This window comes from Pseudomonas brassicacearum, from assembly GCF_003732175.1.
GTDB classification, from domain to species: domain Bacteria; phylum Pseudomonadota; class Gammaproteobacteria; order Pseudomonadales; family Pseudomonadaceae; genus Aquipseudomonas; species Aquipseudomonas brassicacearum_G.
This window is the reverse complement of record NZ_MOBI01000017.1, coordinates 114,389-171,219: the sequence shown is the minus strand read 5'-3', so window position 1 is coordinate 171,219 and position 56,831 is coordinate 114,389. Positions and strand designations below refer to the sequence as shown.

Here is a 56,831-nt window from a genome sequence, read left to right as displayed (position 1 = left end):
CCACAGGGTTTTGCATGCATCGAAAGAAGTCAGCAAATCCCGGATACAACAAAGCCGCTCGAAAGCGGCTTTGTTGGTCTGGATCAAGCTTTAGTGTTGTGCCGCCAGCTTGTGTTCCAGGTAGTGGATGTTGACTCCACCTTTGCAGAAGCCTTCATCGCGGGTCAGGTCGCGGTGCAGCGGGATGTTGGTCTTGATCCCGTCGACCACGATTTCGTCCAGCGCATTGCGCATGCGCGCCATGGCTTCTTCACGGGTTGCCCCGTAAGTGATCAGTTTGCCGATCAACGAATCGTAGTTCGGCGGAACGGCGTAGCCGCTGTACAGGTGCGAATCAACCCGCACACCGTTACCGCCCGGGGCATGGAAATGCTTGACCGTGCCTGGGCTTGGCATGAAGGTTTTCGGGTCTTCGGCGTTGATCCGGCATTCCAGCGCGTGACCGCGGATGACAACGTCATCCTGGGTGAACGACAGTGGGTTGCCAGCGGCGATGCTGAGCATCTCCTTGACGATGTCGATGCCGGTGACCATTTCCGAAACCGGGTGCTCTACCTGGACACGAGTGTTCATCTCGATGAAGTAGAAGCTGCCGTTTTCGTACAGGAACTCGAAAGTGCCCGCGCCACGGTAACCGATGTCGATGCACGCCTTGACGCAGCGAGCGAAGACTTCCTGGCGAGCCTTCTCGTCGATGCCCGGTGCCGGCGCTTCTTCGAGAACCTTCTGGTGGCGACGTTGCAGCGAGCAATCGCGGTCACCCAGATGGATTGCGTGGCCCTGGCCATCGGAAAGTACCTGAACTTCCACGTGACGTGGGTTGGTCAGGAATTTTTCCAGATAGACCATCGGGTTGCCGAACGCCGCGCCAGCTTCGGAGCGGGTCAGTTTCGCCGAGGAGATCAGGTCTTCTTCTTTGTGCACAACGCGCATGCCGCGACCACCACCGCCGCCAGCGGCTTTGATGATCACCGGGTAACCGACTTCGCGACCAATGCGCAGAGCGGTTTCTTCGTCTTCCGGCAGCGGGCCGTCGGAACCTGGAACGGTTGGTACGCCGGCAGCGATCATGGCGTGCTTGGCAGAAACCTTGTCGCCCATCAGGCGGATGGTTTCAGCTTTCGGACCGATGAAGGCGAAGCCGGAGTTTTCCACCTGTTCGGCGAAGTCGGCGTTTTCCGCGAGGAAGCCGTAGCCTGGGTGAATGGCGGTGGCGCCGGTCACTTCAGCAGCGGCGATGATCGCCGGGATGTGCAGGTAAGAGTGCGCGGCCGATGCCGGACCGATGCAAACCGATTCGTCCGCCAGGCCCAGGTGCATCAGCTCCTTGTCGGCCTTGGAGTAAACGGCGACGGTCTTGATGCCCATCTCTTTGCAGGCACGCAGGATCCGCAGGGCGATTTCACCGCGGTTGGCGATCAGAACTTTTTCCAACTTCGCAGGTTTCAACATCGTTGGCTCTCCGCGGTTCAAACGATGGTGAACAGCGGTTGGTCGTACTCAACCGGCTGGCCGTCTTCGACGAGGATGGATTCGATCACACCGCTGCTTTCAGCTTCGATGTGGTTCATCATCTTCATGGCTTCGACGATGCACAGGGTGTCGCCTTTCTTCACGCTCTGGCCAACTTCAACGAAGGACGGCGAGGACGGCGAAGACTTGCGATAGAACGTGCCCACCATTGGCGAGCGGGCAACATTGCCGTTCAGCGCTGGCGCAGCGGGAGCGGCAGGTGCAGCGGCGGCAGCAGGTGCGGCAGCAGCAACAGGTGCCGGAGCGTGCATTGGCGCAGGAGCGTAGTACTGCTGGGCCGGGGTTTTGCTGTGGCGGCTGATACGTACGGACTCTTCGCCTTCCTTGATCTCGAGCTCGTCGATGCCGGACTCTTCCAGCAGTTCGATCAGTTTCTTAACTTTACGGATATCCATGAATCATCAACTCCCAAGGGTCGGTCAGGGGCGTTTAACGCTTGTTGTTCAAGCCGTTGCCTGTCTTTCAAGCTGTTCTAGTGCGGCCTCCAGGGCCAGTCGATAACCGCTGGCGCCAAGGCCGCAGATCACTCCCACCGCAACGTCGGAGAAGTAAGAGTGATGGCGGAAAGGTTCGCGTTTGTGCACGTTAGACAAATGCACTTCGATGAATGGGATGCTCACCGCCAGCAGCGCGTCACGTAATGCGACACTTGTATGCGTAAAAGCTGCTGGATTGATCAAAATGAAGTCCACACCCTCGCCGCGAGCGGCGTGAATGCGGTCGATCAATTCATACTCGGCGTTGCTTTGCAGGTAGAGCAAATGGTGGCCGGCATTGCGCGCGCGCTGCTCCAGGTCCTGATTGATCTCGGCCAGGGTCACAGCCCCGTAGACGCCCGGTTCGCGGGTGCCGAGCAGGTTCAGGTTGGGTCCGTGCAGTACCAGTAGGGTCGCCATCGGCTGTTCCTTGTTATCTGTGTGCAGTTATCAGAACCCGGCGACTATGCCGCAAAGCCTTTGTGACTGTCCAGTTCTCTGCAATAGCCAGCACAATGACCGATGATTGCGCGAAATATGTGACCAACTGATTAAATCTGGTCATTCGCTTTGGCGACACGTTCGGCGAAGTCCCTTGCATTAATCTCGCCAATCACCCGCACATCGCCGCGTTCATTGCCGTCCTTGCCGAAAAACATCAGCGCCGGTGGTCCGAACAGCTTGTAACGGTCGAGCAAGGCGCGTTGTTCGGCGTTGCTGGCGGTGATGTCGAAACGAATCAATCGATAGCCTTTAAGGCGTTCGACGACGTTGCGCTCGTTAAGCACCTCGTGCTCGATGACTTTGCAACTGATACACCAGTCGGCGTACCAGTCGAGCAGCAGCGGGGTGTTGCTGGATTTTGCCTCAGCGAGCGCGCGATCGAGTTCCGCCGGGGTGCTGATGGTTTGCCATTCGCTGGGGTTTTGCGCTTGAGCGCTGCCGGGGGCGTTGACAACCTTTGGCTGGCTTATCGGACTGAACGGATCGGCCTGGCCGCTGAAGGCGCCATACCAGCAAGCCAACCCGTAAAACACCAGGAGCATCCCGAGCAGTTGGCCCAGGCGTTTTCGCGGCGGTTTATAAACAAACTCCAGCGCCCCGAGAAATAAGCCGACCCCTGCCGCCAGCAAACCGATCAGCAGCAAGGTGATAGGTCCCGGCAATACCCGGCTCAGCAAACCGATTGCCAACCCCAGCAGCAACACGCCAATTGCGTTTTTCACGTAGACAAGCCACGGGCCGCTTTTCGGCAGCCAGGCCGCGCCGCCGGTGGCGACCAGTAACAATGGAGCACCCATCCCCAGGCCCAGAACGAACAGCTTCAGCGCACCGCCCAGCGCATCGCCGCTGGCGCTGATATACAGCAACGCACCGGCCAAAGGCGCGGACACACACGGCGAGACCAGCAGGCTCGACACCACTCCGAGCACGGCTGCGCCCCACAGCGACCCCCCTTCGGTGCGGCCGGCAATGCGGTCCAGGCGGCTGCTGATCACGTGGGGCAATTTCAGTTCGAACACCCCGAACATCGCTAACGCAAACACTGCGAAGAACAAGGCAAACGGCGCCAACACCCAGGCAGATTGCAGGCGTGCCTGAAGGTTCAGTTGGGCGCCGAACATCCCCATCAACGCGCCGAGCACGGCGAAACAGGCGGCCATCGGCAAGACGTAGGCCAGCGACAAATTAAAACCGCGCAGTCCGCCGACCTGACCGCGCAACACCACACCGGAGAGAATCGGCAGCATCGGCAGCACGCAAGGGGTAAAGGTCAGGCCAAGGCCCGCGAGGAAGAACAGCGCCAGTTCGCGCCAGCTCCAGCCCGCGACGCGGGCCGGGGAGGTGATGGCTGCACCGTCGATTGTCAGGCGTTCGGTTTCCGGTGGATAACACAGGCCTTTATCGGCGCAGCCCTGGTAGGTGACGGCCAGCGTGAAAGCCCGTTGATCGGCGCTGTTGCGTGGCAGGTCTACGTCGAGAATGCCGTGGTAGACCTCAACATCGCCGAAGTACTCGTCGTGCTTTTTTTCGCCTGAAGGCAGTTGCGCGGCGCCCAGGCCAATCTCGGCGGGCTCGCTATGAAACTGGAAGCGATGTCGATAGAGGTAGTAACCCTCGGTAGCGACGAAGCGCAGCTTGATTGATTGTGGCGTGCTCTCCACCAGGCTCAGCTGAAAGGCTTCGCGAACGGGCAGGAAGTCGGCGCTGTTATTGATCGAGCCCAGGGTCGAACTGGGGCGACTGTCCAAGAGGCCAGCGGCATTCACCGGCAGGACCAGCACTAACAGCATCAGGCAGAGCAGACGGCGCATGACAATCTCGCGTATCGGAAGTGAGCGCATGATAGCGGACCGCGGATGGGCGTGCAGGGCGGGAAGTTCTGCGGTGGCTGTTCTGGCGCCATCGCGAGCAGGCTCGCTCCCACATTTGAACGGCGGCGCTCACCGATTTTGTGTTCGCCGCAGATCCAATGTGGGAGCGAGCCTGCTCGCGATGGCGGGCTGTCAGACGCGGAAGGCTTGAACGGCGGTATGCAGCTGGCCGCCCAGCACCAGCAGATTCTCGCCCTGGCTACGGCCTTCACCGATACGCACCAGATTATCCCCACCCAACTGATGAATCCGCTCGCTGTGATCGCGGATTTCACTGACAGCACCACTTTGCTGCGCCGTGACATCGGCGATGCGCACGGCAGTGTCGGCAATGGTCTGGATGGCTCCGACGATTTTATCCAGTGCGCCGTCAGCCGCTTGTGCCTGGTTGGCGGTGGCTTCGGCGTGTTCGACCTGGGCGCGCATGCCTTCCACCGATTGTCGTGCGGCCAGTTGCAGGCCGGCAATCAAGGTCTGGATTTCTGCGGTGGCCCCGGCTGTACGTTGCGCCAGCGAACGAACCTCCTCGGCAACCACTGCAAATCCGCGACCCATTTCCCCCGCGCGGGCGGCTTCAATTGCCGCGTTCAGGGCGAGGAGGTTGGTCTGATCGGCAATCGAGCGAATCACCGTCAATACGCCGCCGATGGTGGCCGACTCTTCGGCCAGATGCTCGATCATTTGTGCGTTGCCCTGGACTTCGCCGACCAGCGCGTGCAGTCCGGTCAGGCTCAAGCCAATGACTTTTTGCCCGTGCTCGACCGCCAGACCGGCGTGACGGCTGGCGTCTGCAGCCTGGCTGGCATCGCCGGCGACTTGCTGAATGGTCGCTTCCAGCTCACCAAGCGAGTCGCGGATCAGCGCGGTGTCGCCGGCTTGATGCTCGGCGCCACTGTGCAAGTCGCTGCTCAGTTCGGCTAATACCCGGCTGCTGCCGGCAACCTGTTCGGCGTTCAGCCGGATCGTCCCGACCAGATCCACGAGATAAGCGCGCAGGCGATTCAGCGATTCTTGAATGTCCTGTAGCTCACGGTTGGTTGCGCCGAGCTGGATGTCCCGACTGAAGTCGCCTTCGGCCCAGGTCGACAGCGCTGGCGCCAGGTTGGTCAGCACGCGGGCGAGGCGTCGTTGCAAGGTGTCGATCAGCAGCGCGATCAGCAGGATCAGGCCAATCATCACACCCTGCATGAGCCGCACTTCACCCTGGATTTGTCCATGCTGCGCGCGCACGGTCGGTTCCAGCCCGGCGATGGCCTGCTGCACGGTGGTAATTTTCAGGTGGGTGGCGGCGCTGAGGTCGGCGCGTTTCTGAATCTGTTCGCGGGTCCGGCCGAGTTCGGCGGGGTAGCGGCTGAGCAGGCTGGCGAGTTCGCGTTTGAAACCGGTGCCGGCATCTTCGGCGACGGTTTTTTCGGTGTTTTCCAGCCCCATCATCGCCGAGAAATCGTCGGTATTCGATTCTTTGCTGGCGGTCACGCCAAGCAGTGGCAGCGCTTCGATCAGCTCGGCCTGAGTGCGGATGCTACTGACCTCGCGCTCGACATCGGCCGCCAGTTCGCTGCGGCCACTGCTGACCAGTTTGTCCCGGGCCAGCGAGAGTTTGCCCACGTGCTGCGAGGCAATGAGCAAGGGTGGTAGATAGGCGGCAGCGGCAGTCGTATTGGCGCTGGTGGCGTATTGGCTGAGTTGTTCCAGGCTGGCGCCCAGTTCGCGCTCGGCCTGGAGCAGCAAGGCTTGCGGATCACCCGCCAGTTTGCCAGCGGCCAACAGGTCGGTCTTGCTGAAGTCATCGAGGCTGGCAAGGCTCGGCCGCACGCTGTCAGCCAGGCCGGCCGGCAGTTCACCGAGTTCTTTTTGCAGGGTCTCGATGGCCTGGCTGGCGCTGCTCAGGCGCAAGGCATCGCCGCTGGCCAGGTAATCTTCGACGTTACGCGCCACTTGATTTTGAAAGTGCTGCGACAGGCCCAGGTAGCGCTCCATCAGCAGATAAGGACGCTCCAGGGCTTTTTGCGACCACCAGAGTGTGGCGCCGAGTGCGAGGCACACCGCGACTAGAAGCAGGGTATTGAGATTGGTCAGCAACTTCAGGCGCATCGCGGTTCTACCAACGACAGAATGGTAAGTGCCTGAAGTTATTGCGTTTGTGTTACAGGGTTATGACCGAATCAGTGGATTCAGGTGAAAAAGTGGCACTTTGATTCGACGACCGCGCCGCTTGAACACGATTGCGTCCGGCGTCCTTGGCGCGGTACAGCGCCTCGTCTGCCTGGCTGGCCATCATCAGGCTGTCGCACTCTTCGTGCAGGTCCACCACGCCGGCACTGAAAGTGCACCAGAGGTCTTGCGGCTGGGCCGGGTAGTGGATTTCGGCAAAGCGCTGGCGGATTTCATCGAGCACTTTATAAGCCGATTCGATATCGGTGTCCGGCATCACGATGGCGAACTCTTCACCGCCATACCGGCCGATGAAGTCGGTCTTGCGCAGGCGTTGCTTGAGAAACAGTGCCAGGCTCTTGATCACCCGGTCGCCCATGGGGTGGCCGTGGCTGTCGTTGACCCGCTTGAAATGGTCAATGTCGAGCATCGCAAAACTCAATGGCTTGTTCTCGCGGCGGGCGCGGAAGCTGCAGTCTTCGAGCAATTGCAGAATATGGGTGTGGTTATAGAGGCCGGTCAGGCTGTCACGGACCATCCGCGCCTTGAGGTTGCGCGCTCGGGCTGCACGGTTGCGTACGGTGGTGATCAGGTGTCGCGGCTTGATCGGCTTGGTCAGGAAGTCGTCGCCGCCTTCGCTCATGGCGTCGAGCTGCTTGTCCAGGTCGTCTTCGGCCGATAAGTAGATGATCGGCACGCTGACGTAACGGTCATTGTGCCGGATCACCTTGGCCAGTTCGGTGCCGGTGCAGGCCGGCATGTACATGTCGAGGATGATCAGGTCCGGCTGGAAATCCGCCAGTTCGGCCATCGCCTGAATCGGCTCGATCAAGGTGCGGGTGACGATCCCGGCACTGTTGAGCAGGCGCTCGGTGTGCAGGGCCTGGGCGCGGGAGTCGTCGATGATCAGCACTTTATAAGGTTCGTACTGGGCGACGCAGGTCAGCACTTCGATCTTTTCCAGCAGGCTCGACGCTTCGAGGGTACCGGTCAGAAACTCCTGACCGCCGGCGCGTACGGCCGCGAGGCGGGTCGGGGTGTCGGTTTCCAGCAGGCTGAAAAACAGCAATGGCAGTTTGTGCTCCAGACCGGTCTGAGCTTCAGCCGCCAATTGCAAACCCATGCCGGGGCCGCTGAAGTCGACGTCCATGACAATCGCTGCCGGATGCCGCTCGACCATTGAGGAGCGAAACGCCGCCACGCTGTCCAGCGATTGCGCGCTGAGACCGAAAAATTCGAGCTGCTTGGCCAGTCGCTCGGCGCGGTCGTGATCTTGCAGCATCACGTAGATCGGCTTGCGCAGTGGCGGTAGAAAGGTTTGGTCGAGCTGGTCGCCATGCCGCAGGCCGGTGCGCGACAGGCGCTGCATCAGGCGATTGAGGTCGGTGATCAGCCCGCTGCTCAGGCGTCCGCGATTGGCGTCGACGGCCGCAAGCGACTGGCTGATGCTGTGCGCCAGGTGGGTGTGTTCGGGTTGTTCGAAACGTTCGGCGAAACGCAGCAGCCTAAGGTTCGCTTCACTCAGCTCTGCCAGGTCCGTGCCTGACCATTCACAGCGTTGCAGGCGCTGCCATATCTCAAGAATCTGACGTGCTTGATGAATTACCCGCTGGGCAAAGTGGTGCTTGAGGCGCTCACGGCTGGGGTCTTCTGGCTCGGTCATATCCTGACTACTAGTTAGGGTGCATGCTGAGATCGACTGGTGGCTCTATGCTAGCACCTCTTTCCAATGGCATGAGTGTCGTATATCAATAAACTGCAAAGCGACGTTATTCAGTTCCTGACCGACTGGTCGCATAGGATCAGCGCTGTGCTTCATTTATAGTGGCTGCTCGACTCGCGGCCACTGTGCGATCCACTGTCTGCCGGGCAGATTTAATCTGCTCGCGACAAAGCACGATGGAGTAGGGTTGTGGTCGAACCGACGAACTCAAGTGATTGAAAGGATATCGCCATGCTGGACTGGAAGAACCGCACAGGCAGCGCGCCTGAACGTGCCGCCGAACCCAAGTCGGCAACCCGCAGCTATTTAGGTGGCCTGCTGTTCAGCCGCGCATTGGCCACCTTGATCGGCCTGTATTTGCTGGTGACCCTCGCCCTGGGCTGGTACTGGAGCCATGAACCTGCGCTGTTTCCGGTTCAGCAGAACGCACAACTGGCCGCCGAGAAGGAAGGCAAGCAGATGGTCGTCGGCTACACCACGGTGGAAACCCTCAAGACTGTCGCCGGTACCTTGCTGCACAAGCCGGGTGGCTATATTTCCAACGACCGTTTTCCACCAGGCTTGTGGCTGGACGACATGCCCAGCTGGGAATATGGGGTGCTGGTGCAGGTACGCGATCTGACTCGCGCCTTGCGTAAAGACTTTGCCCGTTCGCAATCGCAATCGGCTGAAGACGCTGATCTGGCCAAGGCCGAGCCGCGTTTCAACTTCGACAACAAGAGCTGGATGCTGCCGTCCAGCGAGTCGGAATACCAGGAAGGCATCAACTCCCTGAGCCGCTACCAGGCTCGCCTGTCCGATCCAGCACAAAAAAACGCCCAGTTCTATGGGCGTGCCGACAACCTGAACAACTGGCTGGGTGATGTCGCGACCCGTTTGGGTTCGCTGTCGCAACGGCTGTCGGCCAGTGTTGGCCGGGTCAAGCTGAACACCGCGCTGAAAACCGAAACCCTGGCGCCGGGTCAGGTACCGCAGCTGGATGAAGAGCGGGTGGAAACCCCTTGGCTGCAGATCGACGACGTATTCTATGAAGCGCGCGGTCAGGCCTGGGCGCTGTCGCATTTGTTGCGCGCCATCGAAGTCGATTTCGCCGATGTACTGGCGAAGAAGAACGCGACGGTCAGCGTGCGCCAGATCATTCGTGAGCTGGAGGCGTCCCAGGAAACAGTCTGGAGCCCGATGATCCTCAACGGCAGCGGTTTCGGGATTTTGGCCAACCACTCGCTGGTCATGGCCAACTACATCTCGCGGGCCAACGCGGCAGTTATCGATTTGCGTCAATTGCTCAATCAGGGCTGAGTCATGGTTGATAATGTCAATGAGGCTGCACACCGCGCGGCCTCGGACGCCGAACAGATCGCCTGGGTCGACGAGCAGGACACCCTGCTCGGTTCGCTGGTGCGTTCGGACTTGCGCGCGCGCGGGCTGATCGGGCGTGGCACTTACATCATGCTGTTCAACTCGGCCGGCGAACTGTGCGTGCATCAGCGCACGTTCAGCAAAGCCATTTATCCGGGATTCTGGGATGTGGCGGCGGGTGGCATGGTATTGGCAACCGAAACCTACGCCGAATCGGCGGCCCGTGAACTGGAAGAAGAGTTGGGCGTCAGTGGGGTCGAGCTGACTGGCCATGATCATTTTTTCTTTGAGGACACCGGCAACCGCCTGTGGTGTTCGGCGTTTTCGGCAGTCTGGGACGGGCCATTGATCCTGCAGCCGGAAGAAGTGCTTCAGGCCCGCTTTATTCCTATCGAACAGGTGATGCAGGAAATCACGCAGAAGCCTTACTGCCCGGACTCTTTGGCGGCGTTGAAGCGCTATCTGCGCGCGCGCGGGGGTGACGCTGTAAAGGGCGTCGCAAAAGATCTATAAAATGGCGCCGATTGGCTCTTAGCAAGTGCGCTTTTTGCCGTTACACTGCGCGACCTTTTCAAGCTGAACCGGTATTGCTTGTTGTAGGAGCGTCCGGTCAGTAGCGCTGCCCCTGCCTGAGTGGGGCTTCGCGGTCGATAGCACTTGCCAAAGTTGCTGCGACCAGTCTTTGTCCTCCCAAGAGGATTGCCGGTGGCCAAAAAAGCCGCATCCTTCGCCGCCCTTGGTGGCCTGGTATTTTCCACCGACGCAGGTCGACATTGCCCGGACTGTAGCCAGCCGGTGGCAGCCTGCATCTGCAAACAAACCGTTATCCCGGCCGGCGACGGCATCGCGCGCGTGCGCCGCGAAAGCAAGGGCCGGGGCGGCAAGACGGTGACGACCATCAGCGGCGTGCCGCTGGCCGAAGACGCGCTCAAGGAGCTCGCCACGACGTTGAAGAAACGTTGCGGTACAGGTGGCGCGTTGAAGGACGGGATCATCGAGATCCAGGGCGATCATGTCGAGCTACTCTTGGCAGAGCTGATCAAACACGGTTTCAAAGCGAAGAAATCCGGCGGCTAGCAGCCTCTGTGAAAACCACCCCGACTTGATGCAGTCCTGATCCGATTCAGGTTGAACGTCGTCTCCATGGTTTTCACAGAGCCTGTTCTGACCGGTTTCTAAACTCAGCGCTGCAAGTGTGGTCTATCCCGCTTGCAGGCTAATCGTCATTTTTTCACTTTAGACTGCGCCAGCCCTCAACCCGGGTGGCGCTCTTTGACTTCTTTATAGGGGACTTCGATGTCCGTACGACGCACACGCAAAGACGATGGCAGCCAATGGACAGTTGCGGACAGCCGCAGTGTTTACGGGATTCGCCATTGGGGGGCCGGGTATTTCGCGATCAGTGACGCCGGTCGCGTAGAAGTTCGTCCGAACGGCCCGAGCAGCGCACCTATCGATCTGTTCGAACAAGTCGCACAGCTGCGCAAAAGCGGCCTGTCCTTGCCACTGCTGGTGCGCTTCCCGGACATCCTGCAGGACCGTGTCCGTCAGCTGACTGGCGCCTTCGACGCGAATATCGAGCGTCTGGAATACCAGAGCAAGTACACCGCGCTGTACCCGATCAAGGTTAACCAGCAGGAAGCGGTGATCGAGAACATCATCGCCACCCAGAACGTGTCCATCGGCCTGGAAGCCGGTTCCAAGCCGGAACTGCTGGCCGTGCTGGCCCTGGCGCCAAAGGGCGGTACCATCGTCTGCAACGGTTACAAGGACCGTGAGTTCATCCGTCTGGCACTGATGGGCCAGAAGCTGGGCCACAACGTGTTCATCGTGATCGAGAAAGAATCCGAAGTCGGCCTGGTAATCGAAGAGGCTGCCTCGCTGAAGGTCAAGCCTCAAGTCGGCCTGCGGGTTCGCCTGTCGTCCCTGGCATCGAGCAAATGGGCTGACACTGGCGGCGAAAAATCCAAGTTCGGGCTGTCTGCTGCCCAGTTGCTGTCGGTAGTCGAACGCTTCCGTGCGGCTGGTCTGGATCAGGGCATTCGCTTGCTGCACTTCCACATGGGCTCGCAGATCGCCAACCTGGCGGACTACCAGCACGGCTTCAAGGAAGCGATCCGTTACTACGGCGAACTACGCAACCTTGGCCTGCCGGTGGATCACATCGACGTTGGCGGTGGCCTTGGGGTCGACTACGACGGTACCCACTCGCGTAACGCCAGCTCGATCAACTACGACATGGACGATTACGCCGGTGTCGTGGTCGGCATGCTCAAGGAATTCTGCGACGCGCAGAGCCTGCCGCATCCGAACATCTTCTCCGAGAGTGGGCGTTCGTTGACGGCTCACCACGCCATGCTGGTGGTACAGGTCACCGACGTCGAGAAACACAACGACGACGTGCCGATGATCGAGAACAAGGAAGAGCTGCCGGAAACCGTGCAATGGCTGGTCGACCTGCTCGGTCCGACCGATATCGAGATGGTCACCGAAACCTACTGGCGCGCGACTCACTACATGAGCGACGTGGCCACCCAGTATGCCGATGGCAAGCTGACCCTGGCCGAAAAAGCCCTGGCCGAGCAATGCTACTTCGCTGTCTGCCGTCGCCTGCACAACTCGTTGAAAGCCCGTCAGCGCTCGCACCGTCAGGTGCTCGACGAACTCAACGACAAGCTGGCCGACAAATACATCTGCAATTTCTCGGTATTCCAGAGCCTGCCGGACACCTGGGCCATCGGCCAGGTCCTGCCGATCCTGCCGCTGCACCGTCTTGATGAAGAGCCGATGCGCCGTGCCGTGCTGCAAGACCTGACCTGTGACTCCGACGGCAAGATCAAGCAATACGTCGACGAGCAGAGCATCGAAACCAGCCTGCCGGTACACGGGCTCAATGATGGCGAAGACTACCTGCTGGGGATTTTCCTGGTGGGCGCTTACCAGGAAATTCTCGGTGACATGCACAACCTGTTCGGTGACACCGACTCGGTAAACATCTACCAGAATGCCGACGGCAGCGTTTACCACGCCGGTATCGAAACCCACGACACCATCGAAGACATGCTGCGTTACGTGCACTTGTCGCCGGAAGAGCTGATGACGCACTACCGCGACAAAGTGGCCAGCGCTCGAATCAGTGCCACCGAGCGCACTCAGTACCTCGATGCCTTGCGCCTGGGTCTGACTCGCTCGTCTTACCTGTCTTCTTGAGGTAGCGAACCGCTGTGACCAGGTTGTCTGAAAAAACTCCGCGTAGTGTGGAGTTTTCGGAGGACCTGGTACGGCATTTCTTTATTTTTGTAGCGATTTGCCGTGCCCACGCACTTTCAACGCTGTGTGGTCTTCATTTCGCGTAGGTCATTTCCTAAGTTGTACTTCGGCACTCTACTCGGCCATGTCTCTCAGCGAGAATCCCCGGCCGTCCCTCCTGTAGAGAAACGCCGATGTTCGATCCCGTCAACGAGCCGTCATTTCGTCTGGAGATAGCGGGTCAGCCCCAACCCTTTGTCGTTGTCGCCTTTACCGGCTGCGAGTCCATCAGCCAACCCTTTGCTTTCCAGCTGGATCTGCAGTTCGATGAGCCGCGGCTGGACATGGCGAGCCTGATGTTTCGCTCGGCGTACCTGGGGTTTGGGGGCGCGGGCACCGGTATCCACGGACAGATTCATGACCTTGCCCCGCTTCATGACGACGCGGCGCCGGCGCTCTGGCGTCTGTGCCTCGGGCCGAAGCTGGCCTGCCTGGCGCAACGCTGCAACCAGCGAATTTTCACCGGACTGTCAGTCCCGCAGATTCTGGTTCAGGTACTGAAAGAACACGGTATAGACGAAAAAAACTGTCGATTCGAACTCAGGAACGACTACCCCGTGCGGGAATTTTGCACCCAGTACCGTGAGTCGGATTTGGCGTTTCTTCAGCGCCTGTGCGAGCAAGAGCGGATTCACTACCACTTCCAGCACCGTAAGCACGGTCATTACCTGATCTTTGCCGACACTCGGCGCAGTTCGTCTCCAGGTGTCGGCACAACGTTTGATACCCAAGGCACTGCACCCGCCGTCAGGTGTTTCACGGTTCATGCTCATGCCGATGGGGCACGTCACGATGGATTGCCGAAACCTGTCGCAGAAGGCGAAACGGACCTGCCAAACATGCGTAGCGGCATGCTGATGCCGTTGTCGGGCCATCCGTTTGCCGACTGGAATCACCTGTGGTTGCTGACCCGGGTCGAGCATTCGGGCGGTCAGGCGCAGTTGCCGTACTACCGCAACCGCATTGATGCGATTCCCTGGGAGGCGCCGTTCGTACCGTTTCGTCCAAGCGAGAAGCCTCGGATGAACAGCGTGCAACGTGGCTGGGTGGTCAATGTCGACGAACCTCGCAGCGACGCGGCCCAACGCATCGCCGTGCAGTTCGATTGGCTTTATCAGGGCGAGGGTGCACGGCCCAGCCATTGTTGGCTGCCGGTCTCGCCCCAACTGTCTGCAGAGTCGGTTGCCGGTTTAACAGCGGGGGTTGAGGTCTGTGTGAGCTTTATCGAGGGCGACCCGGACCAGCCATTGATCACCGGCATATTTCAGGGGACGGCGTTGAACGTCGACAGCGTGTCGCCTGTCGAAACCTCCCCGCCTTCAATGGTCGGGGAGGCGCTCCCGGCACGGGAGGAATTGCCGCCCGAGGATCGCCATGACTTGTTGGCATTGGTTCAGAGCAGCCAGCCCTTGGTGTTGCTGTGTTTGATACCCGGCGGCGGGAGTTTCATGCATTGCCGGCAAGCGATCTGCGCCTGCCGCACGGTGGCAGGGCTTGGCCAAAGTGGTGCGGCATGATCGCTGCCCAGTCGGCTCAATGGCTTTTGCTGGATGTACCGGGTTCGCCGCAGGCAGGGGGGAGCCTGCAGCAGCGGTTTGCCGACGTACCGTGTTACGCGTTGTTCGAGAACACCGACCTGCATGCATTGCGCGACCAGGGGCCGCAGTTGATCGAACTGTCGGCGCAATCGCCGCTGATGCAATGTTGCCACGACGAGCCGGCGGACTGGCCGGGGTTGCTGCTGGTCAGCTCTGCATCCCTGGAGCAATTGCTCGGACACCTTCGACGTATGCTCACGGTCACGTTCGGGCTTCATTACAAAGGCTTGCTCAGCTACTACAACCCGTTTATCGCCAGTTACTTTTTTGATGCCAGCGATGCCCGCGAGTTGAGCCACTGGCTGGGGCCGATCGATAAGCTGTACTGGCACGGTGGAACCTGGGAGGACCGGGCGATCGGCAGTCTGGGTTGGTTGCATTTGGTCAATCCGCGATTGGCCGTCAGTGAACTGGCCATCGAAGACAGCCTCAGCCTTCGCCAACAGAACAAGTTGCAGGCGTGCCTGCTGGAGCGCCATGCGTGGCACTGGAGTCGCTCGACGGGCCACGACTTTGGCACGATCTGGTCTTTTGTGCAGGAAGGACTCGAACAGGGCTTCAGCGAGCAGACGGTGCTCGATGGCTGGTTGCGATTACGTTTGCAATACCCGTCAGCCACACCCGAAGAACACCTGCCGGGGCGCACTCAGCAAGAGCGGCTCGACAGCTTGCGCAACCGCTGGCAGAGCCCACGCCCATAGCAGCCGCTACGAGAGCTGGAACAGCACGCTGTTCAGACGGTGAACCAACCATCGTTCTTGCGCAGGTTCCAGGCGAATGCCCCAAGCGTCAGGCTGCGCAGCACCATGAACAACAGGAAGGTCAGCCACAGTCCATGGTTGCCGAACCCTTGCAGTGCCCAGGCAAATGGCAGCAATAGCAGCACCGTCAGCAGCATGCCGTTGCGCATTTCCCGGGCACGGGTGGCGCCGATGAACAGGCCGTCGAGCAAGTAGCTCCAGACGGCGATCAGTGGCAGTGCGGCGAGGTACGGCAAATAGACGAACGCAGTGTCGCGCACGCTCTGGATATTGGTCTGCATCTCGATGAACAAATGCCCGGTGCAGAAGAACAGCAGCGCAAACCCCAGGCTGGCAATCAATGACCAGCCGCAGGCAACCACCAAGGACCGACGCAAGGCCTGGCGGTCATGGGCACCGATGGCGTGGCCGCATAGAGCCTCCACCGCGTGGGCCAGGCCATCCAGGGCATGGGCGGTCAACAGCAAACCATTGAGTAGCAGCGCATTGGCGGCTACGGTCGCATCGCCGAGCCGTGCGCCTTGCACGGTCACCATGAAAAACACCGATTGCAGCGCCAGACTGCGAATGAAGATATCGCGGTTGACCGTCAGCAGCGGCCGCCAACTCTGCCACAGCGCCAGTGCCGCCCAGGCGATATGCCCGGGATAGGCGCGCAGGGCATGACGGGTCATGGCCAGGCCGAGCAGGGCGCCGGTCCATTCGGCGATCACTGAAGCGCGAGCCGCCCCGACAACGCCCCACTGCAGACCCAGGACGAACCACAGGTTCAGAACGATATTCACCAGGTTGGTGGTCAGCAGAATCGCCAGCGGTGCGCGGGCGTTCTGGGTGCCGAGGAACCAGCCGACCAGCGCATAACTGGCCAGCGCTGCCGGTAAGCCAAACAACCGGGTGTGGAAGAACTCGCGGGTCAGTTGATCGAGCTCGGCAGAGGGCTGCATGAAGTGCAACGCCACGCCACTGAGCGGTACACCCAGCATCCCGAGCAGCAGCGCCAGCCCCATCGCCAATAGCAAGCCTTGCAGCAGGATCTGCCGCAGCGCCGCGCCGTCACCGCGACCGGCCGCCTGCGCCGCAAACCCGGTCGAACCCATGCGCAGAAACCCCATGGCCCAGGCCAGAAAGGTGTACAGGCTGGCACCCACCGCGACAGCGCCGAGCTGATGTGCGTGGGGCAGGTGGCCGACCACCGTGCTGTCGACCAGCGCTACCAGCGGCACGGAAATGTTCGAAAGAATCATCGGCGCGGCAAGTGCCCAGACGCGGCGATGGGTCGCACGATCGCGCCAGTCGGTAATCAACGTAGACATTCAGGCTCCTTTCGAGAGCGGGCATTGTAGCGGCAGATCCAGGCGTCGTTGGGCGCTTGTTGTGGGGCGTCGGTCAATCTGCCCCACATGGAATCTTGGTGTTAGTGAACAACCCAGCTCAACACCCACAACCCCAGCACCAGCCAGATAATCCCTGCGATGATCGACGCACGCATGAAGGCGCGGACCGCCGAGTACAGCAGCATCAAGCCGATGATCAGCACGAGAATGCTGATGATCGAGGGCTCCATGCCCAGTGCTCGTGACAGCCCGTCGACAAAATTGCCGCTGGCGTGAGTCAAGGCATTGAACAACCCACTGAGCGTATCGACGATGAACCGGATGACCGAACCCAGCGCCTGGCCGAGCCATTCGAAAAAACTATCTACCTGCATGTGTACGTCCTGATGAAAGAGTGGGTGCCGGAGCTGAGCTCTTTGGCCATTGTCAGGGCTGGCGAGCACCCTTGAAGCATAGAGGTTTGGTGGTTTGAATTTGCGAATAGTAACTGAACGTCTGCGCCCACTGGGCAAGCTTCTGCGTTCGGTACTGGCTAGAGTCAGAATCGGGCTTTTAGTCCCACCCACCCCTTCAAGTCCAAACATACAAGCGGGCTTGCTCGCGAACTGTCGCGAAGCGACAGCTGTGTTCGGCGCTTGCCTTCATCCGCCATCGGCCCGAAGCTATACGCCTTCAGGAGAGCCCGATGAACCTTGTTGAACTGACCGAACGCCTGCACTGCATCCGTGATCGCAACGACTGGCGGCAATTTCACAGCCCGAAGAACCTGGCCATGGCCGCCAGTGTCGAAATGGCCGAGCTGGTGGAAATTTTCCAATGGTTGAGCGAAGACCAGTCGCGCCAGTTGCCAGCGGACAAACTCGCGCATGCCGGTCAGGAAGTCGGCGATATCGTGCTTTATCTACTGCTGCTGTGCAGCGAGCTGGGGTTGGACATGGAACAGGTAGTACGCAGCAAGCTGGCTGACAGCGAACGGCGGTTCAGCTGATGAGCGACCGTCATTTCGATCAGCTGGCGACCCGTTTCGCCGAAAAAATCTACGGCGGTGCCAAAGGCGCGATCCGTCTGGCGGTGCTGCAGGCCGACCTGGCCGAAACCCTGCCGGATCGACCGTTGCGGGTGCTGGATATCGGCGCCGGACTTGGGCATATGTCGTTGTGGCTGGCCCAGCGCGGCCATCAAGTGACACTGGCCGAGCCTGCCGAACCGATGCTCGAAGGCGCCCGCCAGCGCTTCGCCGACGCAGGGCAAACGGCGACCTTTATCCAGGCTCCGTGGCAAGAACTGCTGGGGCAGCTCACCGAACCCTACGACCTGGTGTTGTGCCACGCGGTGCTGGAGTGGTTGGCCGAGCCTCACGCGATTCTGCCGGTCCTGCATCAACTGACGACTAAAGACGGCTGGCTGTCGCTGGCGTTCTATAACCGCGATGCACTGATTTACCGCAACTTGCTCAAGGGCCATTTCCGCAAGATGCGCAAGAACGACATGGCCGGCGAGAAGCAGAGCCTGACCCCGCAGATGCCTCTGGACCCGCGAGAGTTGGCGACGCAACTGGAAGGCTTATGGCAGGTCGAAACCCAGAGCGGAGTGCGGGTTTTCCATGACTACATGCCGGTAGAGTTTCAGGCCCGTGCCGAACTGATCGACTTGCTGGAAATGGAACTGGCCCACCGTCGTCACCCGAGTTTTGCGGGGCTGGGGCGTTACCTGCACTGGATCTGTCGCCCGGTCTGAACCGTGGTTTCTGTGGAGAGCATCATGAAACGCCGTTTGGGATTGATCATGTTGTGTCTGGGGCTCGGTGCCTGTCAGGGCAGCAATCCATATATCGCCAGCTCCAACCCGCTGCCGCCAGCCCCGCCGCAAGCTGCCAACACCTTTGATCGCAGCGCCTATCCAGCGGCGCCGCGTGATTACAGCCGTTACCAAAGCTGGGCCTGGCTCAACGGTCGGTTGCCCAACGGCTCGGCCTGGGCCGACTCGGCGCAGATCGCCGAAGCGGTGAGCAATGCGCTGGACCAACGGGGTTTGCGTCCGCTGCACGACAATCGTCCGGCCGATCTGTGGGTCAGCGCCGATCTGCATCAGGAAACCCGTCTGAAGCAGGTTCAGGACGATTACGGTTATGGCGGCTACGGCGGTTATAACCGTTATGGCAATGGCTACGGGATGTACAACACAGTACCGATCGTTCGTACCTATCAGGTGCAAGTGCTGGTGATCCGGGTGGATTTGTTCGACGCCAGCACCGGGCAACCGGTCTGGAGTGCCAGCGCGGAAACAGGCCTTCAGGGCAACGAAATAGAGCGTGGCGATGCGTTACGAACAGCTGTGGAAAAGGCGGTAGCGGCGTATCCTCCTGGTTAGGTTCCCTGCCTGGACCCGGAGAAAAATCATGTCCCTTCGTCTCTCATTACTGGCGTGCGCTGTGTTGCTCAGCGCCTGCCAAACGACCAAGGTCAATTACGATTTTGATGCCAGCCGCGACTTCGCCGCCTATCGCAGCTGGGCCTGGAAAGAGCCTGCCGTGCAATACCGTCCCGACGATCCGCGGATCAAGAGCGACCTCACCGAACAACGCATTCGCCAGGCGGTTGCCGATCAACTCGACCAGCGTGGCCTGCGCCCGGCCGCTACCGGTGCCAAGGCTGACGTCAATGTGCGGACCTACCTGATCGTCGAGGACCGCCAGCAGCAAATCACCACCAACTATGGCGGTGCCTGGGGTGGCCCGTGGAATGGCTACTGGGGCGCACCGATGTACAACGAAACCCGCAACGTTTCCTACAAGGTCGCCACGCTTCAGATCGACCTGCTCGATGGCAAGGATGGCAAGCTGGTCTGGCGTGGCAGCGATGAGCAGTTGCTCAGCAGATCGCCGCAGCCTGCCGACCGCAGCGCCGCGATTCGCGCGACGGTAGGGCGGATATTGAGCAACTACCCGCCGAAATAAATGCGGGAATATGACTGGCCGACCTTTCTGTAGGAGCTGCCGAAGGCTGCGATCTTTTGATCTTTTTGGGGGGCGGCTTGTAAAGGTCAAAAGATCGCAGCCTTCGGCAGCTCCTACTACACTGCCTGCACCACCGGAGGTAGCGCTCGGCAGTGCGCCGGCAAAGGAGTGCTCGATGTCTCCCCGTTTGCAGTTTTGCGGCCCTGCCGGGCAACGTGGCGCAATTGGTTTGCTCGCGGCAATGACCTTCGGCCTGGCGCTTTTGATTGCGCTGTTGGTGGTCGACAGTGGCCGGCTCTATCTGGAGCAGCGCAAGTTGCAACGGGTCGTGGACAACGCCGCACTGGAAGCGGTCAGCCGCGGCGGTACTTGCCTGCCGGGCCTGACGGCGGCCAGTTATGCCGGGCAAAGCGCGGTTCGTAATGCGTTCATCGTTAGCCCCACCAGCACCTTGACTACCACCTGCGGTTCGCTGGCGACGGCGCCGACCAACCTGCGCACCTTCGTCCCCAATGCCGCGCATTCGACGGCCATTCAGGTGGTTGCCACCAACGTGGTAGCGACCAGTGCGGCGGCGGGTATTCAGGCATTGTTCAGCGGGGCTTCGCTCAGTGCCAATACCACGCTGACCGCCAAGGCGGTGGCAGCGGCGCCGCAACCGACGCTGGCGCAGCTAAGCATTCGCAGTTCGGTCGTCAGCGTCGACACAGCAAGGTCGAATCTCTTGAACCCGCTGTTCTCGACCCTTCTGGGCGGCAGCGTGAACCTGACAGCCGTGGGCTGGGACGGCCTGGCCAATGCCGATATCAACCTGCTGCAGTTCATGGACCAGCTGGCTATCGATCTGGGGGTTACCGCAGGTGATTACACCGCATTGCTCAACGCGCAAGGATCGGTCACTCAGTTCATACACGCCGCGGCAACGGTGGCGGGTCAGAATGGAGCCTCGGCCGATGTGATGACGGCGCTGACCAGCCTGCAGGTGGGGGCCAGCAATGCACCACCGATCAAGCTTGGCGATGTGCTTCAACTTCAAACGGACACCTCGACGGCCGGCCTGGATGCCACGGTGCAGCTGTTTCAGCTGGTTCAGGGCTTTGTGCAGTTGGCGAATAAAAACAGTTCGGTGACCGCCGTTCTACCGGTGAACGTACTGGGTCTGTTGGGCGTGACAACCCGTGTAAAAGTGATTGAACCGCCGCAGTTTTCTGCCGTGGGCGATCCGGAACTGGCCAAGGCCGATCCATTGGGCGTGAACCGGATCTATGTGAAGACCGCGCAGGTGCGAGTGCTCGCAACGGTCGACCTTTCTCTTATCAATGCGGTGTTGCAGTTGGTGAATACGCTGTTGAGCGCGATTGTCGTTTCTATCAACACGCTGCTGGCACCCGGGTGCCTGTTGTCAACCTGCACACAAACAGACCTGCAAATAGCGCCTGAAGGCCTCAACCTCGATGTGGGAATCGAAGCGGGAGTCGGGAGCAGTTATGTCACCGATTACTCATGCGTCAGTCCGACCAGCAAAAGTCTCACCGCGACCACGGACATTTCCGCGCTCAAAGTCGAGGTCGGCCAGATCGACCCTGCCATCTGGTTCTCCTCCTCGCCGTTGTCAGCGCTTACACCGTTAACCCTGGTCGATATCGGCAGCAGGACCTGCCAGGGATTGACCTTCACCTGTGGTCCGCGAACACCCTTTACCGGCGGTGGCAGCGAAATCATGATTGACAGCCTGATCGCCGGGACCAGTGACCCGAACTACACCTACAACAATCCCAAGGAAATCAATGTCCCGCCACTGCCGACTCACACTGTTTCGGTATCGGGTGTGGTTGGTAGTTTGAGCGGGACATTGGGAGGGGTAACTCTGATTTCGCACACTCCCACTATTAGTGGCAGCCTGATTGGCGGGCTGCTCACTACATTGGTATCGACCCTGAATCTGGTGACCACTCAATTGGTCGGTGCGATTGACGGCTTGCTGGCGCCCTTGGTCGATCCGCTGGTGTACAGCCTGCTGCTCAATCTGGGGATCGACGTCAACAAGGTCGATGTGGGGTTCAACCTCACCTGCGGCCAAAAAGGCAAAGCCTACCTGGTGATCTGATCATCCAACGCAATCGGCAGCTCGATACAGAACCGCGCGCCCTCGATCGAATTGCGCACGCTTAACCGTCCGCCCATGTTCTCGATGATACCGTAGCTCACCGACAACCCCAGGCCGGTGCCAACACCGACCGGTTTGGTGGTGAAGAACGGTTCGAAGATCCGTTCCAGCAAGCGCGGATCAATACCGCCAGCGTTGTCCTCGACCCACAGCCTTATCGAATACTCATCACGTTCGGCATACAGCGAAATCCACGGTTTGAACGCTGGATCGCTTTCGCGCTTGCTCAGCAGTGCGTCGCGAGCGTTGACCATCAGGTTGATCACCACTTGTTCCAATTGATCGACATGGCCACGTACATTGGCCTCGAAACCGAATTCGCTGATCCGTAAGTCGATGCCTTTGCCGCGCATGCCCTCGGCCAGCAATGACAGCGTGCCTTCCACCGCGTGTGCCGGATTGAACAATTGTTGCTCGATTTCCGAGCGCCGGCCGAACACCCGCATGTGATCGACCACCCGAGCCGCACGCTGGACCTGGGCGTCGATGCGCTTGAGTTTGTCTTGCAGGTAGTTGATCTGCACATCGCCGTTGCTCAAGCGCTTGAGCACGTTGGCGACGGCCATGCGCATCACGTTCAGTGGCTGGTTGATTTCATGCGCCAGCCCGGTGGCCATTTCTCCCAGGGTGGCCATTTTTGCGCTTTGCGTGAGCTGTTGTTGCGAGCGACGGACTTCGGTGTTGTCGCGGCCCACGGCCTGAATTTCGATCAGGCGACCTCGCTCGTCGAACACCCCGCGATCCGACCAGACCCACCAGGCATTTTCGCGTCCGGGGAGTTGCAGGCTGATTTCCGCGGTGCTCACCGGGAACTCCGGCGTCAGTTGGCGCAGGCGCAGCACAAAGGCTTCGCGCTGTTCGGCCGATAGCCAACTGCCCAGATCGACCCCCGGCAATTGTTCGGGCGTGCATTCCAGGTACGTCGCCAAGGGACGATTGCCGAACGTCAGCGTCAAGTCAGGACGATAGCGGCAGATCATCGCGGGTGAATCTTCCACCAGAATCCGGTAGCGCTCCTCGCTCTGTTTGACCTGTTCGGCGGCCTGGGTGGCTTCGCTGACGTCCAGCCACAAGCCGACCGCCTCCACGGGCAGCCCGAGGTCATCGCGCAGCAACCTGGCTTCATCGAGCAGCCAGTGGTAGTTGCCACGTTGGTCGCGCAGACGGTAACGCGCGCGCACCGATCCCTCGCGCAGCAGTTGGCGGGTGCGTTCGAAATACAGGTCACGGTCTTCGGGATGAACCCGCTCAACCAACGCGTTGCCCGCAAAATCATTGAGGCTCCAGCCGAGCAACGGCAGCAGGCTGGCACTGAAAAAGCTCGGTTGCAGCGCGCCTTCGACATAGCGCTGCACGTAGATCACCGCCGGCGAACTGGCAATCAGGTTGTCCAGGCGGGCATGGGCAGCGGCGGCCTGTTGCTGTTGATTCTTGATGTCGCTGATGTCGAGCATGAACCCCACCAGCCGACGCTGTTCACCCACGCCTAGCGCCTGGCCTTGCAAGCGATACCAGATCGGCGTCTGGGCGTCGTCAGCGCGGTGCAGGCGCACGCACAGCAGCAAGGTCTTGCCGTGTTGTTGCAGGTCCTGCACGCGGCTGGCCAGCTCTTGGCGGTCGGCCGGATGGATCAGCGTCAGCCACTGGGCCAGCGGTAACCGGGCACTCTCCAGGTGCAGGGTGAATGCCAATTGCGGTGCCAGTTGAACCTCGTTAATGCTGCTGAACAGCTCCCACCAACCGGTACCCAGCAAGCCTTGCAGGGCTTCGAGTCGTTCCAGTTGCTGATGTTGATGCTGCTCGCGTAAACGACCCAGCAGTGGCCCGGCCAACGCTGCGGCCAGCAGCGACCAGTCACGCTCGCTGAGCTGCGGCGCACGTTGCTGCACCGGGTAAAAGCCACAGAGCAACCAGGCTGCCACACCGTGATCGTCCCGATAGGGCACCAGAAAACCGTCGGTATTACCGAAGGTTCCCTGCAACCGCGGATGCTCGCTGAAACCATGCGCGATGTTCAAGCGCAACGGTGTATTACCGCTCAAGCTGTCCAGGCTGGTGCCCAGCGGCTGGCCGGTTTGCCACAGCTGCGGCGCATCGTGTGCGGTGTACTGGCTGTGGATCAGCCAGCCTTGTTCCTGGTCGTCGAGCAGCGCGATGGCAACACAGGGAATGTGCCAGCGCTGGGCCAGGCCTTGAAGTTGTTCGGTCAGAACCTCGGGCAGGCGCATCAGGCTGCACAGGCGAAGCTGTTCGCTCATGTGTCCGGCGAACGACTGACATTCCTCGCGGCTGTGGGCCTGCTGGCGTTCGTGCAGCAAATCACCAATGTCGAGCAACTGCAGCAGCCAGCCGTCAGGCGTCGGCTGAACCCAGCCGCGCAGGTGCAGGGTTTGTCCGCCGAGGCCGCTGAAGTCCAGGTCCAGACTTTGGCTTTGCCAGTCGGCAGGTGTGCCTTCGATGGCCAAATGGCTGTGAGGCAGCAGGTAATCGATCAGTAGCAGGGATTGGTCGGCAGGCGGACGCTGCGCCAATGCACGACGCAAGGGGCCACTCATTTGCAGTACCCGGCCCTGAAGGTTCAGCAGCAGGTGTAATCCGACATTCTGTGTCACCAGGCTGTAGGGCGTGTCGGGTTCCTGGAATGGCGGACGATTGAGCAGTCGGCCAAAGAGCTTTTCTCCAGGTGTCAAAATTGAAGACTCGATTGTGCCGTCAGGTTCGTCGGCAGATTGGGCACGGTACCGACACCCGGCAGGACGAGGAACGGGATGACTTGATTGAGCTTGCTGGTGGGGTACGTCACGCTGACCGTCAGCAAACCGGTGCCTGCGTTATAGGCCGCCTTGGCGTCCACACCAAAGGTGATATTGAAGGCGCTTGGCACCCAGGACAGTTGCTGCTGTAAAACACTGGTTGCCAGGTTCTCCATGGCTGTTGGGTAGTTGGGCGTCTTCGGATCAAGCGCGACGCTTTGCCGGACCGCCTCGGCGGTGGCCTCGTTGAATGACTGCACCAGCAACAGCGGCAGGCTGTAGCTGACGATCCCGTAGAACACCGCAAAAAAGATCACGAACACCAGGGCGAACTCAATCGCCACAGCGCCTTTTTGCTTTTTGGGGAGGCCTGATTTCATGAGTGCGTCTACCCTGACAACGACTACGTGGTATGAGCATAGAATCATTCAGCAAAAGCGGACGATTTTTACCGGATGCAGAGTTTTGTCCTACTGATCTGGCTGGCGCTTTGCGCGGCACAGGATGTTCAGCAACGGCATATCGCCAACAGCCTGACCTTGGGCGCAGGGGTGTTGGCGTTGATTTATCTGTTGTGGACCGGCACCACCTGGCTGGGCGCGCCCGACGTGCAGGGCGGGTGGGCATTGCTGCTGGCGCTGCTGTTTACCTTGCCTGGTTATGGGGTGGAGCGATTGGGGGCCGGCGATGTGAAGCTGATGGCGACGATCGGACTGGCGACCGACAACCTGCATTTGCTCGGCAGTTTTATCGGCGCTGGAATGTCTGGCCTGGTGTGGCTATTGATTGCTTCAAAGGTCTGGCCGCATATGAGTCAACGGCTTAGGGCCCGACTTCAATACTTCGCTCCCGAGCTGTCAAAAAAACCACCCTTTGCGCCCTTTGTGCTGGTCGGCATGCTGCTGACATTGGCGTGGCTCCGCTAGTCGTGCGGCGCGACTAGTGCTATGTACATAGTAGGAAAGTAGGTCTACTTTCCATTCAGGCCTGTACAGCTCGCCGCTGTCGGTACAGGAAGTGACAGTCTTCGGACAGGGCATGGAGGCGCACGTGAACAAGTCTACCTCTGCGGTAAAAGTGCTGGTGGTCGACGATCAGCCGTTGATCGTGGAAGAGCTTTGCGAGTTTCTTGAAAGCAGCGGTTACCGTTGCGTCCCTTGTGAGTCCAGCCAGCAAGCCATCGAGCGCTTTCGCGAAGACGTCGACATCGGCCTGGTCCTCTGTGATTTGCACATGCCTGGGCTCGACGGTATTCAACTGGTTCAGGAGCTGCAACACATCACCGGCAAGCACCGGGTATTCGAAGCCATCATGCTCACCGGGCGCGCCGACAAACAGGATGTGATCAAGGCCTTGCGCGCCGGGATCGCTGACTACTACCAGAAACCGATTGATCTGGATGAGCTGCTGGAAGGCTTGCAGCGTCAGGAAGTCGCGCTTCAGGAACGGCAAAAAAGTGTGCAGTTGGGGCATTTGAATCAGAAGCTGCAAGACCTTTCCGAATCGATCGATGACCTTTATCAGGACCTTGATAAAGTTCGTCGTGCTCCGCTTGTGTCGTCGGGTGGGGAGGTTGATCGGGAGCAGATTCCGGCGATCTTTGATCAGCTGTCGCCTCGTCAGCTCGATGTTGCGCGGTTGGTGGGCAAGGGGCAGACCAATTATCAGATTGCCTGTGAGTTGGGGATTACCGAGAACACGGTGAAGTTGTATGTGTCGCAGGTGTTGCGGTTGACGCATATGCATAATCGGACGCAGTTGGCGTTGGCTTTGTCGCCGAGTAGTTCTGGGGGGCGGGCGCGCGTGACGGCGCACTGAGTTTGGCTTTGGTTTGTGTACATATCCGTTGCTGCGGTAATGGCTGCTTACGGTTCCGCTTTTACAGCGTGTCACTTTTGGCAAACGCCCCAAAAGTAACCAAAAGGTCTCGCCCCGAGCGTACGGCACCTCGCCTAGGCTCGGCGTTCCCTCGCTCCGGTGTCCATCAGGGGGCATCGCCTCCGGTCTGCTTCGCGACGACCTCCTCTCGATGTGTCCGGCTGCGCCGTACGGCGCTGCGCGCCCACCCCCTGATGAACACCTCCACTCGGCCTCCCGAAGGGGCGGATGGGTCAAGATCAAGATCAACAGCACGGCGGCCTGACAGCCGGCCTGAGTGGTAGGGGTGTGCACGGCTTTAGATCGTTCCCACGCTCTGCGTGGGAATGCCGCCAGGGACGCTCCGCGTTCCGCTTCACGAGCTGACGCAGAGCGTCAGGGGATGCATTCCCACGCGGAGCGTGGGAACGATGGAAATCTCCGACAAGTCTTTCAGGTTGCCGCTCGGAAGCGCCACCTCTAGCCTTCAAGCGTCGCTGCCAATTCAGTGTCCGGGCGTCGCGGCCTGAATAACTTGGTATATCCATTTCATATTCGGAGTACCGACATGACTACATCCATCCCCAATCCCCCTGAACACGACGACGTTTCCCCCTACGACTCCCCCGACTCAAAAAAGCTCCACGACGCTGCCCATCGCGCCCTCGATCATTACCTGAAACCGAGCCTTGTGAAGCTGCGTTTCAGCGATCTGCATTCGGACCGGTTGTTTGCCGTCAACCCGGGTATCGACAATGAAAGCCTGCTGGCGAACGCTTCGGAGGACCTGGCGTCAGTCAAGGCCATGGCCGCTGACCTGGCGTTTGAAATCGAAGGGTCTCGACGCAATGTGGCGTTAGGCATTTGCAGGATGATCGACGGGATCCGGCTGCTGGTGGATCGAGCGCTGGACAACATGGACCCTGAAGATCCGGCGGAGTATGTCGTCAAACCTTGAGTGCTTCCGAAGGGCATCTGATGACATGGGCTACCAGCTGTTTCATCAGATGCCCTTCAAGACCCAAACGCCCGGCCAATAGCAGTGAAACCCGGGCCGGCCAAAACGATCAGCAAGGCTGGAAACAGAAACAGCATCATCACCACGGACATTTTGGCGGACATTTTCGAGATGTATTCCTGTTGGTGTGTCAGGCGCCGGTCGTCGAGCAAATGCTTGAGCGCGAGCAGCGATTTCATGGCGCCGCCGCCCTGATGGATCAGTTGCTGGAGGATCACGCAGGTGTCGGTGAGTTCGTCTACCGCCAGCAGTGTCGCGGTCTTGTGCAGCTCCTGGCCAAGTTCCAGGCCGGAGTCGACCCGAGTCAGGATCAGGCGTAGTTCACTGGTCAGTTCCGGCAGCAGTTGGTGCGCCTCGCTGCTGAGTACACGCAGTGACTGCTCTACGGCCATGCCTGATTCGAAGAGAATTCGCAGTAATGGAATGAACGTCGAGATCTCGATGGCAATGTTTTTTTGCCGACGTTTTACCGCATAGGCCAATAGCCGTTTGGGCAAGAGATAACCCAGCCCGGCGCCCAGTAACGGCGCGAGCCAGTGGTTTTGCGCAGCGGGGTAGAACACCTGTTGAAAGAACACCGCGAGCCCGAGCGCCAGCAGGGGCGTGCCGACCTGGCACGCGGCGAATAAGGAGCGCTCGCTGGATTTGCGCCAACCCAGGCGTGCGAGCAAGGTCTGGGTTTCGCTGTCGATGCTGAGCGAGCGCTGGCCAAACCGGCTGTTGCCGAGTGCCCGCAGCCAGTTGCCGAATGCGTTGTCGTGCGCCACATGCCCTTGCAGGCGTTGGGTGACGTGGCGCGTGCGTCGTCGCTGTTCCAGCAGATGGCCGAGCACCAGCGCTATGGCTCCCAGAAACAGCAAGGCGCTCACCAGTAAAGCCATCTCAGACACTCCGTAACATGCGCCGTAGCGCCAGGCATCCGACGATCTGTAAGCCAACCGCGGCGATCAGCATGTGCTGGCCGGCAGGGTCGTGCCACATGCTCAGCATGTAACCGGGGTTGGTCAGCATGAAGTAACTCGCGATGAGGAGGGGCAAGGCCCCCAGAACCCAGGAGGTCATTCGGGTTTCGCCGGTCATGGCCCGAAGCTGACGGGCGCCTTGCTCGCGTTCGCGAATCAGCTTCATCAGGTTCTCCAGCAGCTCGCTGGCGTTGCCGCCGTAACGGTGATTGACCTTCAATCCGAGGGCAAACATGCGCAGTTCGTCCTGGTCGTAAAACTCGGCAAAATCGTGCACGGCGTCGGGCAGGTTGACCCCCAATTGCACGTTGCGCTGAATTCGCCCCATCGCTCTTTTAAGTGGGTTGGCGCTGGCGTCGATGCCGCCCATCACCGCGTCGGCCAGGGTGCGGCCGGATTTGAGGCTACGTATGGTGTGATCGAGCAGCGCCGGTAACTGCTCGATCATTCGCCTCAGGCGACGTCGATAACGCCAGGAAATGTACACGCGCAGAATCAACGGTTGCAGGACTAACAGTGTCAGCAGTCCCAGCCAGCCTTCGAGCATAAAACCGATCAGACTGATAAACACCCAAAGTCCCAGCCATAGCGGCAGCCGCTCGGTTGGGCGGCCCAGACCGGCGCGCAAAAAGGTCCGCTCAAGGTTGGCCCTCGCGGGGTTTTCGACGATCAGATGCGGTTGCCCCTGAGAGAGGCGACTCAGCACGCGTTCGTTGCTGGTCTTGCGCAGGCCTTGATAGAACAGCCAAATCGACAGTCCCAGCAATATGAGGAACATCAGGCTGAGCAGTATCGGGCCGATCATCGCGCAAGCCTCGTCAAGTCAGTTGAGGGGCAGAGCCAACTCATGGCGCAGCTTGTCGCCAGCGGGGTTGACCGCCTCGCGCAGAAAGCCGAAACCGGTCCGTCGGTCGAAACGAAACAGGGTGTTGGTGACGTAGATGTCCTCGCGGATCCCCACCACTTCCACCACCTCGCTGACGCAGCGTCGGCCATCGGGCAGGCGCGTCAGTTGAATCACCACGTCGAGCGCCGCGCAAATCATCTGTCGTAGCGTGCGCTCGGCGATCTGACGCCCGGTCAGGCCCACCAACGTCTCCAGGCGCAACAGTGCGTCCTGAGCATTGTTGGCATGGACGGTGCTCATCGAGCCGTCGTGACCGGTGTTCATGGCGGTCAGTACGTCGAGCACTTCAACGCCACGGATTTCGCCAAGGATGATTCGATCCGGGCGCATTCGCAGGGCGTTGCGGATCAGGTCACTGGCTTTCACTTCGCCGTGGCCCTCGGCGTTCGGCGGGCGGGTTTCCAGTCGCACGACGTGAGGGTGGCCCAGTTGCAGTTCGGCGACATCTTCGATGGTCACCAGGCGTTCGTGAGGATCGATCAGTTGACTGAGGATGTTCAGCAGCGTGGTTTTACCGGTGCCGGTCCCGCCGCTGATGAGGATGTTGCAGCGTTTGCTGACGGCTTTCTCGATGAAGTCGAAAATCGCCTGGTCAATGGTTTGCATCGCCATCAGGTCGCTGCTTTTAAGCATGTCCTTGCGAAATTTACGAATCGACAGGCACGGCCCGTCCAGTGCGATGGGCGGGATGATCGCATTGACCCGGCTACCGTCCGGCATGCGCGCATCGACCATCGGCGATGACTCGTCCAGACGCCGCCCGAGTGGCGCGAGGATCCGTTGCATGACCCGCTCGACATGATGAGCGTCGATGAATCGCAGGTCGCTTTGGTGCAATACACCGTCACGTTCGACGAACACCCGGTGTGGGCCATTGACCAGGATTTCGGTCACGGTGGGGTCGCGCAGCAGCACTTCCAGTGGACCGAAACCGGTGAGCTCGTCGACGATTTCTTCCGCCAGACGCTCCATTTCGTAGCGCGAAATCGCCAGGTGCAAACGGGCGATGTATTCGGCGACCTTGTCGGTGACGAATTGCGAAAGGAGCGGGCGTGAACCTTCCAGCAGGTTTTTTCCGGTCTCTTCGATGGCATCGATGACATAGCGATGCAGCACCAGCTTCAGGCCCTCGTGGTCGGTGTTGCCGATCGGGCTTTGGGTGTGTGCGCCGAAGAGTTTTTCACCGCTCATTTGTGGCCTCGCAAGCGATTCAGCCAACTGATTTTGGGGGTGGTCAGAGTTTCAGAGTGCTTGGCCAGACGTTCGCCCAGGGTGCGCAAGCTTTGGGTCAGGACCTCGCGGGGGGCCAGGTCGAACAAGGTCACGCCCTGGTTTTTGGCATTGAGCCGAACCTCGGGGCTGTAGGCCAGGACGGCGATGACGTCGAGGCCAAAGGTCTTGCCCAGTGTGTCGGAGTCCGGGGCGCAGTGGCGCAGGTAACGGTCGACCAGCAGTTGTGCGTGCTCAAGCTTCATGCCTTTTTCGCGCCACAGGTTGAGCACCGTCAGGTTGCGTCGGCAGTCGAGTACGCTCTGGTCGGTGTACCACAGTAATTTGTCGCAGTGGCTGACGAAGGTACGCAGGGCTTCGCTGTCAGGTTGGCCGGTGAGGTTCACCACGATGTGTTGGAAGTGTTGTCGCAGGGCGCTGAGCAACATGTAAAGCTCGGCGGCGCTGGTGTGCTCCAGCGGTTCGTCATTGTTGGCGTAGGCGAGAATTCTCAGCCCGGCTTCGGCGCTGGTGAAGGCGCTGTCGATCAGCGTCGCATCGAGGCGCCGAAGATGCCGCAATGCATCACCAAAATGGAACGAACTCTCCAGCCCCAACAGCGCCAGGCTGTCGCCACGGGGCAGTCCGAGGTCGAGCAGCAAGGTGTGCTGGCCACTCTTCTGGATCACCAGAGCCAGGTGTCCGGCGAGCAGGGCACCGTCGGCGTTGCTTTGGGTACCGAAGAGCACCGTCAGGCCACCCATTTGGGTATTGGCGGCGACAGGCGGCAGACGTTTGCTCAGGCGTCGCACCAGGCCCGAAACTTCGCTTGCGCGTGAGCCATAGGCGACAAAATCCCGAGCCCCGGCGCGCATGGCATTGAGCACCAACTGATTGTCCATGCCGTCGCCCAACGCCACGATGGCCAGCATCGGCTTGGCTTCCAGCGCGCCTTCGATCAACGCACTCTGGGCCACCACATGCTCGCGGTCGAGGCCGATGAACACCAGGCTGGCGCAGGTCACGTCCACCAGCGCGAGCAGTTCATCGAGGCTGCCGCCACCGGCGCTGACCACTTGGCCCAAGGGCGCCAGTGCGCCTTGCAACCATTCAAGGTCAGTGCTGTTGCGAGTAATCGCAAGGAACGTCTGGCTCAGGTTCTGGCTCATGGTGAGAGTCCGTTGCGTTTATCGAAGTTGCGTTTTTGAGGCCATGCACCCTTGCTCAATCAAGGGGTTTGTTGGGTGACCTGATTGCCACGTATGACCTCGATGCTGCGCCGCGACACCTCCACTGGACGTGTATGGACGATGGTTTTCGGTGCGCTGCCCTGGGCCAATTGATTGAACTGGAACAACTGGCTGTTGGCGGTGCTCAGGCGGGTGGATGAGTCGCTTTCGCCGGCCCAGTATTTGGCCAGGAGCTGTTCTTCGCTGCTGCGTACGGCCAGGCGCAAGGTGCCAACCTGAGTCGCCAGCATCATTCGGCTGAGCAGTTGTTCGGGCACCGCCAGCACTATGCTGCGGGCCGTGATGCGGCGTTGATCCTGTTTGAGTTTTTCATCGGCACTGGCGGCAGGGGAGGCGGGTTTGCCGTCGTTGGTCAAGCCAAATTGTTCGCCAACGCCGAGTACACGCATGGCCGGAATCACGATCTGCGCCGAGTGCAGCGTGTTGATAGCGTCCTGACGCAGGAACAACAGCACGTCGACGTAGTCACCCGGAATCAGCTGTCCGGCAGCGCCAATCACTTCGTCTACCGCCACGGCCAGCGCGCGCTCATCGCTGTGGATCATTCGTGCCAGCGCGCCACCGGCCTCGAAGCTGTCGTTGCTCAGCCAGGTGCCCGCGCTCAGGCGCCGCCAAGGTGTGCGGCCAACGGCCTGGTCCAGGCTGTTCAAGCTGCCGGCGGGAGCGCTACGCAGTTTTTCCAGGGTCAGGTCAGCGGCGGTGAGGGGGGTAAAAGGCAGGACATCATGCACCAGCACGACGACGGGTTGACGAGTCTGGTCTTCAGCTGACGCAACGGTTTTTGCTACTGCAACGGTGACGGGGTTGGTCGCAACCGGTTGCCGGCTCAGCACCAACCCCCAGTACCCGACAATCACGGCTGCGACTAACAGTAGCCCGGCCAGACCTATGGTGACGCGGCTGTTCATGACGGCTCTCCCTTTCCTGCTGCATCATCGGCTCGTGACGTTCAACGAGATAATTCGCAATCAGGCAGCTATGAACACGCAACTATTTGGCTATTTGAAAGTAGCGCAGCAAAATCAAAACGCCATCATCGGTCAAAAAATAACTCACAACCGTATGACACCCCAGTGACGCCGTCGAATTTCAGACGCCAACATTCCCGTTAATACTTTGTGATTAATCGCTTATTACAGTTGCTGGAGCAGGGTTTGTTGACAATGCTCTGATGGCACATCGGAACCATGTCGCAGTAGCGTTACATCGGCGCCAATGGCGCAAAGGAGTAGTTGTATGGTCCTTGAATATTTGTTGCTCAGAGCCCGCCTGTTCTTTAAGCGGACGGAAGGTGCCTCGGCAATTGAATATGCGCTGATAGTGGCGATGGTGGCCCTTGTTCTGGTGGCTTTCGTGGGGCCGATCGGTGATCAGGTACTGGTTGTCTTCAACACAGTTCTGACGTCTTTGGGCGGTAAGGCAATTTCTAGACCGGCACTATGACGGGCTTGGCGAAACGGTGCAGTTCGTTTTTGCCGCGCAACGACTCAACCGTTAGCGCTACCCATGACACGATACGCGCGGTCCCAAACTTCGCACTCAGGTGACCAGCCATGAACGCCTCTTCACCATCACGGCAACAGTTACTTCTGGTTGACGATGAAGAGGACGCGCTGCTGGAACTTGCGGAACTGCTGGAAGGCGAGGGCTTTTGTTGCTTCACCGCCACCTCGGTTAAATTGGCTCTGGAGCACCTGACCTGCCACCCCGATATCGCTTTGGTCATCACTGATCTGCGCATGCCTGAGGAAAGTGGCATGTCACTGATTCGGCGCCTGCGCGAACACACTTCCCGCCAACACTTACCCGTGATCGTCACCTCGGGTCATGCCGATATGGACGATGTCAGCGACCTGTTGCGTTTGCAGGTTCTGGACTTGTTCCGCAAACCTGTCTATCACGTGCGTCTGCTGGAAACCCTGGACAATCTTTTTCCTGAACCGAGGATTCACAGGGGCAGTCCTTGAGCGTTCGTGTTTTCCCACGATGCAAAAATTGACGTCATGCATTTGGCATTTTTTGATGGTGTCTAAATGATGGCACCTGTATATTGCCCGCGCCTGAACCAGCCCCCGCTGGTTGGCCGGTATGGATGCCTGAAAGAAGCTGGGCGCGCCTGCTGAAAAACGCGTCTTCTATAGGCTTCTGAAGGGAATCTGCATTGAACACCTCTTGCCTGCGCCGCTCGTTGTTGGCGCTTTCCGTGGCTGCTGCCGCGATTCACACCCCTGCCATTGCCGCACCTGTCAATTACGATCTGGGTAAGGGGCCATTGACCGATACCCAGCAGTATTACGATTCCCTCAACCTCATCGGCAGCGTGAACGTAGTTGAAAGCAACCCGCAAACACCCACCACGGCGGCGCACTTCATCGGTGTGACGACCGGGTCTGACCTGAAAAACAAGGGTTCGATCAGCATCGACGGCGCAACCCACGGTACCGGCATCAGTATTGAGCCGGGACGTTGGGGAGGTTCACGTTTCAACTTCAACCTGATCAACGAAGGCTCGATCAAGGTCAGCGGCCTGGCGGATGCTGGCGAGTCTTATGGCATCAAGGATCAAGGCAGCATTGTTACCTACAACTTCCAGAACTCAGGTGATATCGCCGTCAGCGGGATGAATGCGACCGGGGTGGCACTGATCGGTTCCCGCATGGGCAACGGGGTCATCAACGAAGGCACCATCACGGCCAGTGGCACCAATGCGCGGGGGATGTTGCTCCAAGGCACCACACAAGGAATGCCGGTGTACAACGGCCGTACGCTGCAAGCTAAGGGTGCCAATGCCGTGGCGTTGACACTTGATGGTGCTACGTTCAAACCGGACCCAAGTATCAGAACGTACGGCATTTACAACAGCGGCCTGATTTCCGGCGAAAGTCTTGGCATTCATGTCAGCAACCAGCCAACCAAGGGGGCCTTCCTGTCGATCGCTCAATCCTATGGCTTGATCGAGGGCGGCGCCGCGGCCATTCAGGTCGATGACGGAGAAGCATATTTCTACTGGAATGGCGGTAACGTCAAAGGCAACCTGATGGGCCTTTCCGGAGTGAAGATCAATGGTGATGTAAATTTCGACGGTTCGACCATCAAGGCCGGCTACGTCACGGTGGAAAAGGGCGAGCTGACGTTGCAACAGGCCCACACCACGATCATCGGCGAATTCGACATGGAAGAGCCGAGTTCGGTGCTGCATATGTTCATTGGCAACGACACCAACCCCAATCTTCCGGTGCTCAAGGTCACCGGTTTGGCGGACATCGCCCCAGGTGCTCGTCTCGAGTTGAAGGCGCGCTCCGAAGACTTCCGTACGGCTAATGGCGGTACCCGTTACACCCTGATCAGCTCCGGCAAGCTGGAAGGCGGTGAGAACCTGAAAGTGTCGTCGTCCTCGGCGTTGCTGGAAGTCAAAAGCTACGGCGTTGAAGGCAATGACGTGAAGGCGCTGGTCAGCACCAAGAGCGAGGATGTGGTCAAACAGAATGTGCTGAACGCTGGTGGTTCATCCAGCGGTGCCGCGGCGGTCGGGCAAGTGTCGAACGCGGTCATGAGTCAGCTGGGCGATCAGGACCCGGTGTTCAGCGCATTCGCCAATGCCAGCAGCGATGCGCAGTTGGCGAAGCTTTCTGAAAAGCTCGGTCCGGATGTGAGCCGTGGTGTGATCCAGGCGTCCACCAACGGTCAGGCACTGGTCTCGAACGCCATCAACACGCGCTCCAGCAGTGCCCGCAGCGGTTTGTCCTCGGGTGATGTGTTGGCCGAAAAAGGCGTGTGGCTGCAAGCCTTGAGCAGCGATGCCGATCAAGGTTCGCGCAGCGGTGTCGCTGGTTATAGCGCCAACAGTCAGGGTATCGCGGTGGGTGCTGACGGTCAGTTGAATGCTGACACCACGCTGGGTATCGCTTACAGCTACCTGAACAGCAATGTGACGTCCGACGCCGGGAGCAAGACTGACGTCATCGGTAACGCGTTGACGCTGTACGGCAACTGGACTCACGACAACTTCTTCGTCGACACCTCGCTGACCTATGGCTGGAACACCAACGAGTCCAAACGCTACATCGCCGGCACCCGTGCCAAGGGCGATTACGACAGTGATATCTTCGGCGTGAACGCGTTGGCCGGTTACACCTTGCGCTTCAATCAGCAGGTGTTGCTGGAGCCGCAGATCGGTGCGCGCTATGCCAACGTAGCGATCGATGCGTACCGCGAGAAGGGCAGTTCGGCCGCGTTGAGCGTTGGCAGCCAGCGTTATGAAGTGGGTGAGATGGGCCTCGGTGCACGCCTGGCCGCGGCCTTCGATGTGGGTGCCGGTAGCCTTCAACCCGAAGCCAAGGCCATGGCGTGGCACGATTTCATCGGTGATCAGGCCAACGCGACCTCGACCTTTGTGCTCGGCGGTACACCGTTCACCACCAGCGGTGCGAAACCTGCGCGTGACAGTTATGAACTGGGTCTGGGCGCCACCTACCGGATCGGTGCCTGGAGCGTGGGCGGTTCGTATGATTACCTGACCAAAGCCGACTTCAATGCAGACACCTTCACCGCCAAGGTTCGCTACGACTTCTGATTGATTGGCTGTAACCCAAGCGACCCGCCATGAGCGGGTCGTTTTGTTTGTGGCGGTAGCGGATAAGGCGCGGCGTATACTGCGCGCCTCATTCATTCAGTGGAGAACAGCATGCCGGCCCCCGTCTGGTGGTTGCTTTGCCTGCCTTTTGTCGCGGGTGCGTTTTTGCCGCTGCAAGCCGGCATCAATGGCCAGTTGGCCAAACAGGTGTCGAGCGTACTGGCCGCCGCGCTGATTTCTTTTTTTGTAGGCACCGTGGCGTTGTTGCTGCTGGTCCTGATCCAGCGCGAAACCCCGGCATTGGAGACACTCAAAAGCCTGACCTGGTGGCACTGGAGTGGTGGTCTGCTCGGCGCATTTTTTATTACTACGGCCGCTTTCGCCGGACCGCGCATCGGCGCCATGCTGTTCATGGCACTGGTGTTGGCGGGGCAATTGGGGATGGCGATGACCCTGGATCATTTCGGCTGGGCCGGGTTTCGCGAAGCACCCATCAGCGCCGGCAAAATTGCCGGGCTGGTGTTGATTATGGCGGGTGTATTTTTTATCCGGCGCGGCTGATTTATCGCGGCTGAGCCGCCTCAGGCAAGCGGTCGCCAGGTACCGAGCATGTGCTCCAGATCCCCGGCGCCGATCACCTTGAAGTCACCGCTTGAACCGGCAGCGCTGGCCAGCAAGGAGACCTCACTGGGCAAGCGCACCGGCTTCTTGAACTGCACGGCAATCTCGATGTTCGACGTTGGCAGATGCCCGCTCAGGGCCGCGAGGGTGCGCGCCTTGATCCACAAACCGTGGGCGATGGCCCGGGGGAAACCGAAGAGTCTGGCGCTGACAGCGCTCAGGTGAATCGGGTTGTAGTCACCGGAAACCCTGGCGTAGCGCCGGCCAATCTCACTGGGCGCCCACCAGCGGGTGACCTCGTTCATGGTCAGAGCAGAGTCCGTCGACGGCTCGATTGCTAGGCCTGGAAGCTTCACGCCTTTGCAGAGCATCTGGCTTTCGGCTTCCCAGAGTGGCCCGAGTGCGTCGTCAATCGTGGAGATCAACTCAAACACCGCGCCCTTGGCGTGGGGTTGCAGGTTCTGCACCCGCACGCTCACCCGCACCCGAGCCACTGCGCCCAAAGGACGCAGAATGCGGATGCGATTGGTCAGGTGAACCAGCCCCAGCAGCGGAAACGGAAACGTCCTGGCAGTGAGCAATTGCATCTGCAGGGCGAACGCCAGCACATGAGGATAGGTCGGTGGCAACAGACCGTTATCGGTAAACCCGCACACCTTGCGATAGGCTGCCAAGCGCTTGGGGTCGACATTGACCCAGCAACGAAAGCCATCCTCGGGCAGGGTGGTGCCGGTGATCTTGCGCCGCGTCGCCGCTCGCCAATACAACTCGGGTAAGTACGGTGTAGTGCTCTGTGAATGCCAATCTGTTTCCATGTTCAGGCCCCCAATACACTTTGCCCACACACCCGCAGCGCTTGCCCGCTGACCGCGCCGCTGCCGGGTTGGGCAAGCCAGGCCACGGCTTCAGCGACGTCTTGCGGCAAACCGCCTTGCCCCAGCGAACTCATGCGTCGCCCGGCCTCACGCAAGGTAAACGGAATCTGCGCGGTCATTCGGGTTTCGATAAAGCCTGGGGCGACGGCGTTGATGCTTATTCCGCGCGTTGCCAACAGTGGCGCCCAGGCCTGTGCCAGACCGATCAGCCCGGCCTTGCTCGCGGCGTAATTGGCTTGCCCGCGATTGCCGGCGATGCCGCTGATCGACGCCAGCAGAATCACCCGACCGTTATCGTGCAGGGTACTGCTGTCGAGCAGTGCTTTGGTCAACACTTGCGGTGCATTCAGGTTCACTGCGAGCACCGCATCCCAGAATTCCGGCGTCATGTTGGCCAGGGTTTTATCGCGGGTGATGCCTGCGTTATGGACCACAATGTCGATGCCGTTCGGCAATTGCTCGATCAATTGCGCGGCAGCGTCTTCGGCGCAAATATCGAGGGTGATGCTGTGGCCGCCGAGGCGGGCGGCGAGGGCATCGAGATCGGTCTTGGCCGGTGGTACGTCGAGCAGCACCACCTGCGCACCGTCGCGGGCCAGGGTTTCGGCGATCGATGCGCCGATCCCGCGAGCCGCGCCCGTGACCAGCGCCGTGCGCCCCGCCAACGGGCGAGTCCAGTCCTGGACCTGAGAGTCGCAAGCGTTCAGCCGCACAACCTGTCCCGAGACATAAGCGCTCTTTGGCGAGAGGAAAAACCGCAGCGCCCCTTCGAGTTGGCCTTCAGCCCCGGCCCCGACATACAGCAACTGCAAGGTGCCGCCACTGCGCAGTTCCTTGGCCAGCGAGCGACTGAAGCCTTCGAGTGCACGTTGGGCACTGGCGGCGAACGGGTCACTCAAGGTTTCCGGTGCGCGCCCGAAAATCACCAGATGGGCGCTGTGCTCGAGATTTTTCATCAGCGGCTGAAAGAACTCGCGCAGCTGCTTGAGTTGCCCGGTCTGCATCAGGTCACTGGCGTCGAACACCACAGCCTTGAGCTTGGGACCGTGGCCTGGAATCCACGCTTGGGCCAGCAAGGGTTCGGGGCCGTAGCCGTAAATCTGCTCGGTGAGTTTGTTGGCAAACGCGCTGACGTTCTGTGACAACGGGCCGCCACCGATCAACAGCGCGCCTTCGACGGGCCGTAGGCGACCGGCCTCCCAGCGTTCCAGACGAACCGGCGACGGCAGGCCAAGGGCCCCGACCAGGCGGTGACCGAGGGCCGAATTGGCGAAGTCGATATAGCGGTCAGACATGGAAGGCTCTCCGGCAGTGGGGGTTCAAGGTGTGGACCATGAATCGCGATCAGTCGTTCGATCCACGAGATAAGGCCTACGCTTGATCACAGCAGATTAGTTTGAATCCGGGTTTTTTGTTGGTTGGCAGGGCATTTAGGTGAATGCGTAACCGGTATGGGAATGCAGTACCTGTGGGAGTGAGCCTGCTCGCGATGAGGCCGGCACATCCCAATTTTTTTGTTGGCTGATACACCGCAATCGCGAGCAGGCTCGCTCCCACAGGACCGTGTTTGCACATTTGAAATTTCAGAAGGGGCTTTTCATGACTCAGTTGCGCCGCGTTGCGATCATCGGCGGTAATCGCATTCCTTTCGCTCGTTCCAATGGGCAGTATGCCACCGCCAGCAACCAGTCAATGCTGACAGCGGCGCTCGAAGGCTTGATCGAACGCTACAACCTGCATGGCCTGCGCATGGGCGAAGTGGTAGCGGGGGCGGTGCTCAAGCTTTCCCGGGACCTCAATTTGACCCGTGAATGTGTGCTCGGCTCGCGACTGTCACCGACCACCCCGGCCTATGACATTCAGCAGGCCTGCGGCACCGGGCTGGAAGCGGCGTTGTTGGTGGCGAACAAGATTGCCCTGGGGCAGATCGACTGCGGTATTGCCGGTGGTGTCGACACCACGTCCGATGCGCCGATCAGTGTCAGCGACGGCTTGCGCAAGATTCTGCTGCAAGCCAATCGTGCCAAGAGCACCGGCGACAAGCTCAAGACTTTCCTGCAATTGCGTCCCCGGCATTTGATCCCCGAGTTTCCGCGTAACGGCGAGCCGCGTACGGGGCTATCGATGGGGCAGCATTGCGAGTTGATGACGCAGACTTGGAACATTCCCCGTGCCGAGCAGGATCAGCTGGCGCTGGAAAGCCACCAGAAAATGGCCGCGGCCTACGCCGAAGGCTGGCAGAACGATCTGATGACCCCATTCCTCGGCCTGACCCGCGACAACAACCTGCGCCCGGACGTGACGCTGGAAAAACTCGCCTCGTTGAAACCGGCTTTCGAAAAGAGCGACAAAGGCACGCTCACTGCCGGCAACTCGACACCGCTGACCGATGGTGCGTCGCTGGTGCTGCTTGGCAGTGAGGAATGGGCGAAAGAGCGTGGCCTGCCGATCCTCGCCTATCTGCGCGACGGTGAAGCGGCAGCGGTGGATTTCGTCAATGGTGCCGAAGGATTGCTGATGGCACCGGTCTACGCGGTGCCGCGTTTGCTGGCACGCAATGGCCTGGTCTTGCAGGACTTCGACTACTACGAAATCCACGAGGCCTTCGCCGCGCAAGTGCTCTGCACCTTGAAGGCCTGGGAAGACCCGGACTACTGCAAAACCCGGCTTGGCCTCGATGCACCGCTAGGTTCGATCGACCGCAGCCGACTCAACGTCAAAGGCAGTTCACTGGCGGCCGGGCATCCGTTTGCCGCGACCGGTGGGCGAATCGTCGCCAACCTTGCCAAGCTGCTCGACGCCGCTGGGAAGGGGCGCGGATTGATCTCGATCTGCGCCGCTGGCGGCCAGGGAGTGACCGCCATTATTGAGCGCTGAGAACAGCAGTGTTTTGTTGTTTGGCCAATACCCGATTGCGGTTGGCATAACGCTCGGCCATCACCGAGCAGACGATCAACTGCAGCGGGTGATAGATCATGATCGGCAACAGGATCAGACCGAGCCCCGGATTGGCACCGAAGATCAGAGCGGCCATCGGTGCACCGGCGGCCAGGGATTTTTTGCTGGCGCAGAACACTGCGGCGATCTCATCGGCGGGGCTGAACTTCAGGGCGCGGGCGGTGCGGGTGGTCATCCACAGAATGATCGCCAGCAGCACGGCACTGCCGACCAATGCGCTGAGAATCACCGTGTTGCCCTGTTGCTGCCACATCCCGGAAACCATCGAGTTGCAGAACGCCGCGTAGACCAGCAGCAGGATCACCAGTTTGTCGACGATGTTGGTGTAGCGCTTGTGGCGACTGAAAAACTTGCCGAATACCGGCCGCAGCAACTGACCCAGTACCAGTGGCAGCAGCAACATGGCGCAGAGATCGAGCAGGGTTGAACCCAGGTCGATACCGCCAGCACCGCTGCCCACCACCAGGCTCACCAGCAACGGCGTGAGGAAAATCCCCAGCACGCTGGACAGGCTGGCATTGAGAATCGCTGCCGGCACGTTGCCACCGGCGCTGCCGGTCAAGGCCACGGAAGAGGAAATGGTCGAGGGCAGGGCACACAGGTAGAGGAACCCGAGCATCAGCAGCGACGGAATGTGTGAGCCCAGCAGCTTGTCGCTTATCAGCCAGATCAGCGGGAACACCAGAAAGGTGAAGCCCTGGACCATCAAGTGCAGGCGCCAGTTTTTCAAGCCGTGGCGAATCTGCTCGCTCGACAGGTTGACCCCGTGCAGGAAGAACACCAGGAACACCCCAATATTGATCACCCACTCGGCATGCATCGCGCCCCCCGTCGCACCGAAGCGCGGGAAGATGTAGGACAGCAGTGTGGCGATCAGCATCCCGCACAGGAACCAGTCGGTGACCACGCGTTTGAGGTGTTTGAAGACATGCATAACGGGCACCGAAGGCATTGTAAGAATGGATGGCCTAGCCTAAGGTCAAGACTTCCGCCCGTCTTGCGACATAAGGTCAATCAATGCCGGCTAACGGACAAGTTTCCCTTGAACGGACCATCCCGACCCTGACGGCGTTGCCGCGCCCGCTATATGCCCGTGCGGAAAGCCTCAGCGCCGGTTCCTGGACGCCACCTCATCGCCACGATTGGGAGCAGTTTTCCTACGCCATCAGTGGCGTGCTCGGCGTGCACACCGCCGAGGGCAGTTTCTTTGCGCCGCCGCAGTGGGGCATCTGGATTCCGGCTGATCTGGAGCACCAGGTGGTGACCTCGATGCGCGCCGAAATGCGCAGCCTGTATGTGCGGCGCGAGGCGTGTGCCTGGGCGGACGAGCGCTGCCGGGTGCTGGAAGTCACGCCGCTGGCACGTGAGCTGATCAAGAGCTTCTGCCAACTGCCGGTGGACTACCCAGAGGGTGACAGCCGTGAAGCACGCCTGGTCGAGGTGCTGCTGGATCAGCTGGCGAGCCTGCCGGAAGTCGGGTTCTCTCTGCCGTTGCCACGTCACCCGCGTTTGCTTGGGCTGTGCAATGAACTGATCGAAAGCCCTGAGCAGAGCGTGACGCTGCCTGTATGGGCCGAGCGATTAGGGACGTCGGAGAAAACCCTGATGCGCTTGTTCCAGCGTGAAACCGGGTTGAGTTTCCGCAGCTGGCGCCAGCGCATGCGGCTGTTGTCGTCATTGAGCCTGCTGGAAGACGGCAACAGCGTAACCACGGCGGCGCTGTCGAGCGGTTATGACTCGACCTCGGCGTTTATTGCCGCGTTCAAAAGCCTGTTCGGGTTTACCCCGGGAGAGCTCTTTAGACACTGATCGTTCCCACGCTCTGCGTGGGAATGCCTCAATGGACGCTCCTCGTCCGCTTCGGGAGGGACGCGGAGCGTCCCAGGCTGCATTCCCACGCAGAGCGTGGGAACGATCGGGTCAAGCGGCCACCCTGATTTTATGATCAGGTGCGGAACCGCCGAACCAACCCGTCCAGCTCATTCGACAACCCCGCCAGACTCTGGGGGTCGAGCCGTGCCGAGTTGGCCAGTTCGGCCACCAACTGCGCATCACCATGGATCTGGCTGATGTGGCGGTTGATGTCTTCGGCGACCTGATGCTGTTCTTCGGCGGCCGTAGCGATCCGGGTGTTCATGTCGCGGATCACGTCCACCGATTCGCAGATCTGCCCAAAACTGTTGCGCGCTTCGCCGATCCGGCTGACCGACTGTTGCCAGATTTTTTTTCTTATTAAGCCCACGCAGTACTGACGACTCGCGGATTGTCGGACAAATCCCGTTCTCTTTGATGACTTCGGCCGTCGGGGGCGGAAATTGAGGACTATTGGTAAAAATCCTACAAAGAGTGGCTTGGCTGATCTCAGACTCTGTCGCAAATGCCTGCTGATCCAGTCGCCTACGTGCAGCTCACTCTCGGCTATGATCTTCGTCGCTCAGCAGGATTTGCCTGACTAATCTGGCACATTGGGTGCATCTGCAACGTTCATAGGTCGGCAACCCCTCCCCGACGGGAGAGGATTGCCGTATAACGAGTGACATTCGCGTGTTTGGTAATAAAGGACCCACAATAAAAGCTGATGAAGACTCCAAAACGCATTGAACCGCTGATCGAGGACGGTCTGGTTGACGAGGTGCTGCGCCCACTCATGAGTGGTAAAGAAGCAGCTGTTTATGTGGTGCGCTGCGGCAACGAGTTACGTTGCGCCAAGGTTTACAAGGAGGCGAATAAACGAAGTTTTCGTCAGGCGGCCGAGTATCAGGAAGGCCGCAAGGTCCGTAACAGCCGTCAGGCTCGCGCCATGGCCAAGGGCTCCAAGTTCGGTCGTAAAGAAACCGAAGACGCCTGGCAGAACGCCGAGGTTGCGGCATTGTTCCGTTTGGCCAGTGCCGGGGTGCGAGTCCCCAAGCCGTTCGACTTCCTGGAAGGCGTGCTGCTGATGGAGCTGGTGGCGGACGAGTACGGCGATGCCGCGCCGCGTCTCAACGACGTGGTGCTGGAAGCGGATCAGGCGCGTGAATACCACGCCTTCCTGATTTCACAGATTGTGCTGATGTTGTGTACCGGTCTGGTGCACGGTGACCTGTCCGAGTTCAACGTACTGCTGACGCCGGACGGTCCGGTGATCATCGACTTGCCCCAGGCAGTCGATGCTGCTGGCAACAACCACGCGTTCAGCATGCTGGAGCGCGACGTGGGCAACATGGCCTCGTACTTCGGGCGCTTTGCGCCGGAGTTGAAGCGGACCAAGTACGCCAAGGAAATGTGGGCCCTGTATGAAGCCGGCACCCTGCACCCGGCCAGCGTGCTGACCGGTGAGTTCGACGAGCCGGAAGAGCTGGCGGACGTAGGCGGCATCATGCGTGAGATCGAGGCCGCGCGCCTTGACGAGGAGCGTCGGCAAGCGGTTCGCGCCGCAGACGACGCCCCACCGAGCAAAACCGAAGAACCGCCTCCACCGTGGATGCAGTGATCGGTTGAATAAAAAATCCGGCTTCGGCCGGATTTTTTGTATTGAGCGAATGCAATCAACGCCGGGTCAGCAAGACCCCGGATTCCATGTGGTGCGTCCACGGGAACTGATCGAACATCGCGCAGCGGGTGATGCGGTGGGTGTCGTGCAATTGGGCGATGTTGGCCGCCAGTGTTTCCGGATTGCACGAAATGTACAGAATGTTCTCGAAGCGTCGGGTCAGCTCGCACGTGTCTGGATCCATGCCGGCGCGCGGCGGGTCGACGAACACGCTACCGAACTCGTAGCTTTTGAGATCAATGCCGTGCAAACGGCGGAACGGGCGAACTTCATTCAGCGCTTCGGTCAGCTCTTCGGCAGACAGACGCACCAGGGTGACGTTATCCACAGCGTTTTCACTGAGGTTGCTCAGCGCCGCATTCACCGAGGTCTTGCTGATTTCGGTGGCCAGCACTTTGCGCACGCGGGTCGCCAGCGGCAGGGTGAAGTTGCCGTTACCGCAATACAACTCCAGCAAGTCGTCGGAGCGATCGCCCAGAGCGTCGTAAGCCCAGTTGAGCATCTTCTGGTTCACCGTGCCGTTGGGCTGGGTGAATGCGCCTTCCGGTTGGCGATAGCTGAAGGTACGACCGCCGACTTCAAGTTTCTCGACCACATAATCATGGCCGATCACTTCGCGCTTGCCCTTGGAGCGACCGATCACGCTGACATTGAGGTCCGCGGCCAGTTTCGACGCCGCCGCGTGCCAGTGCTCGTCCAGCGGGCGGTGATAACACAAGGTAATCATCGCATCGCCGGCCAGGGTGGTCAGGAACTCCACCTGAAACAGCTTGTGGCTCAGGGCGGCGCTGGCTTTCCAGGCGGCCTTGAGCTGCGGCATCAATTGATTGATGCGCCTGCTTGCGATCGGGAACTCTTCGATCAGGATCGGCGTGCGTTTGTCTTCCTGGGAGAACATCGCGTAATGACGCTCGCCGGCTTCGCGCCACAGGCGGAATTCTGCGCGCAGGCGAAAGTTCGCCAGCGGCGAGTCGAACACTGCAGGTTCTGGTGCATCGAACGGCGCCAGCAGGTCACGCAAGCGCGTGGCCTTTTCTTCGAGCTGAGCCGTGTAAGCCTGGGAATCGAAAGTCATGCGTTGAACCAACCCAACTTGATCACGAACAGAATCGACAGAACCACCAGCGCCGAGTTCAGTTCACGGCCACGACCGGACAGCAACTTGATCGCGGTCCAGGAAATGAACCCGAACGCGATACCGTTGGCAATGGAGTAAGTGAACGGCATGGCCAGCGCGGTAACGACCACGGGCGCGGCAACGGTGATGTCGTCCCAGTCTATTTCCGCCAGGCCCGAGGTCATCAGTACGGCGACGAACAGCAAGGCAGGTGCGGTGGCGAAGGCCGGTATGCTGGCGGCCAATGGTGCGAAGAACAACGCCAGCAGGAACAGAACGGCCACTACAACGGCTGTCAGGCCGGTACGGCCGCCGGCACTGACGCCCGCCGCCGACTCGATGTAACTGGTGGTGGTCGAGGTGCCCAGCAGGGAACCGGCCATGGCCGCGGTGCTGTCGGCGATCAGCGCACGACCCATTTTCGGCATGTGGCCGTCCTTGCCCATCAGGCCGGCGCGCTTGGCGACGCCGATCAGGGTGCCGGAGTTATCGAACAGGTCGACGAACAGGAAAGCAAAAATCACGCTGACCAGACCGATGTTCAGCGCGCCCTTGATGTCCAGTTGCAGGAAGGTCGGCGCCAGCGAAGGTGGCATCGCCATCACGCCACCGAACGGTGTGAAGCCCAGGGCGATGGAAACGATGGTCACGGCCAGGATGCCGATCAACACGGCACCGCGCACTTTCAGGGCTTCGAGGGCGACGATCAGCGCAAAGCCGAGGGTCGCGAGGATCGGTGCCGGTTGTTTCAGGTCGCCGAGGCCAACCATGGTCGCCGGGTTGCTGACCACGATGCCGGCGTTATGCAGGGCGATCAGCGCCAGGAACAGACCGATGCCGGCAGCAATCGCCGAGCGCAACGCCAGCGGGATACTGTTGATGATCCACTCGCGGATGCGAAAGATCGACAACAGGAAAAACATCACCGCCGAGATGAACACCGCCCCCAGCGCCACTTGCCAGGTATGGCCCATGTGCAGGACAACCGTGTAGGTGAAGAAGGCGTTCAGGCCCATGCCCGGCGCCAGCGCGATCGGGTAGTTGGCGATCAGGCCCATCACCGTCGAGCCAATGGCCGCTGCCAGGCACGTCGCGACAAACACCGCGCCCTTGTCCATGCCGGTCTCGCCGAGGATGCTCGGGTTGACGAACAGAATGTAGGCCATGGCCAAAAAGGTCGTGATACCGGCAAGAATTTCGGTACGCACGTTGGTGTTGTGTGCCTTGAGTTGAAACAGCCTTTCCAGCATGTCTGCTCCCCGTGGCGCGCCCGGCGCCGTGAATGTATCGACTTCAACAGCAAAGCACAGGTCGTGCCAGGCGCCTGAGTGCTTTCTGTCGGTCGGAAAAAGCCGCGCATCATACCAGCAGCGTGCGGCTATGGCTGCCTAATGGCGTTGATCGTCGGCGATGTTTTACAGTTTGAGGGAGTGGGGCATACTGCGCGCTGGTTTTGGGAGTGGATATGACTTCTATAAAGAACAGGACGATTCTGGCTTTTGGCCTGTCTGGCGCCATGTTGCTCGGCGCGCACACCGCACTGGCAGCGTCCGCACCGCCGCTGAGCGAAGTCAAGGTCCTCAAGGTCCAGTCGACCTCCTGCGGCATTGAAAATATTGCGCCAGGGCAGGAGAAGACGAAGTGCGATCACTCAGGCCCCAGCATCAAGATCTACGTGCTGGAGATCGGCTACGGCCGCCTGCCGAGTGCAACACTGGACGGCTTTGACGTCGATGGCGTGCGGGCGCCTGTCTGCGCCTACGGCAACGGCAATCTGACGGAATGCTCCGGCGTGGCCAGCAAAATCGTCGGCAACCTCTACACCTTTGATCTGGCGGGTAAGCAGGAAGGCACGTTCACCTTCAGCAATACCTCGATCAATGCTCCGGGCAACAGGCTGTCGACGCAGCTGTACATCAAGTAACTTTCATTGGGTAACCGCACGCTCGAACATCTGTCAGCAAAGCTGACTACGCTTTAAGGATCACCCTGTGGACGCAGACCATGACCTTTAGAGCCCTGATTACCCTTGCCGAAGGTATCGACGACCTGCAAGCCGTGACACTGATCGACGTGTTGCGCCGTGCGAAAGTCGAAGTGGTGGTAGCGAGCATCGAATCACGGCGCATGCTCACCTGCGCCCGTGGCACCCGTCTGACGGCCGACGCGATGCTGGTCGATGTACTGGCGCAACCGTTCGATCTGGTCGTTTTGCCGGGTGGCGTCGTCGGCGCGCAGCGTTTGGCGGCTCATCAACCCTTGCAGCAGCTGGTCCAAGATCAATCCGCCGCCGGACGCGTGTTTGCCGGTATCGCCGAGTCGCCGGCGCTGGCGCTGCAAGCCTTTGGTGTATTGCGTCAGCGGCGCATGACCTGCCTGCCCGCGGCCAGTCATCAACTGCTCGGCTGCACATTCGTCGATCAACCCGTGGTCATCGACGGCAACTGCATCACCGCTCAAGGTTCGAGTGCTGCCCTGGCGTTTGCGCTGGTGCTGGTTGAACGGCTGTGTGGCAAGGCCGTCAGGGCAGCGGTGGCGGGGGAGTTGCTGGTGTAGCGGACACCACTGAGGCTTTCACCTCATCCACCGGCACATGCATGCGGTCGCGTTGGGCCAGGGTCGGGAACAGTTTGATCCACGTCCCGGTGACCAGCAGCGTACCGATTCCGCCCATGACCACTGCTGGTACAGTGCCGAACCAGTGGGCGGTGAGTCCGGATTCGAACTCGCCCAACTGGTTCGAGGCACCGATGAACAAACCGTTCACCGCGCTGACCCGGCCGCGCATTTCGTCCGGGGTTTCCAGTTGCACGAAGGACGCGCGGATCACCATGCTGATCATGTCGGCGGCGCCGAGCACCACCAGCACCGCCAGCGAGAACCAGAACGAGGTCGACAGACCGAAGGCGATCGTCGCGACGCCGAACACCCCGACGGCGGTGAACATGATGCGTCCGACGTTACGCTCCACGGCAAACCGCGCCAGCCATAACGACATCAACAAGGCCCCGACTGCTGGCGCCGAGCGCAGCAGCCCCAGCCCCCAGGGACCGGTCAGCAGAATGTCCTTGGCAAATACCGGCAGCAGCGCCGTGGCGCCTCCGAGCAATACCGCGAACAAATCCAGGGAGATCGCGCCAAGAATGTCCGGGCGGCTGCGAATGAAGCGAATCCCGGCAAGCAACGAATCCAGGGTTGCCTTGCCTTTGTTCAGCGGGGTTTGCCGTGCGGGCAGGTTGAGCATCAGGGTGCAGGCGATGAGGTACAGAATCACCGTCGGGCCATACACCCAGACGCTGCCGAAGGCATACAGCAAACCGCCCAGTGCTGGCGCGACGATGGTGGCCGATTGCTGAGCCGACTGGGACGCCGCCACAGCCCGCGGAAACAGTGCATTGGGGACGATGGTCGGTAGCAGCGCCTGAGTGGTCGGCATTTCGAATGAGCGGGCACCGCCGAGCAGGAAGGCCAGGATGAAGATCATTTCGCGGGTGACGTGGTCAGTGGCGCTGCCAATGGCCAGGGCCAGGGCGATTATCGCCTGCAAGGACTGGCAGATGGCCGCGACCTTGCGCCGGTCATAGCGGTCTGCCACATGCCCGGTGTGGAGCATGAACAACACCCGTGGCGCGAACTCCACGAGCCCGACCAGGCCCAGGTCCAGCACGTTGCCGGTGAGTTGATAGAGGTTCCAGCCGATAGCCACCGTCAGCATCTGGAAGCCGCTGGCGGTGAACACTCGTGCCAGCCAGAACGCAATGAACGGGCGGTGATGGCGCAACAACAGCGGGGCTTGGGTCGGCATCGGCAGGCAGGTCTGAGCGAGGAAAACCCGAGATTATCACCAAGTTGTAACCTGAAGTTGCGTGCGCTGGGAATTTAGTTAGCTAGACACCTATCCCGGAGCCCGCGTCGTACCTTCGCCACAGCGAATACCGCAGCCCTGAACAGAACGGTGAGGCAACCTGTCACGCGGCAAAAGACCACACAGTCGGGCGGCGAAAATGGGACTACTCTTTCATCGTTACTTGATCCAGATCAAAACCCTTGGTGGATTTGCTCTGGCGGCCAGATGGCCAGACTCCCTGCGTTGCGATGGTTGTAAAAAACAACGAATTTGAATTCGCCACACTCCATAACCGTGGGGGCGGTGGGTGCAGGCTCCCAGCCAGCAGCCGTATTACCAGACAGAGGAAGACTTATGTTCGGTTTGGAGGCACTTGATCTCGCCCGAATTCAGTTCGCGTTCACCATCTCGTTTCACATCCTGTTCCCGGCGATCACCATCGGCCTGGCGAGTTACCTGGCGGTGCTCGAAGGCTTGTGGCTGAAGACCCACAACGATACCTACCGTGATTTGTATCACTTCTGGTCGAAGATCTTTGCCGTCAACTTCGGCATGGGGGTGGTCTCCGGATTGGTCATGGCGTATCAGTTCGGCACCAACTGGAGCCGCTTCTCGGACTTTGCCGGTTCCGTCACCGGGCCGCTGCTGACCTATGAAGTGCTCACGGCGTTCTTCCTCGAAGCCGGTTTCCTCGGCGTCATGCTGTTTGGCTGGAACAGGGTGGGGCGCAAGCTGCACTTTTTCGCCACGGTCATGGTGGCTATCGGCACGCTGATCTCGACGTTCTGGATTCTGGCCTCCAACAGTTGGATGCAAACCCCGCAGGGCTACGAAATCGTTAACGGCCAGGTGATTCCGGTGGACTGGCTGGCGGTGATTTTCAACCCGTCGTTCCCGTACCGCTTGATGCACATGGCCACTGCAGCTTTTGTGGCCACTGCATTCTTTGTCGGCTCATCAGCCGCTTGGCACCTGTTGCGCGGCCGTGATAACCCGGCGATCCGCACCATGCTGTCGATGGCCATGTGGATGGCCTTGATCGTTGCACCGATTCAGGCAGTGATCGGCGACTTCCACGGGCTCAATACGCTCAAGCATCAGCCGGCAAAAATCGCCGCGATAGAGGGGCACTGGGAAAACGTCGGCAATGAGCCAACCCCGCTGATCCTGTTTGGCTGGCCGGACATGAAAGCCGAGAAGACCAGGTTCGCGGTAGAGATCCCGTACCTGGGCAGCCTGATCCTGACTCACTCGCTGGACAAACAGGTTCCGGCGCTCAAGGAGTTCGCGCCCGAAGACCGGCCGAACTCGACCATTGTGTTCTGGTCGTTCCGGATCATGGTCGGGCTGGGTTTCCTGATGATCTTCACCGGTCTGTGGAGTCTGTGGCTGCGTAAGCGTGACAGGCTGTATTCGAACCGTGCGTTCCTCTACCTGGCGCTGTGGATGGGGCCATCGGGCCTGATCGCGATACTCGCCGGTTGGTTCACCACCGAAATCGGTCGTCAACCGTGGGTGGTGTACGGGTTGATGCGTACTGCCGACGCGTCATCCATGCACAGTTTCCTGCAGATGAGCATTACGCTGGCACTGTTCGTCGTGGTGTATTTCTCGCTGTTTGGTGTCGGTCTGGGCTACATGATGCGCCTGGTGCGCAAAGGGCCGAAGATCAACGAAGGTGCCGAACCGAGCCACGGTGGTCCCGGGCAGCAACGTACACCGGCCCGTCCGTTGTCCGCTGCTGACGACAACGGTGAAGGTGATCACAGCCATAGCCTGAACAAGGGGAATTGAGTCATGGGTATTGATCTTCCGCTGATCTGGGCCGTGATCATCATCTTCGGGATCATGATGTACGTGGTCATGGATGGTTTTGACCTGGGAATCGGCATTCTCTTTCCCTTCATCAAGGGCCACCGTGACCGCGATGTGATGATGAACACCGTCGCGCCAGTCTGGGACGGTAACGAAACCTGGCTGGTATTGGGCGGCGCGGCGTTATTTGGCGCCTTCCCGCTGGCGTATTCGGTAGTGCTGTCGGCGCTGTACCTGCCGCTGATCCTGATGCTGATCGGCTTGATCTTCCGCGGTGTGGCCTTCGAGTTCCGTTTCAAGGCCAAGGACCACAAGCGGCACATCTGGGACAAGTGCTTCATCGGCGGCTCGCTGACGGCGACGTTCTTCCAGGGCGTGGCGCTGGGGGCGTTTATCGACGGCATACCGGTGGTCAATCGGCAGTTCGCGGGCGGCACGCTGGACTGGCTGACTCCGTTCTCGCTGTTCTGTGGCGTGGCGCTGATCGTCGCTTATGCGCTGCTCGGTTGCACCTGGTTGATCATGAAGACCGAAGGCAAGTTGCAAGAGCAGATGCACGATCTCGCACGACCCCTGGCGTTCGTGGTGTTGGCGGTGACGGGTATCGTCAGCATCTGGACCCCGCTGGCCCATGCCGAGATTGCTGCGCGCTGGTTCACCCTGCCGAACCTGTTCTGGTTCCTGCCGGTGCCGATCCTGGTGCTGGTGACGATGTACGGTTTACTGCGCGCTGTGGCCCGTAACACTCACTACACGCCGTTCCTGTTGACCCTGGTGCTGATCTTCCTCGGTTACAGCGGTCTGGGAATCAGCCTGTGGCCGAACATCGTGCCGCCGTCGATCTCGATCTGGGACGCCGCCGCACCGCCGCAAAGCCAGGGCTTCATGCTGGTTGGCACCTTGTTCATCATCCCGTTCATTCTGGGCTACACCTTCTGGAGCTACTACGTGTTCCGCGGCAAGGTGACCCACGACGACGGTTATCACTAGTAGGAGCAGAGCTTGCTCGCGATGGCGTCTTGACAGGCGCCATCAAACCCAGACCGAGGACCGAGGCAATGGCTGATAAACATTCTTTGCAGGAAATCGAACAGGCTGAAAAGAAGCCGCTCTGGCAGCGGCTCGGCTGGCTGGCAATGATCTGGACAGGCAGCGTACTGGCGCTGTTTGTCGTGGCCAGCCTGATGCGCATGTTCATGAATGCTGCAGGCCTGACCACTCACTGATCGACCCGAACATCCCATCCCGTGCTTTGCGGCACGGATTTATAACCCTCCACTGGAGGGTTTTTTTTGCCTGGGCGTTGGCCGTTATTTGCGGGCCTTGAGGATCACGAATTTGGGCGTTGCCGCAACCTGCTCGACACCGCGGAACAGGCGCGCGAGTTTGCTGTGATAGCCCAGATGACGGTTGCCGACGATGTACAGCGCGCCGCCCACCACCAGCGCTTCGCGAGCCTGCTGGAACATCCGCCAGGCGAGAAAGTCCCCGACCACTTGTTGCTGGTGGAAAGGCGGATTGCACAGCACCACGTCCAGCGACTGCGGTTCCTGCCCGGCCAGGCCATCGCCCGCGCGCACGATGACTTCGCGCTCACCGAGGGCGGCTTGCCAGTTTTCGGCCGCGGATTGCACGGCCATGAACGATTCGTCCACCAGCGTGTAGTGGGCTTGAGGGTTTTGCAGGGCGCTGGCGATGGCCAACACGCCGTTGCCGCAACCCAGGTCGGCGACCCGCGCGCTACCCAGGTTTTTCGGCAGATGAGGGAGAAACGCCCGGGTGCCGATATCCAGGCCTTCGCGACAGAACACGTTGGCGTGGTTGAGCAACTCGATCACGGGCTCATCGAGCTTATAACGTGTCGGGTAGGGCGACTGAGCGGGTTGCCTGGCGTCGGGTGTAGCAATCAGCAAGCGGGCTTTCTTGACCGCCAGCGACGCTTGCACCGGGCCGATGTAGCGCTCCAGCAGATCGCCAGCTGCCCGCGGCAGGTGTTTGATCATGGCCGCAGCAACCACTTGTGCGCCAGGTGCCAGTTGCGTTTGCAGGCGGATCAGTTGCTCTTCCAGCAACGCCAGGGTTTTGGGGACGCGGATCAGTACCCGATCGAACGGACCGATCAGTGGCGCACTGGCCGGTAGCACCGACACGACATCAAAGGGAAGGCCATTGCGTACCAGGTTCTTTTCCAATGCCTGGGCTGCGAGAAACGAATCACCGCTACTGGTGACCTGAACCTTGCCGACAAGGCTCGCTGCCAATGCACCAAAGCTGTCATTGAGCACCAGCACCCGGGCATCGGTGTCGGGCTGCTGTTCGGCCAGATGATTGAGCAGGTACTCGTCGGCTGCATCGAACGCTTGCAGCGGTTCGTTCTGCTGTTCGGGCTGGCGGATCAGATCAAGTTGGGCGAAGGGGCTTTCGAGCAGGGGCATGGGGCGGGGACTCTGGGTAATCAACGGGGGTCCTGCGGTTTTGCACGTATTCAATGCTGGACGGGACCGTCTGAGTGGACTGCGTTGCGGTGTCGTTCGCTTCATCACTCAGAAGGGGCGTAAATGGTACGTTTTTTTCCGTCGGATTACTCGCAGGTTTTCCGTCGTGGTCAGCGCTGACAAGCACTGGTATTGGGTCAGGCTCAGATATATTTGCACTTCGCGGCCTGCACCACCGCAGAAATTTTGTTGGTGACACCCAGTTTCTGGATCGCATTGTGCGTGTGGAAATTTACCGTACGTGTGGAGATGTTTAGGATGCGTCCGGTTTCCAATGCGGTCTTGCCTTTCGAAGCCCACAGCAGCACTTCCATTTCCCGCGTCGATAATTGAGTCGTGCTCAAGCCGTCCGGATTCTTGCCGGCCAGCTTTTGCATCGCGAGGACATGCAGCTTATGGCTGATGAACGTTGCATAACCGAGGTTTTCATAGAGTTCATAAGCCGTGATACGGCAATGGCTTCGGGCGACGCAGAGCATGCCGCTGCTATGGTTGTTCAGGTCATGTACCGGCAGCGACCAACCGTGCTGCATGCCTTGACCCGCGAGTGCGCGCCGTAGATCGGGGGCGTTGGCGAAGGTATTAATGTCCCAGAGAATGGGCAGCATTGAGTGATTGCAATGAGCTACTATTGGGTCTATCGCGCAGTAGTTGTTTTGTTCATAACGGGTGTTCCAGTCAGGTGAGTAATTATTAAGGTTCAGGTCATTATTACAATGATTTGGAGCATGAGAAGTCATTGAAAACGCACAATATTCGTAGCCAAGATTATTAAAGAAGCCAAGTGCTATCCTGTAAGCCTTTTCAAGGCTTGACTCATAAATCAGTTGCTTTAATCGAGTCTCCTTCCAGGTATCCATACAAACTGCTCCCTGTGTCTCGCTTCGTAGGTGTTTATTGGATCCAAAATCGGTACGTTGCGAGTGTAGGGTAATTCCTACAGGTGCGAAGTGAGTTTTTTGCTCTTGATAGGCTCGTTAAATAAATAACCGGTTATTAGAGGAACAGTACCTGTACAGAACATGAGATTTCCTCCGTCATCTGTAGAGATATTAAAACCATCTTCATCTTCTGGTTGCGAACCCTGCCTTTAACTCTTTAGTTAACAGTTAGTCATCTGTTGATTAATACCACTACAAATCGGCGGTGTTTCTTCGCCCGGCTTTGCGGGACACTGGAGCAACCAGATCTATGGAGCGCCCCATGACCGCCAGCGCAGAGAAGTTCACCCGACAAACCCTGCTCGATGTCCAACCATTGACCCCCGGTCTGTTCACGCTGCGTACCACGCGAGATCCGGGCTTTCGTTTTCGTGCCGGGCAATTCGCCCGTTTAGGGGTTACCAAGGCTGACGGCAGCACGGTTTGGCGCGCCTATTCCATGGTCTCTTCACCCCATGACGAGTTTCTTGAGTTCTTTTCCATCGTCGTTCCGGGTGGCGAATTTACCAGCGAGCTGAGTCGTCTGGAGGTGGGCGATACCCTGATGGTCGACCGTCAGGCCTTTGGTTTCCTGACCCTTGATCGCTTCGTCGATGGGCATGATCTCTGGTTATTGTCCACAGGGACAGGTATTGCGCCGTTTCTGTCGATCCTGCAGGACTTCGAGGTCTGGGAGAAATTCGAGCGAATCATTCTGGTGTATAGCGTGCGCGAAGCGCGGGAGCTGGCTTATCAGGCGCTGATTGCTGAATTGGAAGAGCGTGAGTATTTGGCGGAGCACGCCCATAAACTGCAATTTATCGCCACGGTCACCCGTGAGCCGCATCCGCAAGCGTTGAGCGGGCGTATCACCCAGTTGATCAAAAATGGCGAGCTGGAGCGGGTGGTGGGTGTCACGATGACGGCCGAACATTCGCGAGTGATGCTCTGTGGAAACCCGCAGATGATCGATGACACGCGCAACTTGCTGAAAGAGCGCGGCATGCAACTGAGTCTGACTCGGCGACCTGCTCAGGTGGCTGTGGAAAATTACTGGTAATGAAAAACGACGCCATCAGGCGCCGTTTATTTCGCAACGCAGCCTTCAGGGCTTGTTGTTCTGCGCTTTGAGCAGGTCGCGAATCTCGCTCAACAGTTCTTCTTCCTTGGTCGGAACCGGCGGCAGGCTTGGCGCCACAGCTTCTTCACGCTTCAGGCGGTTGATGGCTTTCACGCCCGCGAAGATCGCAAACGCGACGATCAGGAAGTCGATGATGCTCTGGATGAATTTGCCGTAGGCCAGCACCACGGCCGGGATAGTACCCTGCGCCGCTTTCAGCGTGACCGAGAGGTCCGCGAAGTCCACCCCCCCGATCAGCAGGCCGATTGGCGGCATGACAACATCGCCGACAAACGACGAAACGATCTTGCCGAACGCGGCGCCGATGATAATACCGACGGCCATGTCGACCACATTACCTTTGACCGCGAAGGCCTTGAACTCACTTATCACGCCCATAGGTTATTCCTTGTTACAGATGAGGTTGGTGAACGCAGTGTAAATCAGCACGTCGGGTCTTGCTCGACACAACTTCTTATAGCGTTCGCTGCTATCGACCCGATTGGCGGTAAATAGTTTTCAAAGTGCCATCAATCGCGCGCGAAATACCCGCCACCCCACAGATAGACCAGAAAAAACTCTCAATCGACTCGTTGTGTTCTTTCTATTTATGTTTTGACTGTCTGGTCATTAGCCTCTGTTCAGCGCACCTGGATGCGCTGCACAAAACCAGAGGAGTTCGACATGACCACCGCCATTAGCCGAGGGGCTTTTTCCCATCGCCGTGTATTCGGCGTCTTGACCGCCAGCCTGCTGTCATTCTCCGTTCACGCGGCGACCCTGACCCGCGATAACGGCGCCGCCGTGGGTGATAACCAGAACTCGCAGACCGCGGGGGCCACTGGTCCGGTGCTGTTGCAGGACGTGCAACTGATCCAGAAACTCCAGCGCTTTGACCGCGAACGCATCCCGGAGCGGGTCGTACATGCCCGCGGTACGGGTGCCCATGGCAGTTTCACGGTAACCGATGATCTCAGTGACCTGACCAAGGCCAAAGTCTTTGCCGCTGGCCAGACGACGCCGGTGTTCGTGCGGTTTTCTGCGGTGGTGCACGGCAACCATTCCCCGGAAACCCTGCGCGACCCACGAGGCTTTGCCACCAAGTTCTATACCGCAGACGGCAACTGGGACCTGGTCGGCAATAACTTCCCGACCTTTTTCATCCGCGATGCAATCAAATTCCCGGACATGGTCCACGCCTTCAAGCCAGACCCTCGCACCAACCTGGATGATGACTCACGCCGGTTCGACTTCTTT

The 56,831-nt window shown here is 59.7% G+C and carries 52 protein-coding genes and 1 pseudogene (1 of these 53 cut by a window edge); 28 read left to right on the top strand and 25 right to left on the bottom strand.

Annotated features, from left to right (window positions below; all coding sequences use genetic code 11):
* Positions 1-90: 90 nt before the first annotated feature.
* The 6 genes from accC to gcbA form a co-directional block, all read right to left on the bottom strand.
* The gene (accC, locus tag BK658_RS16720) at positions 91-1,452 is read right to left on the bottom strand and encodes an acetyl-CoA carboxylase biotin carboxylase subunit (protein WP_019693757.1); all 1,362 of its coding nucleotides are present in this window, start codon (positions 1,450-1,452) and stop codon (positions 91-93) included.
* A gap of 17 nt (positions 1,453-1,469) precedes the next feature.
* Complete coding sequence (accB, locus tag BK658_RS16715) at positions 1,470-1,928, bottom strand: acetyl-CoA carboxylase biotin carboxyl carrier protein (RefSeq protein ID WP_123583228.1); 459 nt, start codon at positions 1,926-1,928, stop codon at positions 1,470-1,472.
* A 48-nt stretch (positions 1,929-1,976) separates the two neighbouring features.
* Positions 1,977-2,429 carry a type II 3-dehydroquinate dehydratase gene (gene aroQ, locus BK658_RS16710; RefSeq protein ID WP_019693755.1) on the bottom strand — a complete coding sequence of 151 codons (453 nt, stop codon included), beginning with the start codon at positions 2,427-2,429 and terminating at the stop codon, positions 1,977-1,979.
* A 131-nt stretch (positions 2,430-2,560) separates the two neighbouring features.
* Positions 2,561-4,324 carry a protein-disulfide reductase DsbD gene (locus BK658_RS16705; protein WP_123583227.1) on the bottom strand — a complete coding sequence of 588 codons (1,764 nt, stop codon included), beginning with the start codon at positions 4,322-4,324 and terminating at the stop codon, positions 2,561-2,563.
* Positions 4,325-4,516: 192 nt separating this feature from the next.
* Positions 4,517-5,560, bottom strand: a complete 1,044-nt coding sequence (locus BK658_RS30795; RefSeq protein WP_404943184.1) for a methyl-accepting chemotaxis protein — start codon at positions 5,558-5,560, stop codon at positions 4,517-4,519.
* A gap of 970 nt (positions 5,561-6,530) precedes the next feature.
* On the bottom strand, positions 6,531-8,201 hold the full coding sequence (gene gcbA / locus BK658_RS16695) for a diguanylate cyclase GcbA (RefSeq protein ID WP_123583225.1): 1,671 nt from the start codon (positions 8,199-8,201) through the stop codon (positions 6,531-6,533).
* 291 nt (positions 8,202-8,492) lie between these two features.
* Between gcbA and BK658_RS16690 the strand changes: the two genes are divergently transcribed.
* From BK658_RS16690 to BK658_RS16665, 6 genes are all read left to right on the top strand, one after another.
* Positions 8,493-9,560: a DUF2333 family protein gene (locus BK658_RS16690; RefSeq protein WP_123583224.1), complete on the top strand. Its 1,068-nt coding sequence runs from the start codon at positions 8,493-8,495 to the stop codon at positions 9,558-9,560.
* Positions 9,561-9,563: 3 nt separating this feature from the next.
* Complete coding sequence (locus BK658_RS16685) at positions 9,564-10,133, top strand: NUDIX hydrolase (protein ID WP_123583223.1); 570 nt, start codon at positions 9,564-9,566, stop codon at positions 10,131-10,133.
* A 192-nt stretch (positions 10,134-10,325) separates the two neighbouring features.
* The gene (locus BK658_RS16680; RefSeq protein WP_054595446.1) at positions 10,326-10,697 is read left to right on the top strand and encodes a translation initiation factor Sui1; all 372 of its coding nucleotides are present in this window, start codon (positions 10,326-10,328) and stop codon (positions 10,695-10,697) included.
* Between the two features lie 219 nt (positions 10,698-10,916).
* Positions 10,917-12,830, top strand: a complete 1,914-nt coding sequence (speA, locus tag BK658_RS16675) for an arginine decarboxylase (protein ID WP_054595447.1) — start codon at positions 10,917-10,919, stop codon at positions 12,828-12,830.
* Between the two features lie 233 nt (positions 12,831-13,063).
* On the top strand, positions 13,064-14,446 hold the full coding sequence (locus BK658_RS16670) for a contractile injection system protein, VgrG/Pvc8 family (protein ID WP_123583222.1): 1,383 nt from the start codon (positions 13,064-13,066) through the stop codon (positions 14,444-14,446).
* A complete protein-coding gene (locus BK658_RS16665; protein ID WP_123583221.1) occupies positions 14,443-15,228 on the top strand; it encodes a DUF4123 domain-containing protein in 786 nt (261 codons plus the stop codon). Before BK658_RS16670 ends, BK658_RS16665 begins: the two co-directional genes overlap by 4 nt.
* 32 nt (positions 15,229-15,260) lie before the next feature.
* Here the strand turns inward: BK658_RS16665 and BK658_RS16660 are convergent, their stop codons facing one another.
* Positions 15,261-16,601: an MATE family efflux transporter gene (locus BK658_RS16660; protein WP_123583220.1), complete on the bottom strand. Its 1,341-nt coding sequence runs from the start codon at positions 16,599-16,601 to the stop codon at positions 15,261-15,263.
* A 101-nt stretch (positions 16,602-16,702) separates the two neighbouring features.
* The gene (locus tag BK658_RS16655) at positions 16,703-16,996 is read right to left on the bottom strand and encodes a hypothetical protein (RefSeq protein ID WP_123583219.1); all 294 of its coding nucleotides are present in this window, start codon (positions 16,994-16,996) and stop codon (positions 16,703-16,705) included.
* 311 nt (positions 16,997-17,307) lie between these two features.
* Between BK658_RS16655 and BK658_RS16645 the strand changes: the two genes are divergently transcribed.
* The 5 genes from BK658_RS16645 (at position 17,308) to BK658_RS16625 (ending at position 21,685) form a co-directional block, all read left to right on the top strand.
* Positions 17,308-17,610: a MazG-like family protein gene (locus BK658_RS16645; protein ID WP_054595452.1), complete on the top strand. Its 303-nt coding sequence runs from the start codon at positions 17,308-17,310 to the stop codon at positions 17,608-17,610.
* Entirely contained in the window at positions 17,610-18,359 is a 750-nt protein-coding gene (locus BK658_RS16640) for a methyltransferase domain-containing protein (protein WP_123583218.1), read from the top strand. The genes BK658_RS16645 and BK658_RS16640 overlap by 1 nt, the downstream gene beginning before the upstream one ends.
* A gap of 24 nt (positions 18,360-18,383) precedes the next feature.
* The gene (locus BK658_RS16635) at positions 18,384-18,992 is read left to right on the top strand and encodes a DUF4136 domain-containing protein (protein ID WP_123583217.1); all 609 of its coding nucleotides are present in this window, start codon (positions 18,384-18,386) and stop codon (positions 18,990-18,992) included.
* Between the two features lie 28 nt (positions 18,993-19,020).
* Positions 19,021-19,578, top strand: coding sequence for a DUF4136 domain-containing protein (locus BK658_RS16630; protein ID WP_123583216.1), 558 nt, complete (start codon positions 19,021-19,023; stop codon positions 19,576-19,578).
* 175 nt (positions 19,579-19,753) lie between these two features.
* Positions 19,754-21,685, top strand: coding sequence for a pilus assembly protein TadG-related protein (locus tag BK658_RS16625; protein WP_123583215.1), 1,932 nt, complete (start codon positions 19,754-19,756; stop codon positions 21,683-21,685).
* On the opposite strand, the gene BK658_RS16620 is transcribed toward BK658_RS16625, so the two are convergent.
* Both BK658_RS16620 and BK658_RS16615 read right to left on the bottom strand, forming a co-directional pair.
* Entirely contained in the window at positions 21,670-24,435 is a 2,766-nt protein-coding gene (locus tag BK658_RS16620; RefSeq protein ID WP_123583214.1) for an ATP-binding protein, read from the bottom strand. The two genes, BK658_RS16625 and BK658_RS16620, sit on opposite strands and share 16 nt — an antisense overlap.
* The gene (locus tag BK658_RS16615) at positions 24,432-24,878 is read right to left on the bottom strand and encodes a TadE/TadG family type IV pilus assembly protein (RefSeq protein WP_123583213.1); all 447 of its coding nucleotides are present in this window, start codon (positions 24,876-24,878) and stop codon (positions 24,432-24,434) included. The genes BK658_RS16620 and BK658_RS16615 overlap by 4 nt, the downstream gene beginning before the upstream one ends.
* A 75-nt stretch (positions 24,879-24,953) precedes the next feature.
* Between BK658_RS16615 and BK658_RS16610 the strand changes: the two genes are divergently transcribed.
* The 3 genes from BK658_RS16610 to BK658_RS16600 all read left to right on the top strand — a co-directional run bounded on the left by BK658_RS16610 (position 24,954) and on the right by BK658_RS16600 (position 27,313).
* Entirely contained in the window at positions 24,954-25,424 is a 471-nt protein-coding gene (locus BK658_RS16610; protein WP_123583212.1) for a prepilin peptidase, read from the top strand.
* A gap of 124 nt (positions 25,425-25,548) precedes the next feature.
* On the top strand, positions 25,549-26,316 hold the full coding sequence (locus tag BK658_RS16605) for a response regulator transcription factor (protein ID WP_123583293.1): 768 nt from the start codon (positions 25,549-25,551) through the stop codon (positions 26,314-26,316).
* 607 nt (positions 26,317-26,923) lie between these two features.
* Positions 26,924-27,313, top strand: coding sequence for a DUF6124 family protein (locus BK658_RS16600; protein WP_123583211.1), 390 nt, complete (start codon positions 26,924-26,926; stop codon positions 27,311-27,313).
* Between the two features lie 56 nt (positions 27,314-27,369).
* Here BK658_RS16600 and BK658_RS16595 read toward each other — a convergent pair whose 3' ends face one another.
* Genes BK658_RS16595 through cpaB form a run of 5 tightly spaced genes read right to left on the bottom strand, consistent with a single transcriptional unit; the run spans position 27,370 to position 32,609 of the window.
* Positions 27,370-28,254, bottom strand: coding sequence for a type II secretion system F family protein (locus tag BK658_RS16595; RefSeq protein WP_123583210.1), 885 nt, complete (start codon positions 28,252-28,254; stop codon positions 27,370-27,372).
* Position 28,255: 1 nt separating this feature from the next.
* On the bottom strand, positions 28,256-29,140 hold the full coding sequence (locus BK658_RS16590) for a type II secretion system F family protein (RefSeq protein ID WP_123583209.1): 885 nt from the start codon (positions 29,138-29,140) through the stop codon (positions 28,256-28,258).
* 18 nt (positions 29,141-29,158) lie between these two features.
* The gene (locus tag BK658_RS16585; RefSeq protein ID WP_123583208.1) at positions 29,159-30,433 is read right to left on the bottom strand and encodes a TadA family conjugal transfer-associated ATPase; all 1,275 of its coding nucleotides are present in this window, start codon (positions 30,431-30,433) and stop codon (positions 29,159-29,161) included.
* Positions 30,430-31,620: a CpaE/TadZ family protein gene (locus BK658_RS16580; protein ID WP_123583207.1), complete on the bottom strand. Its 1,191-nt coding sequence runs from the start codon at positions 31,618-31,620 to the stop codon at positions 30,430-30,432. Before BK658_RS16580 ends, BK658_RS16585 begins: the two co-directional genes overlap by 4 nt.
* A gap of 59 nt (positions 31,621-31,679) precedes the next feature.
* The gene (gene cpaB, locus BK658_RS16575; RefSeq protein WP_123583206.1) at positions 31,680-32,609 is read right to left on the bottom strand and encodes a Flp pilus assembly protein CpaB; all 930 of its coding nucleotides are present in this window, start codon (positions 32,607-32,609) and stop codon (positions 31,680-31,682) included.
* Positions 32,610-32,937: 328 nt separating this feature from the next.
* On the opposite strand from cpaB, the gene BK658_RS16570 reads away from it, so the two are divergent.
* The 4 genes from BK658_RS16570 (at position 32,938) to BK658_RS16555 (ending at position 36,835) form a co-directional block, all read left to right on the top strand.
* A complete protein-coding gene (locus BK658_RS16570; RefSeq protein ID WP_123583205.1) occupies positions 32,938-33,144 on the top strand; it encodes a Flp family type IVb pilin in 207 nt (68 codons plus the stop codon).
* 110 nt (positions 33,145-33,254) lie between these two features.
* A complete protein-coding gene (locus BK658_RS16565; RefSeq protein ID WP_123583204.1) occupies positions 33,255-33,668 on the top strand; it encodes a response regulator in 414 nt (137 codons plus the stop codon).
* Positions 33,669-33,862: 194 nt separating this feature from the next.
* Entirely contained in the window at positions 33,863-36,274 is a 2,412-nt protein-coding gene (locus BK658_RS16560) for an autotransporter family protein (protein ID WP_185019841.1), read from the top strand.
* 111 nt (positions 36,275-36,385) lie between these two features.
* The gene (locus BK658_RS16555) at positions 36,386-36,835 is read left to right on the top strand and encodes a DMT family transporter (RefSeq protein WP_123583203.1); all 450 of its coding nucleotides are present in this window, start codon (positions 36,386-36,388) and stop codon (positions 36,833-36,835) included.
* Positions 36,836-36,855: 20 nt separating this feature from the next.
* On the opposite strand, the gene BK658_RS16550 is transcribed toward BK658_RS16555, so the two are convergent.
* Positions 36,856-37,710, bottom strand: a complete 855-nt coding sequence (locus BK658_RS16550) for a MaoC family dehydratase (RefSeq protein WP_123583202.1) — start codon at positions 37,708-37,710, stop codon at positions 36,856-36,858.
* 2 nt (positions 37,711-37,712) lie between these two features.
* Positions 37,713-39,065, bottom strand: a complete 1,353-nt coding sequence (locus BK658_RS16545; protein ID WP_123583201.1) for a 3-oxoacyl-ACP reductase — start codon at positions 39,063-39,065, stop codon at positions 37,713-37,715.
* A gap of 304 nt (positions 39,066-39,369) precedes the next feature.
* Between BK658_RS16545 and BK658_RS16540 the strand changes: the two genes are divergently transcribed.
* Positions 39,370-40,647, top strand: a complete 1,278-nt coding sequence (locus BK658_RS16540; protein WP_123583200.1) for an acetyl-CoA C-acetyltransferase — start codon at positions 39,370-39,372, stop codon at positions 40,645-40,647.
* On the opposite strand, the gene BK658_RS16535 is transcribed toward BK658_RS16540, so the two are convergent.
* A complete protein-coding gene (locus BK658_RS16535; RefSeq protein WP_123583199.1) occupies positions 40,634-41,662 on the bottom strand; it encodes a bile acid:sodium symporter family protein in 1,029 nt (342 codons plus the stop codon). The genes BK658_RS16540 and BK658_RS16535 overlap by 14 nt on opposite strands.
* Positions 41,663-41,745: 83 nt before the next feature.
* Between BK658_RS16535 and BK658_RS16530 the strand changes: the two genes are divergently transcribed.
* Positions 41,746-42,537, top strand: a complete 792-nt coding sequence (locus BK658_RS16530) for an AraC family transcriptional regulator (RefSeq protein WP_123583198.1) — start codon at positions 41,746-41,748, stop codon at positions 42,535-42,537.
* 136 nt (positions 42,538-42,673) lie between these two features.
* Here BK658_RS16530 and BK658_RS16525 read toward each other — a convergent pair.
* A pseudogene (locus tag BK658_RS16525) lies at positions 42,674-42,952 on the bottom strand (methyl-accepting chemotaxis protein); the annotation flags it as partial.
* Between the two features lie 354 nt (positions 42,953-43,306).
* Here BK658_RS16525 and BK658_RS16520 point away from each other — a divergent pair.
* Positions 43,307-44,200, top strand: a complete 894-nt coding sequence (locus tag BK658_RS16520; protein ID WP_123427552.1) for a PA4780 family RIO1-like protein kinase — start codon at positions 43,307-43,309, stop codon at positions 44,198-44,200.
* A 55-nt stretch (positions 44,201-44,255) separates the two neighbouring features.
* On the opposite strand, the gene trmA is transcribed toward BK658_RS16520, so the two are convergent.
* Both trmA and BK658_RS16510 read right to left on the bottom strand, forming a co-directional pair.
* Complete coding sequence (gene trmA / locus BK658_RS16515) at positions 44,256-45,335, bottom strand: tRNA (uridine(54)-C5)-methyltransferase TrmA (RefSeq protein ID WP_123583197.1); 1,080 nt, start codon at positions 45,333-45,335, stop codon at positions 44,256-44,258.
* On the bottom strand, positions 45,332-46,627 hold the full coding sequence (locus BK658_RS16510) for an NCS2 family permease (RefSeq protein ID WP_123583196.1): 1,296 nt from the start codon (positions 46,625-46,627) through the stop codon (positions 45,332-45,334). Before BK658_RS16510 ends, trmA begins: the two co-directional genes overlap by 4 nt.
* Positions 46,628-46,842: 215 nt before the next feature.
* On the opposite strand from BK658_RS16510, the gene BK658_RS16505 reads away from it, so the two are divergent.
* Together BK658_RS16505 and BK658_RS16500 are read left to right on the top strand one after the other, a co-directional pair.
* The gene (locus tag BK658_RS16505) at positions 46,843-47,301 is read left to right on the top strand and encodes a DUF4879 domain-containing protein (RefSeq protein WP_123583195.1); all 459 of its coding nucleotides are present in this window, start codon (positions 46,843-46,845) and stop codon (positions 47,299-47,301) included.
* Between the two features lie 80 nt (positions 47,302-47,381).
* Entirely contained in the window at positions 47,382-47,933 is a 552-nt protein-coding gene (locus BK658_RS16500) for a DJ-1 family glyoxalase III (protein WP_123583194.1), read from the top strand.
* Here the strand turns inward: BK658_RS16500 and BK658_RS16495 are convergent.
* The gene (locus BK658_RS16495; RefSeq protein WP_123583193.1) at positions 47,899-49,182 is read right to left on the bottom strand and encodes an MFS transporter; all 1,284 of its coding nucleotides are present in this window, start codon (positions 49,180-49,182) and stop codon (positions 47,899-47,901) included. The two genes, BK658_RS16500 and BK658_RS16495, sit on opposite strands and share 35 nt — an antisense overlap.
* Positions 49,183-49,578: 396 nt before the next feature.
* On the opposite strand from BK658_RS16495, the gene BK658_RS16490 reads away from it, so the two are divergent.
* The 3 genes from BK658_RS16490 (at position 49,579) to BK658_RS16480 (ending at position 52,265) form a co-directional block, all read left to right on the top strand.
* Positions 49,579-51,018 carry a cytochrome ubiquinol oxidase subunit I gene (locus tag BK658_RS16490; protein WP_123583192.1) on the top strand — a complete coding sequence of 480 codons (1,440 nt, stop codon included), beginning with the start codon at positions 49,579-49,581 and terminating at the stop codon, positions 51,016-51,018.
* Positions 51,019-51,021: 3 nt separating this feature from the next.
* Entirely contained in the window at positions 51,022-52,029 is a 1,008-nt protein-coding gene (gene cydB / locus BK658_RS16485) for a cytochrome d ubiquinol oxidase subunit II (RefSeq protein WP_123583191.1), read from the top strand.
* Positions 52,030-52,097: 68 nt separating this feature from the next.
* Positions 52,098-52,265, top strand: a complete 168-nt coding sequence (locus tag BK658_RS16480; protein WP_123583190.1) for a DUF2474 domain-containing protein — start codon at positions 52,098-52,100, stop codon at positions 52,263-52,265.
* A gap of 84 nt (positions 52,266-52,349) precedes the next feature.
* Here the strand turns inward: BK658_RS16480 and BK658_RS16475 are convergent, their stop codons facing one another.
* A complete protein-coding gene (locus BK658_RS16475) occupies positions 52,350-53,474 on the bottom strand; it encodes a methyltransferase (protein ID WP_123583189.1) in 1,125 nt (374 codons plus the stop codon).
* A gap of 203 nt (positions 53,475-53,677) precedes the next feature.
* Positions 53,678-54,394, bottom strand: a complete 717-nt coding sequence (locus tag BK658_RS16470; RefSeq protein ID WP_123583188.1) for an autoinducer binding domain-containing protein — start codon at positions 54,392-54,394, stop codon at positions 53,678-53,680.
* A 343-nt stretch (positions 54,395-54,737) separates the two neighbouring features.
* Here BK658_RS16470 and BK658_RS16465 point away from each other — a divergent pair, with 343 nt between their 5' ends.
* Entirely contained in the window at positions 54,738-55,514 is a 777-nt protein-coding gene (locus BK658_RS16465) for a ferredoxin--NADP reductase (RefSeq protein WP_123583187.1), read from the top strand.
* Positions 55,515-55,559: 45 nt separating this feature from the next.
* On the opposite strand, the gene mscL is transcribed toward BK658_RS16465, so the two are convergent.
* On the bottom strand, positions 55,560-55,973 hold the full coding sequence (mscL, locus tag BK658_RS16460) for a large-conductance mechanosensitive channel protein MscL (protein WP_123583186.1): 414 nt from the start codon (positions 55,971-55,973) through the stop codon (positions 55,560-55,562).
* A 285-nt stretch (positions 55,974-56,258) separates the two neighbouring features.
* Here mscL and katB point away from each other — a divergent pair, with 285 nt between their 5' ends.
* Positions 56,259-56,831, top strand: partial view of a catalase KatB gene (gene katB / locus BK658_RS16455; protein WP_123583185.1) — the 5' end (the start) only. It continues 969 nt past the right edge of the window; 573 of the gene's 1,542 nt are visible here — the first part of the coding sequence; the start codon lies at positions 56,259-56,261; the stop codon falls past the right edge of the window.

Excerpts from the sequence above, each read along its gene's own strand:
- accC (WP_019693757.1), bottom strand. The coding sequence starts at position 1,452 with ATGTTGAAACCTGCGAAGTTGGAAAAAGTTCTGATCGCCAACCGCGGT.
- accB (WP_123583228.1), bottom strand. The coding sequence starts at position 1,928 with ATGGATATCCGTAAAGTTAAGAAACTGATCGAACTGCTGGAAGAGTCC.
- aroQ (WP_019693755.1), bottom strand. The coding sequence starts at position 2,429 with ATGGCGACCCTACTGGTACTGCACGGACCCAACCTGAACCTGCTCGGC.
- BK658_RS16705 (WP_123583227.1), bottom strand. The coding sequence starts at position 4,324 with ATGCGCCGTCTGCTCTGCCTGATGCTGTTAGTGCTGGTCCTGCCGGTG.
- BK658_RS30795 (WP_404943184.1), bottom strand. The coding sequence starts at position 5,560 with ATGATTGGCCTGATCCTGCTGATCGCGCTGCTGATCGACACCTTGCAA.
- gcbA (WP_123583225.1), bottom strand. The coding sequence starts at position 8,201 with ATGACCGAGCCAGAAGACCCCAGCCGTGAGCGCCTCAAGCACCACTTT.
- BK658_RS16690 (WP_123583224.1), top strand. The coding sequence starts at position 8,493 with ATGCTGGACTGGAAGAACCGCACAGGCAGCGCGCCTGAACGTGCCGCC.
- BK658_RS16685 (WP_123583223.1), top strand. The coding sequence starts at position 9,564 with ATGGTTGATAATGTCAATGAGGCTGCACACCGCGCGGCCTCGGACGCC.
- speA (WP_054595447.1), top strand. The coding sequence starts at position 10,917 with ATGTCCGTACGACGCACACGCAAAGACGATGGCAGCCAATGGACAGTT.
- BK658_RS16670 (WP_123583222.1), top strand. The coding sequence starts at position 13,064 with ATGTTCGATCCCGTCAACGAGCCGTCATTTCGTCTGGAGATAGCGGGT.
- BK658_RS16665 (WP_123583221.1), top strand. The coding sequence starts at position 14,443 with ATGATCGCTGCCCAGTCGGCTCAATGGCTTTTGCTGGATGTACCGGGT.
- BK658_RS16660 (WP_123583220.1), bottom strand. The coding sequence starts at position 16,601 with ATGTCTACGTTGATTACCGACTGGCGCGATCGTGCGACCCATCGCCGC.
- BK658_RS16655 (WP_123583219.1), bottom strand. The coding sequence starts at position 16,996 with ATGCAGGTAGATAGTTTTTTCGAATGGCTCGGCCAGGCGCTGGGTTCG.
- BK658_RS16645 (WP_054595452.1), top strand. The coding sequence starts at position 17,308 with ATGAACCTTGTTGAACTGACCGAACGCCTGCACTGCATCCGTGATCGC.
- BK658_RS16640 (WP_123583218.1), top strand. The coding sequence starts at position 17,610 with ATGAGCGACCGTCATTTCGATCAGCTGGCGACCCGTTTCGCCGAAAAA.
- BK658_RS16635 (WP_123583217.1), top strand. The coding sequence starts at position 18,384 with ATGAAACGCCGTTTGGGATTGATCATGTTGTGTCTGGGGCTCGGTGCC.
- BK658_RS16630 (WP_123583216.1), top strand. The coding sequence starts at position 19,021 with ATGTCCCTTCGTCTCTCATTACTGGCGTGCGCTGTGTTGCTCAGCGCC.
- BK658_RS16625 (WP_123583215.1), top strand. The coding sequence starts at position 19,754 with ATGTCTCCCCGTTTGCAGTTTTGCGGCCCTGCCGGGCAACGTGGCGCA.
- BK658_RS16615 (WP_123583213.1), bottom strand. The coding sequence starts at position 24,878 with ATGAAATCAGGCCTCCCCAAAAAGCAAAAAGGCGCTGTGGCGATTGAG.
- BK658_RS16610 (WP_123583212.1), top strand. The coding sequence starts at position 24,954 with ATGCAGAGTTTTGTCCTACTGATCTGGCTGGCGCTTTGCGCGGCACAG.
- BK658_RS16600 (WP_123583211.1), top strand. The coding sequence starts at position 26,924 with ATGACTACATCCATCCCCAATCCCCCTGAACACGACGACGTTTCCCCC.
- BK658_RS16595 (WP_123583210.1), bottom strand. The coding sequence starts at position 28,254 with ATGGCTTTACTGGTGAGCGCCTTGCTGTTTCTGGGAGCCATAGCGCTG.
- BK658_RS16590 (WP_123583209.1), bottom strand. The coding sequence starts at position 29,140 with ATGATCGGCCCGATACTGCTCAGCCTGATGTTCCTCATATTGCTGGGA.
- BK658_RS16585 (WP_123583208.1), bottom strand. The coding sequence starts at position 30,433 with ATGAGCGGTGAAAAACTCTTCGGCGCACACACCCAAAGCCCGATCGGC.
- BK658_RS16580 (WP_123583207.1), bottom strand. The coding sequence starts at position 31,620 with ATGAGCCAGAACCTGAGCCAGACGTTCCTTGCGATTACTCGCAACAGC.
- cpaB (WP_123583206.1), bottom strand. The coding sequence starts at position 32,609 with ATGAACAGCCGCGTCACCATAGGTCTGGCCGGGCTACTGTTAGTCGCA.
- BK658_RS16570 (WP_123583205.1), top strand. The coding sequence starts at position 32,938 with ATGGTCCTTGAATATTTGTTGCTCAGAGCCCGCCTGTTCTTTAAGCGG.
- BK658_RS16565 (WP_123583204.1), top strand. The coding sequence starts at position 33,255 with ATGAACGCCTCTTCACCATCACGGCAACAGTTACTTCTGGTTGACGAT.
- BK658_RS16555 (WP_123583203.1), top strand. The coding sequence starts at position 36,386 with ATGCCGGCCCCCGTCTGGTGGTTGCTTTGCCTGCCTTTTGTCGCGGGT.
- BK658_RS16550 (WP_123583202.1), bottom strand. The coding sequence starts at position 37,710 with ATGGAAACAGATTGGCATTCACAGAGCACTACACCGTACTTACCCGAG.
- BK658_RS16545 (WP_123583201.1), bottom strand. The coding sequence starts at position 39,065 with ATGTCTGACCGCTATATCGACTTCGCCAATTCGGCCCTCGGTCACCGC.
- BK658_RS16540 (WP_123583200.1), top strand. The coding sequence starts at position 39,370 with ATGACTCAGTTGCGCCGCGTTGCGATCATCGGCGGTAATCGCATTCCT.
- BK658_RS16535 (WP_123583199.1), bottom strand. The coding sequence starts at position 41,662 with ATGCATGTCTTCAAACACCTCAAACGCGTGGTCACCGACTGGTTCCTG.
- BK658_RS16530 (WP_123583198.1), top strand. The coding sequence starts at position 41,746 with ATGCCGGCTAACGGACAAGTTTCCCTTGAACGGACCATCCCGACCCTG.
- BK658_RS16520 (WP_123427552.1), top strand. The coding sequence starts at position 43,307 with ATGAAGACTCCAAAACGCATTGAACCGCTGATCGAGGACGGTCTGGTT.
- trmA (WP_123583197.1), bottom strand. The coding sequence starts at position 45,335 with ATGACTTTCGATTCCCAGGCTTACACGGCTCAGCTCGAAGAAAAGGCC.
- BK658_RS16510 (WP_123583196.1), bottom strand. The coding sequence starts at position 46,627 with ATGCTGGAAAGGCTGTTTCAACTCAAGGCACACAACACCAACGTGCGT.
- BK658_RS16505 (WP_123583195.1), top strand. The coding sequence starts at position 46,843 with ATGACTTCTATAAAGAACAGGACGATTCTGGCTTTTGGCCTGTCTGGC.
- BK658_RS16500 (WP_123583194.1), top strand. The coding sequence starts at position 47,382 with ATGACCTTTAGAGCCCTGATTACCCTTGCCGAAGGTATCGACGACCTG.
- BK658_RS16495 (WP_123583193.1), bottom strand. The coding sequence starts at position 49,182 with ATGCCGACCCAAGCCCCGCTGTTGTTGCGCCATCACCGCCCGTTCATT.
- BK658_RS16490 (WP_123583192.1), top strand. The coding sequence starts at position 49,579 with ATGTTCGGTTTGGAGGCACTTGATCTCGCCCGAATTCAGTTCGCGTTC.
- cydB (WP_123583191.1), top strand. The coding sequence starts at position 51,022 with ATGGGTATTGATCTTCCGCTGATCTGGGCCGTGATCATCATCTTCGGG.
- BK658_RS16480 (WP_123583190.1), top strand. The coding sequence starts at position 52,098 with ATGGCTGATAAACATTCTTTGCAGGAAATCGAACAGGCTGAAAAGAAG.
- BK658_RS16475 (WP_123583189.1), bottom strand. The coding sequence starts at position 53,474 with ATGCCCCTGCTCGAAAGCCCCTTCGCCCAACTTGATCTGATCCGCCAG.
- BK658_RS16470 (WP_123583188.1), bottom strand. The coding sequence starts at position 54,394 with ATGGATACCTGGAAGGAGACTCGATTAAAGCAACTGATTTATGAGTCA.
- BK658_RS16465 (WP_123583187.1), top strand. The coding sequence starts at position 54,738 with ATGACCGCCAGCGCAGAGAAGTTCACCCGACAAACCCTGCTCGATGTC.
- mscL (WP_123583186.1), bottom strand. The coding sequence starts at position 55,973 with ATGGGCGTGATAAGTGAGTTCAAGGCCTTCGCGGTCAAAGGTAATGTG.